55 protein-coding genes and 1 riboswitch (1 of these 56 cut by a window edge) are annotated in these 57,671 nt (G+C 34.8%); of the genes, 26 read left to right on the top strand and 29 right to left on the bottom strand.

Features of this window, described 5'->3' with window-relative positions:
• Nucleotides 1-194 precede the first annotated feature (194 nt).
• The gene (locus ACYH9I_RS04460) at nucleotides 195-2,120 is read left to right on the top strand and encodes an ABC transporter ATP-binding protein (protein ID WP_483559230.1); all 1,926 of its coding nucleotides are present in this window, start codon (nucleotides 195-197) and stop codon (nucleotides 2,118-2,120) included.
• 74 nt (nucleotides 2,121-2,194) lie between these two features.
• Here ACYH9I_RS04460 and ACYH9I_RS04455 read toward each other — a convergent pair whose 3' ends face one another.
• Both ACYH9I_RS04455 and tpx read right to left on the bottom strand, forming a co-directional pair.
• Nucleotides 2,195-3,376 (bottom strand): sugar transporter, encoded by a 1,182-nt coding sequence (locus ACYH9I_RS04455; RefSeq protein WP_160401913.1) that lies wholly within the window; start codon nucleotides 3,374-3,376, stop codon nucleotides 2,195-2,197.
• Between the two features lie 141 nt (nucleotides 3,377-3,517).
• Nucleotides 3,518-4,030 carry a thiol peroxidase gene (gene tpx / locus ACYH9I_RS04450; RefSeq protein ID WP_483559209.1) on the bottom strand — a complete coding sequence of 171 codons (513 nt, stop codon included), beginning with the start codon at nucleotides 4,028-4,030 and terminating at the stop codon, nucleotides 3,518-3,520.
• A gap of 285 nt (nucleotides 4,031-4,315) precedes the next feature.
• Here tpx and ACYH9I_RS04445 point away from each other — a divergent pair, with 285 nt between their 5' ends.
• The gene (locus tag ACYH9I_RS04445; RefSeq protein WP_483559207.1) at nucleotides 4,316-4,669 is read left to right on the top strand and encodes a DMT family protein; all 354 of its coding nucleotides are present in this window, start codon (nucleotides 4,316-4,318) and stop codon (nucleotides 4,667-4,669) included.
• A gap of 169 nt (nucleotides 4,670-4,838) precedes the next feature.
• On the opposite strand, the gene apbC is transcribed toward ACYH9I_RS04445, so the two are convergent.
• Nucleotides 4,839-5,912 (bottom strand): iron-sulfur cluster carrier protein ApbC, encoded by a 1,074-nt coding sequence (gene apbC / locus ACYH9I_RS04440; RefSeq protein WP_483559205.1) that lies wholly within the window; start codon nucleotides 5,910-5,912, stop codon nucleotides 4,839-4,841.
• A gap of 228 nt (nucleotides 5,913-6,140) precedes the next feature.
• Between apbC and metG the strand changes: the two genes are divergently transcribed.
• Both metG and ACYH9I_RS04430 read left to right on the top strand, forming a co-directional pair.
• Nucleotides 6,141-8,168 carry a methionine--tRNA ligase gene (gene metG, locus ACYH9I_RS04435; RefSeq protein WP_483559203.1) on the top strand — a complete coding sequence of 676 codons (2,028 nt, stop codon included), beginning with the start codon at nucleotides 6,141-6,143 and terminating at the stop codon, nucleotides 8,166-8,168.
• Between the two features lie 567 nt (nucleotides 8,169-8,735).
• Nucleotides 8,736-9,227: a hypothetical protein gene (locus ACYH9I_RS04430; protein ID WP_483559201.1), complete on the top strand. Its 492-nt coding sequence runs from the start codon at nucleotides 8,736-8,738 to the stop codon at nucleotides 9,225-9,227.
• 128 nt (nucleotides 9,228-9,355) lie between these two features.
• On the opposite strand, the gene ACYH9I_RS04425 is transcribed toward ACYH9I_RS04430, so the two are convergent.
• On the bottom strand, nucleotides 9,356-10,141 hold the full coding sequence (locus tag ACYH9I_RS04425; RefSeq protein ID WP_483559200.1) for an SDR family NAD(P)-dependent oxidoreductase: 786 nt from the start codon (nucleotides 10,139-10,141) through the stop codon (nucleotides 9,356-9,358).
• Nucleotides 10,142-10,263: 122 nt separating this feature from the next.
• Complete coding sequence (locus ACYH9I_RS04420) at nucleotides 10,264-10,935, bottom strand: NADPH-dependent F420 reductase (RefSeq protein ID WP_160401920.1); 672 nt, start codon at nucleotides 10,933-10,935, stop codon at nucleotides 10,264-10,266.
• 108 nt (nucleotides 10,936-11,043) lie between these two features.
• On the opposite strand from ACYH9I_RS04420, the gene ACYH9I_RS04415 reads away from it, so the two are divergent.
• Nucleotides 11,044-11,934 (top strand): LysR family transcriptional regulator, encoded by an 891-nt coding sequence (locus tag ACYH9I_RS04415; RefSeq protein WP_091347702.1) that lies wholly within the window; start codon nucleotides 11,044-11,046, stop codon nucleotides 11,932-11,934.
• Nucleotides 11,935-12,011: 77 nt separating this feature from the next.
• Here ACYH9I_RS04415 and tolC read toward each other — a convergent pair whose 3' ends face one another.
• Nucleotides 12,012-13,358, bottom strand: coding sequence for an outer membrane channel protein TolC (tolC, locus tag ACYH9I_RS04410; protein WP_483559199.1), 1,347 nt, complete (start codon nucleotides 13,356-13,358; stop codon nucleotides 12,012-12,014).
• 139 nt (nucleotides 13,359-13,497) lie between these two features.
• Between tolC and nudF the strand changes: the two genes are divergently transcribed.
• Entirely contained in the window at nucleotides 13,498-14,127 is a 630-nt protein-coding gene (nudF, locus tag ACYH9I_RS04405) for an ADP-ribose diphosphatase (protein ID WP_483559198.1), read from the top strand.
• Between the two features lie 169 nt (nucleotides 14,128-14,296).
• Entirely contained in the window at nucleotides 14,297-15,127 is an 831-nt protein-coding gene (gene cpdA, locus ACYH9I_RS04400) for a 3',5'-cyclic-AMP phosphodiesterase (RefSeq protein WP_483559196.1), read from the top strand.
• A 61-nt stretch (nucleotides 15,128-15,188) separates the two neighbouring features.
• Here the strand turns inward: cpdA and cls are convergent, their stop codons facing one another.
• The 5 genes from cls to fldA all read right to left on the bottom strand — a co-directional run bounded on the left by cls (nucleotide 15,189) and on the right by fldA (nucleotide 18,796).
• Nucleotides 15,189-16,652, bottom strand: coding sequence for a cardiolipin synthase (cls, locus tag ACYH9I_RS04395; protein WP_160401925.1), 1,464 nt, complete (start codon nucleotides 16,650-16,652; stop codon nucleotides 15,189-15,191).
• A gap of 6 nt (nucleotides 16,653-16,658) precedes the next feature.
• Nucleotides 16,659-17,114: an acyl-CoA thioester hydrolase YciA gene (gene yciA, locus ACYH9I_RS04390; protein WP_483559194.1), complete on the bottom strand. Its 456-nt coding sequence runs from the start codon at nucleotides 17,112-17,114 to the stop codon at nucleotides 16,659-16,661.
• Between the two features lie 17 nt (nucleotides 17,115-17,131).
• The gene (locus ACYH9I_RS04385) at nucleotides 17,132-17,677 is read right to left on the bottom strand and encodes an inner membrane-spanning protein YciB (protein WP_483559193.1); all 546 of its coding nucleotides are present in this window, start codon (nucleotides 17,675-17,677) and stop codon (nucleotides 17,132-17,134) included.
• 69 nt (nucleotides 17,678-17,746) lie between these two features.
• Complete coding sequence (fur, locus tag ACYH9I_RS04380; protein WP_160401928.1) at nucleotides 17,747-18,205, bottom strand: ferric iron uptake transcriptional regulator; 459 nt, start codon at nucleotides 18,203-18,205, stop codon at nucleotides 17,747-17,749.
• A gap of 78 nt (nucleotides 18,206-18,283) precedes the next feature.
• Entirely contained in the window at nucleotides 18,284-18,796 is a 513-nt protein-coding gene (gene fldA / locus ACYH9I_RS04375) for a flavodoxin FldA (RefSeq protein WP_091347682.1), read from the bottom strand.
• Between the two features lie 177 nt (nucleotides 18,797-18,973).
• Here fldA and sucC point away from each other — a divergent pair, with 177 nt between their 5' ends.
• The 11 genes from sucC (at nucleotide 18,974) to hslU (ending at nucleotide 28,888) form a co-directional block, all read left to right on the top strand.
• Nucleotides 18,974-20,143 carry an ADP-forming succinate--CoA ligase subunit beta gene (sucC, locus tag ACYH9I_RS04370; protein ID WP_160401929.1) on the top strand — a complete coding sequence of 390 codons (1,170 nt, stop codon included), beginning with the start codon at nucleotides 18,974-18,976 and terminating at the stop codon, nucleotides 20,141-20,143.
• Between the two features lie 27 nt (nucleotides 20,144-20,170).
• A complete protein-coding gene (gene sucD, locus ACYH9I_RS04365; protein ID WP_483559191.1) occupies nucleotides 20,171-21,043 on the top strand; it encodes a succinate--CoA ligase subunit alpha in 873 nt (290 codons plus the stop codon).
• Nucleotides 21,044-21,143: 100 nt separating this feature from the next.
• Entirely contained in the window at nucleotides 21,144-22,715 is a 1,572-nt protein-coding gene (locus ACYH9I_RS04360) for a cytochrome ubiquinol oxidase subunit I (protein WP_483559189.1), read from the top strand.
• A 19-nt stretch (nucleotides 22,716-22,734) separates the two neighbouring features.
• On the top strand, nucleotides 22,735-23,871 hold the full coding sequence (gene cydB, locus ACYH9I_RS04355) for a cytochrome d ubiquinol oxidase subunit II (RefSeq protein ID WP_483559188.1): 1,137 nt from the start codon (nucleotides 22,735-22,737) through the stop codon (nucleotides 23,869-23,871).
• A 9-nt stretch (nucleotides 23,872-23,880) separates the two neighbouring features.
• Complete coding sequence (locus ACYH9I_RS04350) at nucleotides 23,881-23,991, top strand: cytochrome bd oxidase small subunit, CydX/CbdX family (RefSeq protein ID WP_141683340.1); 111 nt, start codon at nucleotides 23,881-23,883, stop codon at nucleotides 23,989-23,991.
• A 175-nt stretch (nucleotides 23,992-24,166) separates the two neighbouring features.
• A complete protein-coding gene (gene ybgC, locus ACYH9I_RS04345; protein WP_091347670.1) occupies nucleotides 24,167-24,562 on the top strand; it encodes a tol-pal system-associated acyl-CoA thioesterase in 396 nt (131 codons plus the stop codon).
• Nucleotides 24,563-25,243, top strand: coding sequence for a protein TolQ (tolQ, locus tag ACYH9I_RS04340; RefSeq protein WP_160401933.1), 681 nt, complete (start codon nucleotides 24,563-24,565; stop codon nucleotides 25,241-25,243).
• A 2-nt stretch (nucleotides 25,244-25,245) separates the two neighbouring features.
• Nucleotides 25,246-25,671 (top strand): colicin uptake protein TolR, encoded by a 426-nt coding sequence (gene tolR / locus ACYH9I_RS04335; protein WP_160401934.1) that lies wholly within the window; start codon nucleotides 25,246-25,248, stop codon nucleotides 25,669-25,671.
• Between the two features lie 27 nt (nucleotides 25,672-25,698).
• Nucleotides 25,699-26,859 (top strand): cell envelope integrity protein TolA, encoded by a 1,161-nt coding sequence (gene tolA, locus ACYH9I_RS04330; RefSeq protein WP_483559186.1) that lies wholly within the window; start codon nucleotides 25,699-25,701, stop codon nucleotides 26,857-26,859.
• Between the two features lie 149 nt (nucleotides 26,860-27,008).
• Entirely contained in the window at nucleotides 27,009-27,536 is a 528-nt protein-coding gene (gene hslV, locus ACYH9I_RS04325; protein WP_025316169.1) for an ATP-dependent protease subunit HslV, read from the top strand.
• Between the two features lie 23 nt (nucleotides 27,537-27,559).
• Nucleotides 27,560-28,888 (top strand): HslU--HslV peptidase ATPase subunit, encoded by a 1,329-nt coding sequence (hslU, locus tag ACYH9I_RS04320; RefSeq protein ID WP_091347655.1) that lies wholly within the window; start codon nucleotides 27,560-27,562, stop codon nucleotides 28,886-28,888.
• A gap of 666 nt (nucleotides 28,889-29,554) precedes the next feature.
• Here hslU and asmA read toward each other — a convergent pair.
• The 3 genes from asmA to mltA form a co-directional block, all read right to left on the bottom strand.
• A complete protein-coding gene (gene asmA / locus ACYH9I_RS04315; protein ID WP_483559185.1) occupies nucleotides 29,555-31,438 on the bottom strand; it encodes an outer membrane assembly protein AsmA in 1,884 nt (627 codons plus the stop codon).
• Nucleotides 31,439-31,470: 32 nt separating this feature from the next.
• On the bottom strand, nucleotides 31,471-32,052 hold the full coding sequence (gene dcd / locus ACYH9I_RS04310) for a dCTP deaminase (protein ID WP_483559184.1): 582 nt from the start codon (nucleotides 32,050-32,052) through the stop codon (nucleotides 31,471-31,473).
• A 70-nt stretch (nucleotides 32,053-32,122) separates the two neighbouring features.
• Nucleotides 32,123-33,211 (bottom strand): murein transglycosylase A, encoded by a 1,089-nt coding sequence (gene mltA / locus ACYH9I_RS04305; protein ID WP_483559182.1) that lies wholly within the window; start codon nucleotides 33,209-33,211, stop codon nucleotides 32,123-32,125.
• A 179-nt stretch (nucleotides 33,212-33,390) separates the two neighbouring features.
• Here mltA and cycA point away from each other — a divergent pair, with 179 nt between their 5' ends.
• Nucleotides 33,391-34,773, top strand: a complete 1,383-nt coding sequence (cycA, locus tag ACYH9I_RS04300) for a D-serine/D-alanine/glycine transporter (RefSeq protein ID WP_483559228.1) — start codon at nucleotides 33,391-33,393, stop codon at nucleotides 34,771-34,773.
• 47 nt (nucleotides 34,774-34,820) lie between these two features.
• Here cycA and ACYH9I_RS04295 read toward each other — a convergent pair whose 3' ends face one another.
• Nucleotides 34,821-35,846: a TerC/Alx family metal homeostasis membrane protein gene (locus ACYH9I_RS04295; RefSeq protein WP_483559180.1), complete on the bottom strand. Its 1,026-nt coding sequence runs from the start codon at nucleotides 35,844-35,846 to the stop codon at nucleotides 34,821-34,823.
• 179 nt (nucleotides 35,847-36,025) lie between these two features.
• On the opposite strand from ACYH9I_RS04295, the gene dacB reads away from it, so the two are divergent.
• Nucleotides 36,026-37,462 (top strand): serine-type D-Ala-D-Ala carboxypeptidase, encoded by a 1,437-nt coding sequence (gene dacB / locus ACYH9I_RS04290; RefSeq protein WP_483559179.1) that lies wholly within the window; start codon nucleotides 36,026-36,028, stop codon nucleotides 37,460-37,462.
• 79 nt (nucleotides 37,463-37,541) lie between these two features.
• Here the strand turns inward: dacB and ACYH9I_RS04285 are convergent, their stop codons facing one another.
• Both ACYH9I_RS04285 and ACYH9I_RS04280 read right to left on the bottom strand, forming a co-directional pair.
• The gene (locus ACYH9I_RS04285; protein WP_483559178.1) at nucleotides 37,542-39,377 is read right to left on the bottom strand and encodes an ABC transporter ATP-binding protein; all 1,836 of its coding nucleotides are present in this window, start codon (nucleotides 39,375-39,377) and stop codon (nucleotides 37,542-37,544) included.
• A gap of 250 nt (nucleotides 39,378-39,627) precedes the next feature.
• The gene (locus tag ACYH9I_RS04280; protein WP_160401940.1) at nucleotides 39,628-40,317 is read right to left on the bottom strand and encodes a LexA family transcriptional regulator; all 690 of its coding nucleotides are present in this window, start codon (nucleotides 40,315-40,317) and stop codon (nucleotides 39,628-39,630) included.
• Nucleotides 40,318-40,896: 579 nt separating this feature from the next.
• On the opposite strand from ACYH9I_RS04280, the gene tatA reads away from it, so the two are divergent.
• Together tatA and ACYH9I_RS04270 are read left to right on the top strand one after the other, a co-directional pair.
• A complete protein-coding gene (gene tatA, locus ACYH9I_RS04275) occupies nucleotides 40,897-41,076 on the top strand; it encodes a Sec-independent protein translocase subunit TatA (RefSeq protein WP_483559226.1) in 180 nt (59 codons plus the stop codon).
• A gap of 14 nt (nucleotides 41,077-41,090) precedes the next feature.
• Nucleotides 41,091-42,275: an FAD-dependent monooxygenase gene (locus ACYH9I_RS04270; RefSeq protein WP_483559176.1), complete on the top strand. Its 1,185-nt coding sequence runs from the start codon at nucleotides 41,091-41,093 to the stop codon at nucleotides 42,273-42,275.
• Between the two features lie 43 nt (nucleotides 42,276-42,318).
• On the opposite strand, the gene ACYH9I_RS04265 is transcribed toward ACYH9I_RS04270, so the two are convergent.
• The 4 genes from ACYH9I_RS04265 to raiA form a co-directional block, all read right to left on the bottom strand.
• Nucleotides 42,319-43,500, bottom strand: a complete 1,182-nt coding sequence (locus ACYH9I_RS04265; RefSeq protein WP_483559175.1) for an MFS transporter — start codon at nucleotides 43,498-43,500, stop codon at nucleotides 42,319-42,321.
• Nucleotides 43,501-43,568: 68 nt separating this feature from the next.
• Nucleotides 43,569-44,612, bottom strand: a complete 1,044-nt coding sequence (gene mutY / locus ACYH9I_RS04260; protein ID WP_483559224.1) for an A/G-specific adenine glycosylase — start codon at nucleotides 44,610-44,612, stop codon at nucleotides 43,569-43,571.
• Between the two features lie 5 nt (nucleotides 44,613-44,617).
• Complete coding sequence (gene pheA, locus ACYH9I_RS04255; protein ID WP_483559222.1) at nucleotides 44,618-45,769, bottom strand: bifunctional chorismate mutase/prephenate dehydratase; 1,152 nt, start codon at nucleotides 45,767-45,769, stop codon at nucleotides 44,618-44,620.
• A 100-nt stretch (nucleotides 45,770-45,869) separates the two neighbouring features.
• Nucleotides 45,870-46,202, bottom strand: coding sequence for a ribosome-associated translation inhibitor RaiA (gene raiA / locus ACYH9I_RS04250; RefSeq protein WP_483559174.1), 333 nt, complete (start codon nucleotides 46,200-46,202; stop codon nucleotides 45,870-45,872).
• Between the two features lie 247 nt (nucleotides 46,203-46,449).
• Here raiA and trmJ point away from each other — a divergent pair, with 247 nt between their 5' ends.
• Nucleotides 46,450-47,211, top strand: coding sequence for a tRNA (cytosine(32)/uridine(32)-2'-O)-methyltransferase TrmJ (gene trmJ, locus ACYH9I_RS04245; RefSeq protein ID WP_483559173.1), 762 nt, complete (start codon nucleotides 46,450-46,452; stop codon nucleotides 47,209-47,211).
• A 99-nt stretch (nucleotides 47,212-47,310) separates the two neighbouring features.
• On the opposite strand, the gene cysS is transcribed toward trmJ, so the two are convergent.
• From cysS to mog, 5 genes are all read right to left on the bottom strand, one after another.
• Nucleotides 47,311-48,702 (bottom strand): cysteine--tRNA ligase, encoded by a 1,392-nt coding sequence (gene cysS, locus ACYH9I_RS04240; RefSeq protein ID WP_483559172.1) that lies wholly within the window; start codon nucleotides 48,700-48,702, stop codon nucleotides 47,311-47,313.
• Between the two features lie 172 nt (nucleotides 48,703-48,874).
• Complete coding sequence (locus ACYH9I_RS04235) at nucleotides 48,875-49,120, bottom strand: GlsB/YeaQ/YmgE family stress response membrane protein (RefSeq protein ID WP_483559170.1); 246 nt, start codon at nucleotides 49,118-49,120, stop codon at nucleotides 48,875-48,877.
• A gap of 327 nt (nucleotides 49,121-49,447) precedes the next feature.
• The gene (gene lysC, locus ACYH9I_RS04230; protein WP_483559169.1) at nucleotides 49,448-50,812 is read right to left on the bottom strand and encodes a lysine-sensitive aspartokinase 3; all 1,365 of its coding nucleotides are present in this window, start codon (nucleotides 50,810-50,812) and stop codon (nucleotides 49,448-49,450) included.
• 75 nt (nucleotides 50,813-50,887) lie between these two features.
• Nucleotides 50,888-51,061: riboswitch (Lysine riboswitch) on the bottom strand.
• Nucleotides 51,062-51,168: 107 nt separating this feature from the next.
• Complete coding sequence (gene argR, locus ACYH9I_RS04225) at nucleotides 51,169-51,627, bottom strand: transcriptional regulator ArgR (RefSeq protein ID WP_483559168.1); 459 nt, start codon at nucleotides 51,625-51,627, stop codon at nucleotides 51,169-51,171.
• Nucleotides 51,628-51,790: 163 nt separating this feature from the next.
• Nucleotides 51,791-52,369, bottom strand: coding sequence for a molybdopterin adenylyltransferase (gene mog / locus ACYH9I_RS04220; RefSeq protein WP_483559166.1), 579 nt, complete (start codon nucleotides 52,367-52,369; stop codon nucleotides 51,791-51,793).
• Nucleotides 52,370-52,591: 222 nt separating this feature from the next.
• Between mog and ACYH9I_RS04215 the strand changes: the two genes are divergently transcribed.
• Together ACYH9I_RS04215 and ACYH9I_RS04210 are read left to right on the top strand one after the other, a co-directional pair.
• Nucleotides 52,592-53,530: an ABC transporter ATP-binding protein gene (locus tag ACYH9I_RS04215; RefSeq protein WP_483559164.1), complete on the top strand. Its 939-nt coding sequence runs from the start codon at nucleotides 52,592-52,594 to the stop codon at nucleotides 53,528-53,530.
• Nucleotides 53,530-54,300 (top strand): ABC transporter permease, encoded by a 771-nt coding sequence (locus ACYH9I_RS04210; RefSeq protein ID WP_483559163.1) that lies wholly within the window; start codon nucleotides 53,530-53,532, stop codon nucleotides 54,298-54,300. Before ACYH9I_RS04215 ends, ACYH9I_RS04210 begins: the two co-directional genes overlap by 1 nt.
• A gap of 56 nt (nucleotides 54,301-54,356) precedes the next feature.
• On the opposite strand, the gene ACYH9I_RS04205 is transcribed toward ACYH9I_RS04210, so the two are convergent.
• The 3 genes from ACYH9I_RS04205 to accB form a co-directional block, all read right to left on the bottom strand.
• Complete coding sequence (locus ACYH9I_RS04205) at nucleotides 54,357-54,995, bottom strand: bifunctional 4-hydroxy-2-oxoglutarate aldolase/2-dehydro-3-deoxy-phosphogluconate aldolase (RefSeq protein ID WP_483559161.1); 639 nt, start codon at nucleotides 54,993-54,995, stop codon at nucleotides 54,357-54,359.
• Between the two features lie 68 nt (nucleotides 54,996-55,063).
• Complete coding sequence (gene accC / locus ACYH9I_RS04200) at nucleotides 55,064-56,410, bottom strand: acetyl-CoA carboxylase biotin carboxylase subunit (protein WP_483559159.1); 1,347 nt, start codon at nucleotides 56,408-56,410, stop codon at nucleotides 55,064-55,066.
• A 39-nt stretch (nucleotides 56,411-56,449) separates the two neighbouring features.
• Nucleotides 56,450-56,905, bottom strand: coding sequence for an acetyl-CoA carboxylase biotin carboxyl carrier protein (gene accB / locus ACYH9I_RS04195; RefSeq protein WP_160430128.1), 456 nt, complete (start codon nucleotides 56,903-56,905; stop codon nucleotides 56,450-56,452).
• Between the two features lie 371 nt (nucleotides 56,906-57,276).
• On the opposite strand from accB, the gene ACYH9I_RS04190 reads away from it, so the two are divergent.
• Nucleotides 57,277-57,671, top strand: the start of a protein-coding gene (locus tag ACYH9I_RS04190; protein ID WP_160400374.1) for a rod shape-determining protein. Its footprint extends 652 nt past the window's final position; only the first 395 of its 1,047 coding nucleotides appear in the window; the start codon lies at nucleotides 57,277-57,279; the stop codon falls past the right edge of the window.

Here is a 57,671-nt window from a genome sequence, read left to right as displayed (position 1 = left end):
TATCTCCACATCAAAATCTAAATAATATTTTGTACATTAATATAAACAGTATTTGTTTTTTTTGATAGAACAGAACAGTGATTTCTAATATTTGTGAGGCCTATTAACGTATCTTTGGTATTTGGTTTAGTTGCCTTGGGCAACTTTATGATAGAATAATGCCTTATTATTTAATATCAAAAAAAATCACTAATATGTCATTAATTAATCTTACCAATGCTTATCTTTCATTTAGCGATGCGCCATTGCTTGATCATATCGATATGTCTATTGAACCAAACGAGCGTGTTTGTCTTGTTGGACGTAATGGTGCTGGCAAATCAACGTTACTTAAAGTGTTAAATAAAGAAGTTCCATTAGATGAAGGGCAAATTATTTATGAAAATAATGTGATTGTTTCACGCCTGCAGCAAGATCCCCCGCGCGATGTGCAAGGCAATGTGTTTGACTTTGTGGCAGAAGGATTACACGAACAAGCACAGTTACTACGAGATTATTACGATTTAGCTCATCGTGTTGAACACGATCATTGCGAAAGTAACTTGGCTAAATTAGCGAAAATGCAAGAGCAGTTAGATCATCAAAATGGTTGGCAATTAGATAGTCGTATTCGTAATGTTATTTCGTCGTTATCACTTGATGGTGATGCCTTGTTATCTTCGCTATCTGGTGGCTGGCTTCGTAAAGCTGCATTAGCCAAAGCATTAGTTTGTCAACCGTCGGTTTTATTGCTTGATGAACCAACAAACCATTTAGATATTCAAACCATAAAATGGTTGGAAGAGTTTTTGAAAAGTTTTAATGGCAGTATTGTGTTTATTTCTCATGATCGTTCATTTATTCGTCAAATGGCAACGCGTATTATTGATTTAGATCGAGGTAAAATTGCCTCTTGGAGTGGTAATTACGATAACTATTTACTTGGTAAAGAAGAAGCCTTGCGCGTTGAAGAGTTGCAAAATGCGGAATTTGATAAAAAATTAGCTCAAGAAGAGGTTTGGATTCGCCAAGGTATTAAAGCTCGCCGTACACGTAATGAAGGGCGAGTACGTGCGTTGAAAGCAATGCGCCAAGAGTATAGCGAGCGTCGCCAAGTGATGGGCAGTGCCAAAATGCAAATTGAAGAGGCGCTACGTTCTGGAAAAATCGTTTTTGAGCTTGAAAATGTGACCTATCAGATTGAAGATAAATTGCTAGTTAATGATTTTACTGTGCAAGTATTACGTGGCGATAAGATCGCCCTGATTGGTCCTAATGGTATTGGTAAAACGACGTTGTTAAAACTAATGTTAGGTAATTTAGCGCCAACATCAGGTAGCGTACATTGTGGTACAAAGCTTGAAGTGGCTTATTTTGATCAATATCGATTAGAACTTGATCCTGAAAAAAACGTGATGGATAATTTAGCTGAAGGTAAACAAGAGGTGATGGTTAATGGACGATCACGTCATGTTCTTGGTTATCTGCAAGATTTTTTATTCCCGCCAAAACGCGCCCGAACACCTGTTCGTGCATTATCAGGTGGTGAGCGTAATCGTTTATTGCTGGCTAAACTATTTTTAAAACCTAGCAATTTATTAATACTTGATGAACCGACCAATGATCTTGATATTGAAACGTTGGAATTGTTAGAAGAGTTGGTTAATGATTATCAGGGAACAGTTTTGTTAGTTAGCCATGATCGGCAGTTTGTTGATAACGTCGTTACCCAATGTTGGTTTTTTGAAGAAAAAGGACATATTGGTGTTTATGCTGGTGGTTATGCCGATGCTTTGCAACAACAGCAACAAGCACAACCGGTTAAGGTAGCGGCAGTTAATGATGTTAAACAGCCTAAAAAGGCGTTAAGCACGACGAATAACAAAAACAATGATCAAGCCACTAAAAAGAAGGTTAAGCTGAGTTATAATGAGCAACGAGAATTAACACAATTACCAAGCAAAATAGAGCAGTTAGAATTAGCCATTGCTGATTTACAAGCACAGATTGGTCAAAGTGACTTTTTTAATCAACCCCACGAGGTTACGGGACCAATCTTACAATCTTTAACCGATAAAGAAGCTGAATTAGAATCTGCTTTTGAACGCTGGGAACAGTTAGAGTCTTTAAGTAAATCATAATGTAAGGGTGTTATTTTTCAGCATTATTTATTGGGGTATATAATAAATAATGCTGTTTCTGAGCGTTAAGATTTTTATAAAATGGTTTTATTATTCCACAACTTTCTAGAACAAAGGCAGAAAAATAATAAGGCAATGATGACAAAAATTGCACCAACAAAACCAATATCTTCCTTTGATAGTAAAATTAATACTTTACTGCCTATAAAAGCGCCCCCGCCGATTCCAATATTGTAAATTCCTGAATAGACCGATGTAGCAATATCGGTTGCATCGGGCGCTGCATCAATCACTTTGCTTTGCATGACCATGCCAATAATGGTAATCGAAAGCCCCCAAATCAAACATTGAATGATTGCGGTATAAAGCGTGAATGAACAGACATAAAGCGATAATAAACAAATGATCAATGACAACATAGGCATCACTAATATGGCGGTTGGATTTTTTTCGGCATATCTTGCAAAAATAATACTGCCAATCATGCCTGAAAAACCGACTACTAACAATAAAGCGACGATAACATTTTGATTAAATCCGCCAACATCTTTCATAAATGGCGTGATATAAGTATAAGCAGTAAAGTGGCCAGCAATAATAATGGCTATTAATAGATAAATGTTAAGCAGTATTGGCCGTTTTAATACCGTTGGAATATCTTTGATAGAGATAATATCCATGCTTGGTACAGTAGGTAATAAACGGAGCAGTAATATCATCACGCAAAAAGCGATACCAGCAATACATAAAAAAGTCACGCGCCAGCCAACGAGTTGCCCTATGATGGTACCAATTGGGATCCCTAGGATGGTTGCCATTGATACGCCAATAACAATAAAGCCCATTGCTTTAGCTTTTTTACCATTAGGGGCTAATCGAACTGCAAGCGGTGTTGTAATTGCCCAAAATACCGCATGTGCACAAGCAATGCCAATCCTTGCTGCCATCAGACTGTAAAAATTCCACGCAAATCCGGCTAAAATATGGCTACCAATAAATAGGCAAAATAGAAAAATTAGTAGTTTTCTTCGCTCCATTTTTGACGTTAATACTGTGAGTGGCAATGATAATAACGAAACAGACCATGCATAAATGGTGAGTAATAATCCAGCATGAGCAACATCCATTGAGAAGCTTTCAGCAATATTAGGTAATAGTCCAACAGGTACAAATTCCGTTGTATTAAAAATAAATGCCGCAAATGCAAGGCAAAGAATTGATGACCAAATACGAGATCGGTTAATACTATTATTCATGATTAAGATTATGGAGGAGGTATGTTTTTATTGGATTATAACTGAATAATTTTGTCTATTAAATAGCTGCTATAAATAAATCTTAAAGTAAATCATCGCCACCACTGTTGGTAGAGGATGGCGATGTATTATTGCTTTAATTTATGCTAATGCTTTAGCCGCCGCTAGGGCTTTGTCATAATCGGGCTCCGAAGATGTTTCTTTAACATATTCGACATAAGCAATTTTGTCATTTTTATCAATGACAAATACAGCGCGGGAAAGTAAGCGTAGCTCTTCAATAACAGTGCCATATTTTAAACCAAAATCCAGATCTTTATGGTCAGAAGTGACTTTGACAGCATCAATGCCTTCAGCTGCACAATAGCGATTTAATGCAAAAGGTAAATCAACACTAATTGAAAATATCACGGTATCTTTTAGTTTTGCTGCTTCTACATTGAAACGGTGAACTTGGGCACTACATACGGAAGTATCAATGGATGGTACCGAATTAATAATCCTGATTTTACCTTTAAAATCGGATAATTTAATGGGGTTCATTGCTAAATCTTGCACGATAAAATCGGGTGCTATGTCACCAACGTTGATTTTGGGACCTAACAAAGTAATAGGGGCTCCACGCATAGTAACTTCATTAACTCTTTTTTGCATAACTGTTTCCTTTGGGGATAATAATTGTGTTGTAATAAATTTCAGTGTTGATAGGATAACGACGTTCAATGCATTAAAGATTTTGCACCTATTGGCGTTGATTTAATATAGACCTAAACAGGCTACTGAGCAATAGCGCTATCATGTTTTTCGTGATGAATTAGCCAATTTCAACTATTGTTAATAATGTTGTTTTTTTAATGTAATTAAATTATTTGTATTTTGTATGTTTATTAGACAATGATATATAATGCCAGCACCTTTCTTTACTCTTATATCAACATTATGAATCAATTATTTATTACTGTCTGTTTACTGACTTTTAGTAATATTTTTATGACTTTTGCGTGGTATGGGCATTTGCGGTTTTTACATAACCAAGTTTGGCTAGTGGCGGTGTTTGCTAGCTGGGGGATTGCGTTATTTGAGTATTTATTGCAAGTACCTGCTAATCGCATTGGTTTTCAAGTTGCCAGCGCAGGCCAATTAAAGATTATTCAGGAAGTAATTAGTTTGTCTGTTTTTATCCCTTTTTCAATTTATATTTTAAAAGAGCCGTTTAAGACAGACTATATTTGGGCTGGTTTGTGTCTTTTAGGTGCGGTATTTTTTATGTTCCGCGATAAGATTTTTACTTAAATTCATGCTAAAACCGTGATAAATGTTGAGCATATTTGTCATGGTAATGCTCTAAATTAGCCTTTCAAATATTCCACATATTGCGGCCTGATTGTTGTGATGTTATGCCAAATTAATCATAAAATATCAATAACATTGGCTGTTGTTGACAGCCAAGCTTATTCTTTAGTTATAGCGCCTTAAATGAAATATCCGGTAAAATTGCTTCGCCTTGCCAATATAGCTCACTGGCAATGCGCTCAGCAATTTGGTAATAAAGTTGAGTAAATTCGCTATCAGGGTGGCTAATAACAGTAGGTTGCCCTGTATCGAGATCTTGGCGTAATATTTTATGAAGTGGTATTTGTCCGAGCAATTTTGTTTGATATTGCTCAGCTAAACGCTGTGCTCCACCTTCGCCAAAAATAGCTTCGTGATGACCACAATTTTCGCAAATGTGGTAACTCATGTTTTCAATAATGCCTAGTGTTGGGATGTTGACTTTATTAAACATGGTCATGCCTTTTTTGGCATCAATTAATGCGATGTCTTGCGGTGTACTGATAATGATTGCTGCCGTTACTGGAATACTTTGTGCTAGGGTTAATTGGATGTCCCCAGTTCCTGGAGGCATATCAATAACCAAATAATCAAGTTCAGGCCATAATGTATCTTGTAATATTTGTAGTAATGCCTTGCTTGCCATTGGTCCACGCCATACCATGGCGCTATCTGGATCAACTAAATAACCAATAGAGTTACTGGCTAATCCATGTGCCATAATTGGGGTCATGTGTTTATTGTCAGGTGTTAAGGGCTGCTGTTTTTCTGTGCTCAACATGGTTGGAATTGAAGGTCCATAAATATCCGCATCTAAAATGCCTACTTTGGCGCCTTGTTTTTGTAAGGCTAGTGCAAGATTAACAGCTGTTGATGATTTGCCCACGCCACCTTTGCCTGAACTTATGGCGATAATATTTTTGACATTGTTAATGGCATGTTGGTCATTAGCGCGTTTTAATGTGGCAATTTTATAGTCAATGTGCCAATTAACGTCATTAATGCCGTTAAGCTTTAGTAATTTTGGGGTGGCTATTTTTTTTAACTCGTCAAAAGCGTTTTGCCAAGCGAAGGGCATGGTTAAATTAATGGATAAATGTTGATTAATTATTTCGCATTTAGTGACTGTGTTAAGTTCAAGTAAATTTTTTTGTAAGGTTGAATGAGTAAAATTCTCAAGAATCTTTTTTACTTCAATGTTCATTGCTGTTATCTCTTTATGCATTGATATTTATACTTTGTTCATTTTTAATACTCCCTCTTAAAGAGGGTGGAAAAATTATAATAATTTACATTCTTTAAAAAGGATTATTTGCCATTTGCAAAGTGAATAGAGTATAGAAATTTTATCAAATTATGGCATAAATCTAGCGATAATCCCACGATTGATGTACTATTTCTGCCATTATGTAATAAAAGGTAATAAATCAACATGACAACTCAACGCAAAATATTGGTGACTTGCGCACTGCCTTATGCCAATGGTGCAATTCACTTAGGTCATATGCTTGAACATATTCAAGCTGATGTATGGGTGCGTTATCAACGTATGCGTGGTAATGAGATCTATTTTATTTGTGCCGATGATGCACATGGCACGCCAATTATGCTTAAAGCGCAACAACTTGGCATTACGCCTGAACAGATGATTAGTGAAGTGAAAACTGAGCATCAGCGTGATTTTGCTGGATTTAATATTAGTTATGATAATTACCATTCAACTCATAGCTCAGAAAACCATGAAATATCAGAGCAGATTTATAAGCGTTTAAAAGCCAATGGTTATATTAAAACCAAAGTCATTTCACAGCTATTTGATCCTGAAAAACAGATGTTTTTACCTGATCGCTTTGTAAAAGGCACTTGTCCACGATGTAAAGCACCAGATCAATATGGCGATAACTGTGAAGTGTGTAGTGCAACTTACAACCCGATTGATTTAATTAATCCGAAGTCTGTGGTTTCAGGGGCGACGCCAATTTTAAAAGAGTCAGAACATTTCTTTTTCGATCTGCCGGCTTTTTCAACTATGTTACAGGAGTGGATTCGCTCAGGGACACTGCAAGAGCAAGTCGCTAATAAAATGCAAGAGTGGTTTGAATCAGGCTTACAACCGTGGGATATTAGCCGTGATGCTCCTTATTTTGGTTTTGAAATCCCCGATGCACCAGGTAAATATTTTTATGTCTGGTTAGATGCACCAATTGGTTATATGGGCTCTTTTTTAAACTACTGCAATACACAAGATAAACCAATTTTTGATGAGTTTTGGAATAAAGATTCAAGCACTGAGCTTTATCACTTTATTGGTAAAGATATTGTTTACTTTCATAGTTTATTTTGGCCGGCAATGCTAGAGGGTAGCGAACATCGCAAACCATCGAATATTTTTGTGCATGGTTATGTAACTGTTGATGGCGCAAAAATGTCTAAGTCGCGAGGTACTTTTATTCAAGCAAGTACTTATCTAAAACACTTAGATCCTGATTGCTTACGCTATTATTATGCCGCTAAGCTGTCACCACATATTGATGATATTGATTTAAATTTAGAAGACTTTGTGCAACGTGTAAATAGCGATTTAGTTAACAAAGTTGTTAATATTGCTTCACGTTCGGCTGGGTTTATTTATAAACGCTTTGACGGCAAATTATCGGATAATGTAGCTGAACCAGCACTTTATGCGTATTTTGTTGAAAAGTCTCAAATCATTGCTGATTATTTTGAGCAACGTGAATCAGGTAAGGCGATTCGTGAAATTATGGCACTTGCTGACGAAGCTAACCGCTATATTGACGAAAAAGCGCCATGGGTGGTTGCTAAGCAAGAAGGGCAAGATCAAACATTGCAAGATATTTGCTCAATGGGTATTCACCTATTCCGTATTTTAATGACCTATTTAAAACCAATAGTGCCTTCATTAGCTGAGCGAACAGAAGCATTTTTAAATAGCAAATTAGAATGGAATACTATTGCTAATGCGTTAACTGGTCATAAGATTAATCAGTTTAAAGCCCTATTTAATCGTATTGATATGGATAAAATTACAGCCATGATTGAAGAAACAAAAGAGCAAGTTGCCCTAGCAACACCAGCTAAAACAAATGTTGCTGAACCTATTGCTGATACGATTAATTTTGACGATTTTGCCAAAGTTGATATGCGTGTTGCTTTAATTAAACATGCCTGTTTTGTTGAAGGATCCGATAAATTACTCCAGTTGACCCTTGATATTGGTGATGAAACCCGTAATGTATTTTCAGGCATCAAGCAGTTTTATCCTGATCCAGAAGTGCTAATTGGGCGTTTAACCATTATGATTGCCAACTTAGCGCCTCGTAAAATGCGTTTTGGTGTTTCAGAGGGTATGGTGCTTTGTGCCAGTGGTAAAGATGATGGTGACGGCGTGTACTTGTTATCGCCAGATAGTGGTGCTAAACCGGGAATGCGCATTTCGTAATTTTTATTCTTATCATGTAAAAAGTGCATCTTAACAAGTTAATGTGCTTGTTAAGATGTTTCAGGAAATTATGCATTTTATTATAAAATTTTCTGATTCGATGAATAATTGTAGCGTTAGTTTTTTTGGGACTGTTTTTTTATTATAAATGTTTAGCTAACCAACTATCGTGCAACTATTTTTGAGTTTGCCTTTCTACTCTAAAAAATCCCATTGCACTTTGATAGGGTGCAATGAGTGTCAAAAAATAGAAACCAGTATTTAAATCAAGACATTTTATGTTTATACCTGCTCAGGTTGAAGACGATACAACAACTATTTGTTATACTTTTCTTTTACGTTAAAACTAAGTTAAGTTCATTATTAAGCAATAATTTTTGATTTATCGGGTAATTAAATAAATCCCAGCTAACAAAACTGGAGGATTTGTGTTCTAGCCATTAATTAGCTTTATGATCTATTTTTAATATGGGTATTTTATTATTTTGCTTATCAATTGATGGCTTTATTAAGTTTATTATTGATAGGTTTTTATTAATATTTTAGTAAGCATTTTTTAGGATAAACATGATAAAACCGATATCTAATATTACATTAAAACCGCTACCTAAAGGTAAAAGAGGTAAAATTAGTTCGCTTGTTGAGGTTGATGGTGTTTGCTATGCTGAAAAACTAGAAGGCCGCTTTTTAGAAATGGCTTTTAGCTATGATGACTGTTATATTTTAATTTTTGTGACGCAAGATGGCGGTCCTTGGGAAGAGGCTTTATTCATCTATCTACTTGATTCAAAAAATCAAAATATCGTTGATAGTGCCAGAATTGGCGGTGGTGCATATGCTTGGCTTAGTGCTTGTGGTCTTTGTAATATTAAAATTTTATCTGACCATACGGTAAGTTTTGAATTTATGTCGTTTGAGGGTACTGATGGTTGGTTACTTAAACTGTTTAAAAATCCTATAAAAACCTTTCCGTTTACACTTAGAAACCTATTTCATATCTGGCGCCCAATTTCATTTAAACGCCATTTTTTGATCGAAGTAAATAAAACTTCACTTTAAATCAATATGCTATGATTCTCTTTTTATCCTGAAATTTGGCAATCAAAATAACGACTGCTAAAGTTTAATTTTGTTAAAAATCATATTTTGCTGTTTGATTTAACATTGCATGTAAATTAGTTATTGCATTATTTTTGATTTTCTGACGGATTTTCTGAATAAGGAAATATGCTGTCTTTTAGTGAAAAAGAGAAATCTTTTGTATTAATCTCACCAATAACTTTGTTGCTATCGTATAAAGCCAGTAAAAAATCGGCCATTTGCTTTGCTGTATGGTACTTGGTAAAACTTGCATCATAATTGTAGTTACTGACATTATTGGCTTTTTCACCAAATTCTGTTTTTGTTGCAGCCGGAGCTAACACCTTTGCGGTTAATTGGGCGTTAGCTTGCTTTAATTCCTGTGCTAGCCCTTCGGTAAAGGCATTGACATAGAATTTTGTTGCGCAATAGGTTACCGCATTAGGAACCAGCGTATATCCACCACGGGAGGATATGTTTATTAGTTGTGTCCCTGATTCATTTTGATATTTACGTACATACAGTGTTGAAAAAATTGTTAGGACTTCAATATTTAAATGAAGCATTGATTCAATTTTTTCTAAATCTTGATCGCTAACACTGCCGTAATGACCAAAACCGGCATTATTAATCCATGTTTCAATAAAATAGCTGTCTAAATCATTAAAAAGGGAATAAGCGTTGGTTGGTTGTGATAAATCACAAAGTTTTATAATTACTTCTAATGCTGGGGCAATTTTTGCAATTTCTTGTTGTAAAAGTGCCAAATTTTCTTGTCTTCTTGCAATAACAATAAGGTTTTTATTTCGTTTTGCAAAAGCAATAGCTGTTGCATAACCTATGCCTGAACTTGCGCCGGTTATGACGGTATATTTTTTATGTGTATTGGTCATTTTTATTTCCTCTAATATTTCAAATATCTGTATTTAATTAAAACCATTCAAACTATTAAATATATGATAAATATAACTTTATTCTACTGGAAGGTGGACTCATTTTGGTCTTTTATATTTTTTTATTGGTTATTTGTTTGCCATGAATTATGTGGTACTTCAACTTCTTTAGAGGCTTGAGCTAAAGCATCATTCAATCCTTGACGGCTTAAAGGTATGCAATATGCAGGCTTTGCACGTTCAAACCGCCAACTGTTTGATAAAGCGCCTACATCAACATAATCATAACCAATACTTTCTAGAAGAGTGAAAACAATTTGTTTGGCAGCTAAGTCATCTCCAGCTATAGGAATTGCTCTTCTATCTGATTTATCATTAGGCTTTGCATCTTTAATAACATCTTTTGCGAGAATTGCATTAAAAACTTTAACTACTCTAGATTTATCAAGATGTTTAGCGACTAACTCGCTGGTTGTTGTTTCATGATTATCTAATTGTCCTAAATGACCATCGCGGGCAGGATAATAGTTAGTGGCATCAAGTACTATTTTTCCGCTGAGTAGCTCTGCTGGTAATTGTGTATAATTGATAAAAGGAATAGCAACGAGAATTATATCACCAAATTTAATGGCTTCTTCTTGGCTCCCAATTTGGCAGTTTAAGCGTGTGGCTACGCTAAATAACGTCTTTTTATCTCTAGAATTACTTAACATAACTTGATAACCTGCGCGCATAAATAATGTTGTGTAGGCTTGACTTACAAATCCTGCTCCTATAATGCCGATTTTTTTCATATATTTACTCTGTTTTATTTGTTTAATTGATTTGAGTTATAATATTTATAAAATAAAAGATGGTAAATGGCTTTAAAATTGTTTTATTAACAACTGGAGATTGGTAATATGGATCTTTTTAGAAGTATGAAGGCTTTTGTATTGACTGTGAAGACAGGTTCATTTGCATCGGCATCTATCTCATTAAATACCTCTCCGCAAATGGTTGCGAAATATATTCTTTTTTTAGAAACTCAATTAGGGTTAAAGTTACTTAATCGAACAACACGTTCACAAAATCTTACCGAATTTGGTAAGCAGTATTATGAGCGCTGTGTGAGTATTTTAGGTGAAGTTGAAGCCACTTCTATGCTTGCGCAACAGTTTTTAGATAAACCTAGTGGTACGCTTAGAATTAGTGCACCATTTACTTTTGGTAATTTTACTTTAGTGCCATTAATTAGTAGTTTTATGAAGTGTTATCCCCAAATTAGTGTCGATATACAGTTAAGTGATCGTTATGTCGATTTAATTAAGGACGGTTTTGATATTGCTTTTCGGATTGGTGATTTGAGTGATTCAGGGCTTATTGCTCGTAAACTTAATCCTCATCAACTTATTTTTGCTGCCTCACCAGATTATTTAGCGCAATATGGTGTTCCATTAATACCTGATGATTTGAAAAAGCATCAATGCTTGATTTACCAATATGTGAATCAGAATAAAAAAGATCATGTTTGGCCGTTTATGATTAATGGTGAAATAGTTAATATTCCTATATCAGGGACATTTCAAAGTAATCAGACTTCAGCGTTAGTGATAGCTGCGATTGAAGGATTAGGTATCACAATGTTGCCAGAATCTATGTTACAAGAGCCAATTAAGCAGAAAAAATTATTTCCCATATTACAAAAATTTTTACCACCTGCCAAGCCGCTTAATATGCTTTATACTGCTGATCGTCAGCAACCACCAAAATTAAAAGCATTTATTGAATTTGTGTTGAATGCAATATCGTAATAAGTGTATTTTTTTATACATAATAAAAAAGGCGAGCAAATCGCCTTTTTTAACAGTTGTAATAAAAGAACCAATGGTTATTTTATCGTCACTAAAGTACTCACTTCTTTACCTAACATATTGTTTAGATAAACTAAATCGTTAGCAGTTAAGGTTCCTACTGCATATTTTAATTGGAGTAAGCTAGTTAGATAATTATATTTTGCATCTGATAAATTTCGTTTAGAACTGTAAAGCTGAGTTGTTGCATTTAATACGTCAACGATTGTTCTTGTTCCAACTTGATAACCAGAATTAGTTGCTTCTAATGAGCTTTGTGCTGAAACAACTGCTTGTTGATAAGCTTTGATTGCGCTAATCGATGATGAAATATTGTTGTAGGATGAACGTACTTGGTTAATCACGCCACGATTAGTACTTTCTAGTTTTTCACTGAAACTTACGTAATTTTGTTGTGCTTGTTCAACTTTCGATACCGTTGCACCACCAGAAAAGATTGGTAGGTTTACACTGACACCAACATAGTTATTTCCTGAATACGATTTACCACTATGAGCACCAGCCGCTACGTTATTACCATATCTATCAGTTTTATTTAAATTAGTTGATGCATCTAAACTGGCCGTAGGTAAATGACCTGCTTGTGAGAGTTTGATCTGTTCACGTGCAATGTCTTGGTTCAATTTCATTGTTAATAAATTCAGATTAGATGATTCAGATTGTCTTAATAATGTGCTTATTTGTTCTGGCGATTCTGTTTTAAAGGTGTTGGTGTTAACGCTTGCTAAATTAGAATAAAAACGACCGCTTACTTGACGTAAATCCTCGATCGCATTGTTTAGTTCATTTAATGCGTTAACTTGTTGTGCAACAGTTAGGTCATAGTTAGCTTGGGCATTTTGTACATCAGTAATGGCGACTAAACCGACTTGGTGTTGTTGACGAGTCTGTTCTAACTGACGACCAATAGCATTTTTCTGTGCATCAATAAAACTTAATGCATCTAGCGCTTTTAGCACATTAAAATAAGCGACAGAAGTATTTAAGATTAATGTTTGACCTTGGTATTGATAAGCAATATCGGCAATACTTGCTTGTTTTTTAGTAATATCTAAGGCCTTCCAATTTGAAAAATTAAAAATGCTTTGCGATACGGCTACTTGATATAAGTTTCCGCTTTTAGATTTTACTCCACTTGTATCACGTCGACCATGAGTTACACCATAAGAAGCACTTAAACCAACCTGCGGTAGCAAACTTGCTCGAGAACCAGAAATTGCCGCGTATGCTTTATTTTTTTCAGCTAATGAACTGCGTAGATCTGGATTGGTTTCTTTTGCTTGTTCATAGACTTGAATCAAATTTTCAGCAAATACAGATTGACTTAATGCTAAGCCAATTAAAAAGGTTAAAGTTTTTTTCATTAATCTTCTCTTTAAAAATCATTAAAATATAGTAGTATTTTTAATGGCGTAATTTTAACAGATTATTAGTATATAGTAAGCATAGTTTGTATGCCATTCGCACTTTTTATTCAAATTAAGTTTAACATCGAGATCTTATATGAAAATAAAACATAATCCGGTACATTTTGACAAAAATGATGTGTTTAATCTAACTAAACGAATTTTGTATAAAGGTTTTTTTTCTTTATTTGAATATCGTTTTCAATATCGTAAATTTGATGGTTCAATGAGCGAGGTTGTTAGTCGTGAAATTTTGGAACGAGGACATGCAGTAGTGCTTTTAGCATATGATACAAAACGTGATGAAGTTGTGCTAATTGAACAAATACGGATTGCTGCTATTGAAACCCAAGAAAGTCCGTGGATGTTAGAACTTATTGCAGGCATGATGGATCATGAAAATGAATCATTTGAAGAAGTGGCAAAACGTGAGGCAATAGAAGAGGCTGGAGTTGTTATTGGTCGATGTAAACCTATCATCAGTTATTTAGCATCACCTGGTGGTTTAACTGAACAATTGCATATTTTGGTGGGAGAAGTCGATTCATCAACCGCCAAAGGTATTCATGGGCTTGCTGAAGAAAACGAAGATATTAAAGTTCATGTTGTCAGTCGTAATCAAGCTTATCAATGGGTCAAAGATGGAGTAATTAACAATGCTGCATCAATTATTGCACTGCAATGGTTAGAACTTAATCATCAGTTATTAAAGAAAGAGTGGGAATAACCTTTTTAGTATTCATATTTAATTATTTCTTTCATAAAAGTGTGATCTATTTTACACTTTTGTATAACGCTAAGATTTACAATAAAAATTGTATTTCCTGTTACAATGTCTATTTTATTGCTGACATTATTAACCATGATTATAGATTGATAAATAATTGGGGTGAATTTTGAGGTCATTGTTAAAACTTCCAATTCGTAATAAAAATTACGGTAAAATATTACATATAACTGATACTCATCTTTTTTCTGAGGACGATGGTTCATTGCTTGGTGTGAATTCTAATGCAAGTTTCCGATCTGTTATAAATGAAATTGGAAGTAGTAATAAGACGTTTGATTTGATTGTGGCAACGGGTGACTTTGTGCAAGATGGTTCTAAAAAAGCTTATGCTCGTTTTGCTGAGCAAATCAACAAGTTTAATACGCCTTGTGTGTGGTTGGCTGGCAACCATGATAATTATGAGAGTATGCAAGATGTGTTTGCAGATTATCAACTGGCCGATAATAAAATAGTGCAGTTAGGAGATAACTTGCTGATTGTTTTATTAAATAGCCAAGTTATTGGTCAAGCATATGGTTTTTTACCTAAATCTGAACTTGAATTTTTACATAATGCTTTAACCGAGCATTCTGATCGAAATGCATTAGTTTTTTTACACCACCATCCAATTAATTCTGGATGTCATTGGTTAGATCACCATATTTTAAAAAATAGTGATCAATTAGAGCAAATTATTCAAAAACATTCTAATGTAAAAGGGATAGGTTGGGGACACATTCATCAAAAACAAGATTATGTTTGGCATCATTGTCATGCGTTTTCAACCCCTTCAACATGTTTTCAATTTAAGCCTGAATGTTATGATTTTCAAGTATCAACTGAAGATGCGCCTGGTTGGCGAGAAATTACGCTTAATACTGATGGTTCTATCGAGAGCGAGGTTTATCGTTTAGCTGATAATCAGTTTTTACCCGATGTTTCTCAAAATGGTTATTAGCAAGCCGTAATATATTTGTTTGTAATCATAGTTAGCGTGAACTTAAAACTTGTTACAATAATTATAGTAAAGGTGCAAAAAAGTAAAACAGCCGTTCAACTATGCGTTGCCATATTGGACGTTGATTCCATTCTTCAGTTTTTATGCTATCTGAATTAGATAAATATTTTTGTAAGAGCACTGACAGCGATTTAGCAAATTCTACGTCATCAATCACAGTTGTAATTTCAAAATTAAGCCATAAGCTGCGCATATCCAAATTAACAGTACCAACAAGACTTAACTGGTTATCTATTAGGACGCTTTTGGTGTGTAATAAGTTATCATTGAATTGATAAAGTTTTACGCCACCGTTTAATAATTCGGAAAAAAATGCTCGACTTGCCCATTTTACCATTAGTGAGTCATTATTTTTGGGAACGATAATGATGACTTCTACCCCCCTTTGAGCTGCGGTGCAGACAGCATGTAGAATATCATCACTTGGTACTAAATAAGGTGTCGTAAAAATAATTTGTTCTTGTGCTGAATAAATTGCCGTTAATAACACTTGGTGGATCATGTTTTCCATATAACCTGGTCCGGATGCTATTAGTTGCATTATGTGTTTTTTATCTTCTGGCGGTTCGGCAAAATCAGTAATTTTTGGTAGTGCTAAATGTTTGCCTGTTTCTAGTTCCCAATCACTAGCATATATAGCGCTCATAAGCGTTGTTACCGGTCCATTCATTCTGACCATGATATCAACCCATTCACCGACATGTTTATTTTGTTTGAAAAAACGAGGATCAACAATATTCATGCTGCCTGTATAAGAGATGTAGTTGTCGATAATGGCAACTTTTCGGTGTTGTCGTAAGTCCAATCGCCTAAACATGAATCGAAGTAAGTTTACTTGTAACGCTTCGACAATAATTATACCAGCATCACGCATTCTTTTACTGGCATTCGTTTTAATAAAATGTCGGCTACCGGCAGAGTCAACCATTAATCGACAAGTTACTCCTCGCTGTGTTGCTTGAATGAGTGCTTGCTCGACTTCGTCAGCCCGACCACCTTCATTCCAGATATAAAATACCATTTCAATATTAGACGTCGCTTTATTGATATCGTCAATTAAGCGGTCAAAAATTTCGTTAGTTTCGCTTAGTAGTTCAATGTGATTGCCGTTAATTCCATCAAGGCCTGTTTGGTGTTTGCAAAGTTGAAAAATCGGCTTGCTAACTAGGCTAACGTTATTGGTGAAAATATCAGGAAATTCACTTAGACGGTTAATAAATTTTGAAATAGTCGGGCGCATTTTTTGTGCCCGTTTAACTCGTTGTTGACCTAAGTGCGCTTCGCCCAAGGCAAAATAAAGGAATACTCCGACAAGTGGTAAGATATAAATGACTAACATCCATGCAATAACATAAGTGGTTGGTCTTCGTTTGAAAACAATTCGTAATGTTGTTGCAACAATGATCAACCAATAAGTAAGAAAGATCAAAGTGCTGATTAATGCATGAAATGAGGTAAATTGCATACTTAATTAACTATTAGTTAGGTTTAATTTAGTTATTGGGTCTTGAGTGTAATCATAATTCTGAAATGCTTCAGGTAATGGTTTGGGGTTATTGTGTTTATCAACTGAAACATAAGTGAATACGGCATCTGTAATACAAAAGCGCTGTGTCGTATCAGATGTATCAATGACTTTTTTAATCCACACTTCAATGCCAATAGTGATAGATGTTTTCCCTGTTTTGATGCAATGTGCATAGCAACAAACAACATCCCCGACCATTGCTGGTTTGTAGAATGTAATGCTGCTAGCATTTACTGTTACAACTCGATTTCTCGCGATCTCTTTTGATAAAATACCGCCTGCAAGATCCATTTGAGACATGATCCACCCACCAAAAATATGTCCGTGAGGATTGGTATCAGCCGGCATTGCAAGCGTTCTAAGTACTAATTGACCTTTGGGGGTTGTATCTTGTGTCATGCTAAAATACTCCTTTGTTATAACTTATTATCTATATCTTTATTCATGTTTTTATAGATATAGATACCCGATATCAACGATAATAGTAACGATGCACCAGGTAAAATAAATACTTTAAATTTCCAAAAGAAATCATCAGTCGTGTAGTAGGTTGCACCTAAACTAATGGCGCCACACAATATAAAAAAGAAGATCCATAATAAATTTAGTTTATTCCAAATAGAAATATCGAGCTGTATTTCTTTGCCTAGCATTTTTTGAAGTAGATTTTTTTTAAAAATAAATTGGCTAACTAATAAGGCTGTGGCAAATAAAAAATTAATAATAGTGACTTTCCATTTGATTATATTCGGGTCACGCAAATAAAGTGTAAATCCACTAAAAATCATCACCATTAGATAAGAAATCAACTCTACTTTATCTACTTTTCTATATAGAACAAGAATGAGAAGAAAGCATACTGTTGCGGCGATCATTAGTGCTTGAACGCCAACAAAGACATCATACATGGTTAGAAAAACAAAAAAGAATACAAGTGGAATAAAGTTTAAAAGTTGTTTCATTAAATTATTAACCTAGCAAAAAGATGAGTGGATATATTTTAAATAAGTAAAAAGCCTATTGGAATAGGCTTATTTTTTGTGATGAAGCTCAGGATGTTTTTTACAATTACCTGATTGGCAATGTCCATAAAGATATAAACTATGAAAAGTTAATGTCATGCCATATTGTTCAGCAATTTCTTTTTGTCTGGCGTTAATGATATCATCACGAAACTCGAATACTTCACCACAATCTAAGCAAATTAGGTGATTGTGGTGTTGCTGAGTTGCTAGTTCAAAAACAGCTTTCCCACCTTCAAAGTTGTGGCGAGTAACAATTCCTGCATCGTCAAATTGATTCAAAACACGATAAACGGTTGCAAGTCCGATTTCTTCTCCCATATCCAGTAGTTTTTTATAAAGGTCTTCTACTGTGATATGTTGGCATGAAGGATCTCGTAATAATTCTAAAATTTTCAATCGTGGTAACGTAACCTTTAAACCAGCGCTTTTTAGCGCCGCATTATTATCATTATCATGATTTGTCATATTACTTCCCATTAAGTTATTAATATTTATCCATTATAGGAACTATATATGGTAAATAAAAGAAATCGTTTTAATAGATTAAATTTTCATTTCAGTTTTGACTTGATTGACCCAATTATTAATACGTTCTTCAGTTAATTCAGGTTGACGATCTTCATCAATTGCTAAACCAATGAAATGTGTGTCATCGACTAAACTTTTTGACGCTTCAAAGCTATAACCTTCGGTTGACCAGTGTCCAACAATTTTTGCACCTTTAGGCTCGATAATATCGCGAAGTGTTCCCATGGCATCACAAAAATATTCGGCATAGTCTTCTTGATCACCACAACCAAAAATAGCCACAGTTTTACCGTTAAAATCAATTTTTTCTAAATTAGGAAAAAAGTCATCCCAGTCTGCTTGTGATTCGCCGTAGTACCAAGTTGGAATGCCAAAAAATAGATAATTGTATTGTTCGATGTTTTCTTTAGTGGCTTTTGCAATGTCAAAAAGCTCGGCGTTGTCACTACCTAAAATGAGTTGGATTTGCTTAGCTACATTTTCTGTGTTGCCAGTGTCACTACCAAAAAAAATACCAACTTGTTTCATATTTGTACCTTTATTATTTTCGATATTAAAATATTCTAGAAGTATATCATTGTCACTTACTATCAGCAATCATCCTAACTAACCCCAAACATAAGTTATTATTTGCTATACAATTTATTTATCTTGCATTAGAATTATCACCTGTTTTTATATTAATTTAGGCTGTGGAATTTCTTTATGAACTTGCATGAATATCAATCTAAATATCTTTTTAAACAATATAATTTGCCTGTACCTGAGGGGTATGTTTGTAATTCAATTAATGAAGTACAAGATACGTTATCTGAATTATCTTCACAGGCAGATTCAGGCCTTTGGGTTGCTAAATGTCAGGTTCATGCAGGAGGACGAGGTAAAGCCGGCGGCGTTATTTGCACGCAAAGCTATAATGAAATAAAGCAATTTGCAGAAAAATGGTTGGGGCAGTATCTTGTTACTTATCAAACAACTGATAAAGGTCAGTTAGTTAATAAAATTCTAATTGAAAAAGCGTCTAATATTCATAAGGAACTTTATTTAGGGGCGGTGGTTGATCGTAGTTCTAAACGTGTTGTGATCATGGCTTCAACTGAAGGCGGCGTTGATATAGAAAGTGTTGCCGAAAAATCACCACACTTAATCCACAAAACTTCACTCGATCCTTTAACAGGACCTTGTTCTTTCCAAGGTCGTGAGCTTGCATTTAAGTTAGGATTAACAGGCAAATTAGTGAATCAGTTTACAAAGCTATTTGTTAATTTTGCAAAACTATTTTTAGAAAACGATGTTTCATTAGCCGAGGTTAATCCATTAGTTATTACCGATTTAGATGAACTCATTTGTTTAGATGCAAAAGTTGTTTTAGATGATAATGCGCTATTTAGGCACCCAAACTTAACCATTTTAAGAGATACAACTCAAGAAGATGAACGTGAATCAATAGCTGCAAAACAAGGTATTAGCTATGTATCATTGGATGGCAATATTGGCTGTATGGTTAATGGTGCAGGTCTTGCAATGGCAACTATGGACATTATTAAATTACATGGAGGTGAACCTGCAAACTTTTTGGATGTAGGTGGTGGCACGACGAAAGAGCGCGTTGCTGAAGCATTTAAGTTGATATTATCTGACACAAATGTGAAAGCAATTTTGGTTAATATTTTTGGTGGTATTGTTCGTTGTGATTTAATTGCTGATGGAGTTATTAGTGCAATTAAAGAAATAGGTCTTAATGTTCCTGTTGTTGTTCGTCTTGAAGGTAATAATGCTAAGCTTGCGCAAGAAATTTTGGCTAAAAGCAAATTAAATATTATTACTGCAGAAAGTTTAATCGATGCGGCTCAAAAAATTGTTGCTGTTGTCTAATGAAGAGGCGTGTGGAGAAGGGTTATTATGTCAATTTTAATCAATAAAGAAACCAAAGTCATTTGCCAAGGATTTACGGGGGGGCAAGGTACTTTACACTCACAACAGGCGCTAGCTTATGGTACTAAATTAGTTGGCGGTGTGACACCTGGTAAAGGGGGAACAGTCCATTTAGGTTTACCTGTTTTTAATACTGTTAAAGAAGCGGTTGAAGCAACCGGTGCAACTGCAAGTGTTATTTATGTACCAGCAGCATTTGGTAAAGATTCTATTTTGGAAGCGATTGATGCAGGTATTAAATTAATTGTCTGTATTACTGAGGGTATTCCAACTTTAGATATGTTAGTTGTTAAAGAAAAATTAAGGCTAAATGATGTCGTAATGATTGGACCTAACTGTCCGGGTATTATTGTCCCAGATGAATGTAAAATAGGTATTATGCCGGGTCATATTCATCGAGCAGGAAAGGTGGGAATCGTTTCTCGATCTGGAACACTAACTTATGAAGCAGTTAAACAAACAACGGATATTGGCTTAGGACAATCAGTATGTGTTGGCATCGGCGGTGATCCTATTCCTGGTAGCGATTTTATCTCTATTTTAGCCTTACTTGAGCAAGATCCTAAAACTGAAGTTATTGTGATGATTGGTGAGATTGGTGGTAGCGCTGAAGAAGAAGCTGCTGAATATATTAAAAAACACGTAACTAAACCTGTGATTGCATATATTGCTGGTGTTTCTGCACCATCAGGAAAACGTATGGGGCATGCAGGTGCGATTATTTCAGGTAATAAAGGTACAGCAGTAGAAAAATCAAAATCATTGCAATCTGCGGGCATTACGGTTGTAAAAAGTCTTACGGATATTGGAGATGCTGTAAAAAAACAAATTAAGATATAGTTTTTTTGATATATATCAATTTTATTCTGTCATTATCGGTGTATAATAGCCGTCAATAACATAAAAATTTGTGAGTATTTAAGGATTAGAGGGAGCGCTTATGTTAGATATAGTAGAACTTTCACGCCTCCAGTTTGCACTTACTGCAATGTATCATTTTATTTTTGTTCCATTAACGTTGGGTTTAGCGTTTATGCTAGCAATTATGGAAACGGTGTACGTTGTTAGTGGTAAGCAAGTCTGGAAAGATATGACAAAGTTTTGGGGCAAACTGTTTGGTATTAACTTTGCAGTAGGTGTCGCAACTGGCTTAACCATGGAATTTCAATTCGGTACTAACTGGTCTTATTATTCACATTATGTGGGTGATATTTTTGGTGCGCCGTTAGCCATTGAAGGTTTAATGGCATTCTTCTTAGAATCAACTATGGTAGGTTTATTCTTTTTTGGTTGGGATAGATTAAGCCGTGGTAAGCATTTAATGGTGACTTGGTGTGTTGCATTTGGTTCTAACCTTTCGGCACTTTGGATCTTAGTTGCTAATGGTTGGATGCAATTCCCAGTGGGATCTGAATTTAACCCAGTTAATTCACGTATGGAAATGGCGAGCTTTTTTGAGCTGATTACTAATACTGTTGCTCAATATAAATTTGTTCATACCGTTGCTGCAGGTTATTTAACAGGTGCTATTTTTATTTTAAGTATTAGTTCTTACTATTTGTTGAAGAAGCGTGATGTTGCCTTTGCTAAACGCTCTTTTGCTGTGGCCGCGACATTTGGGTTTATTATGTCGATTGCTGTTGCTCTAATGGGGGATGAAGCTGGGCATGAAATGACAACTGTCCAACCAGCCAAACTTGCTGCCATTGAAGCTGAATGGGAAACTCAACCGGCACCAGCATCATTCAATGTCATTGCTTTTCCATCACAAAAAAATAAAGAAAATTTATTTGCAATAGAAATTCCTTATGCAATGGGCATAATGACCACTCGTTCATTGGACACGCAAGTAACTGGATTAAGAGATATATTAGCGAATAATGAAACGAGAATTCGTAAAGGTATTTTGGCTTATACAAATTTAGAAAAAATTCAAAAAGGTAATCAAGATCCTGATGTCCTTAAAGCATTTGAGGATAATAAATCTGATTTAGGTTATGGTTATCTGGTTAAACGTTTTACCGATCGTGATAATTTAACGATTCCTCAAGCGACAGAAGAGCATATTAAAGCTGCTACTGAAGACTCAATTCCTACAGTATGGCCACTATTTTGGGCTTTCAGAGTGATGGTAGGTCTTGGTGTGTTAATGATTTTGGGCACTGGCTTTGCTTTATGGACTACTTATAAAAATAAAATTGGTGAGAAACGTTGGTTACATCGTTTGTTAGTTTTGTTTTTACCATTCCCTTGGCTTGCATGTGAATCTGGTTGGTTTGTTGCCGAGTATGGGCGTCAACCTTGGGCAATTCAGGATATTTTACCGACAGGAGTAGCAAATTCATCATTAACTGCAGGTGAAGTGCTATTCACTATGGTACTTATTTGTGGCCTTTATACATTGTTCTTAGTTGCTGAATTATTCTTAATGTTTAAGTTTGCTCGTTTAGGACCTAGTTCTTTAGGTACGGGCAACTATCATTATGAAAAAACACAACCGGTAACAGAATAGGGCATAGGGAGTATACACAATGATTGATTATGAAATTGTACGCGTCATCTGGTGGGTACTAATTAGTGTTGTTTTAATCGGTTTCGTTGTCACCGATGGTTTTGATATGGGCGTGGGTATTTTATTACCTTTTATCGGTAAAACAGATACAGAACGTCGAATTATGATTAATGCAATTGCTCCCCATTGGGATGGAAACCAAGTTTGGTTGATCACTGCTGGTGCAGGAGTCTTTGCTGCGTGGCCTATGGCATATGCTGCGTCATTTTCAGGCTTTTATATTGCTATGATTTTAGTGCTTTGTGCACTGTTTTTTAGACCAATTGGTTTTGATTATCGTAGTAAATTAGAAAATTCAAAATGGCGTAATTTATGGGATGCTGGCATTTTTGCTGGTAGCTTTGTGCCTGCATTGGTTTTTGGGGTCGCTTTTGGTAACTTATTAGAAGGTGTTCCTTTTAGATTTGATAACTCTTATCGTGTGTTTTATGATGGTAACTTCTTTGGTTTGCTTAATCCATTTGCACTGTTGACTGGTGTTGTTAGCTTAATGTTATTTGTAGCTCATGGTGGAGCATGGTTACAGCTGAAAACATCAGGTGAACTTTATTTAAGAGCTAGAAAGGCTACACAAATTGCTAGTTTAGTCATGTTAATTGCATTTGTGCTAGCTGGTGTTTGGGTGACATTTGGTATTCATGGCTATGAAGTAACTAGCGTGATTGATTATAATGCTTCATCTCATCCACTAAGCAAGACCGTATCTATAAATACGTCATGGTTAACTAACTATATGAATTGTCCTATTTTATGGATAGTACCTGCTTTAGGTGTTTTGTTGCCGCTATTGACTATTCTTTTTTCTAGTTTAAATAAAAATGCATTAGTGTTTGTTTCATCAGTATTAACAATTGCATGTGTTTTATTTACCTACGGTATTGCAACTTTCCCATTCATTATGCCTTCAAGCATTATGCCAAATGCAAGTTTGACAATATGGGATGCATCATCAAGTCAATTAACACTTAATATTATGTTTGTTGTTGTTCTTATCTTTTTGCCTATAGTTCTTTTGTATACTATTTGGTCATATATCAAAATGTTTGGGCGATTGGATAAAAATCATATCGAAAATAATAAACACTCACTTTATTAAGGAAAAGTTATGTATTACGTTTTATGGTTTATAGGACTTATGGCTGCATGTATGTTATCCGCTGTAGTTGGCTTATGGATTGAACGCGATAGTAGCGAAAAAGAATCTAATAACAAATAATACTAATTAAAAAATAATAAAAAGGTGGCAAATCGTCACCTTTTTAATTGTTAAATAGAGTTGTAAAGAATAAAATGTAAATGATAATTTTTTTCATTTGTGTTTTTTATATCATAGTGCAGTGAATTTTATATTCAGATATAATAGCACTAAATTTAATTAGTATAATTCGGGTATGAGACAATTCAATTGGAATGCAAGAGTTTATTATGAAGATACGGATGCTGGTGGTGTTGTTTACCATGCTAGGTATCTTGCTTTTTATGAACGAGCAAGGACAGAAATTTTAAGGCAGCTTGGTATTAGCCAACAAACATTATTACAAGAAGGTATTGCTTTTGTTGTAAAAAAGATGGATATTAGCTACCAATTTCCAGCCCGTTTAGATGATATGCTAACTATCAGTTCTGAGGTTGAACAAGTTCGTAAAGCGTCTATTATTTTTAAGCAAACTATTTTTAATCAAAATAAACAAATTATTAGTACAGCAAGTGTTCTTATCGCTTGTGTTGATATTATTAAAATGAAGCCATGTGGGCTTCCCAAGTTATTAGTTTTGGAGTTTATATAAGTGGAAAATCTGAATATTATTGCTCTGTTTTTGCAGGCAGGCTTGTTAGTACAAGGCGTTATGTTATTGCTACTTGCTTTTTCCGTTATGTCGTGGGCTATTATATTTCAACGAACTATGATTTTAGGTAAAGCTAAAAAACAGATTGAGCAATTTGATAATAGTTTTTGGGCTGCCGATGATTTAAATGTTTTGTTTGATAAAGCAAAATTTCATAAAGAAGAAATTAGCGGTACAGAGCATATTTTCTATTCAGGTTTTAAAGAGTTTTCACGGCTATATCAAATTAACCCAAATATGGCTGAATCGGCTTTAGATGGTGCATCGCGCTCTATGCGCTTAGCAATGAATCGTGAGCTAGATATTCTAGAATTACATATTCCTTTTTTAGGGACGGTGGGTTCTATAAGTCCATATATCGGTTTGTTCGGTACTGTTTGGGGAATTATGCATGCATTTATTTCGTTAGGTGCTGTTAAACAAGCAACGTTACAAATGGTCGCACCAGGGATTGCTGAGGCGTTAATTGCAACTGCAATTGGTTTATTTGCTGCTATTCCTGCGGTACTTGCATATAATCGCTTGTCATTGGGGGTAAGCCGAATTGAACAAAGTTACCTTAACTTTATTGATGAATTTTCTGCAATTCTACAACGTCAAGCTGTTGCTGTTAGGAAGTAATTATGAGCAGAAACAGGCGTTCACGTTATTCAACTAAATCTGAAATCAATATAGTCCCTCTACTGGATGTACTATTAGTATTAGTGCTTATTTTTATGGCAACAGCGCCAATTATTAGCCAAAGTGTTGAAGTTGACCTGCCAGAGGCGTCGGAATCAAAAACGGTTTCGTCTTCAGAAAATAAACCAATTATTATTGAAGTATCTGGTGTGGGAATATATGCACTGATTATTGATCAGGATCGTCAATCTAACTTACCACAAGAGCAGATTGTCGCAGAAGTGAAGCAACAAATGTCACTTAATGACAAAGCTGTTTTTTTAGTCGGTGGGGCTAAAAATGTGCCCTATGAAGAAATTATAAAAGCCTTGAATTTACTACAATCTGCGGGCGTTAAGTCTGTAGGATTAATGACTCAACCAATTTAAATAAAATAATATAGCAAGATGTCAGCAATGTCTTATAAGCCAAATTCAAAATTAAGTATAGCAATTATAATATCCATTATATTACATGTGATTTTAATCATCATTTTGGGGTATCGGGCTCTGCATGATAATGATGCTAACTATGGTAGTGTTAATGGGAATTCTATAGACGCTATTATGGTTGATCCTTCCGTGATGACCGAACAGTACCAAAGACAACTAAAAACGCAAGTTAGTCAAAAACAAGCTGAACAACAAAGACAGCAACAAATAGATAATCAGGCTCGTGAGTTACAAGAGCAACAGCTAGCTCAGCAACAGAGGCTTAAAGAGTTAGAAAGAGAGCGCCTAAGAGTAGAAGAACTACAAAAGAAAGAAGCAGAAGCCGCGGAGGCTGCAAGGGTTGCGAGACAAAAAGAAGAAGCTGATCGCAAAGCGAAAGAGCAGTTAGAAGAACAGCAAAGGCAAGCGGAAAAACAGCGTTTAGAGCAACAGCAAGCTGAGTTAGCAAAACAAAAAGCAGAGCAAGAAGCTAAATTAAAAGCAGAACGAGAATTATTAGAAAGACAGCGCGAAGAAAATCAGCGAAAACAAGAAGAATTAGCGAAACAAAAAGCCGAACATGAAGCTAAAGCAAAAGCTGAACAAGAACTTCTTGAAAAACAACGAGCTGAAAATGAACGTAAACAAGCAGAACTAGCTAAGCAAAAAGAAGAACAAGCAAAAAAGCAAGCAGCTGAAAAAGCCGCTGCAGAAAAGGCTGCGGCGGATAAAGCTGCTGCTGAAAAAGCTGCAGCCGAAAAAGCAAAAAAAGCAGCACAAGCAAAAAAAGATAAAGAACTTGATAATTTGCTAGGTGGGCTAACATCGGGCTCACCCAGTCCATCAGGTGGTGCAGCTAGCCGCAAAGGTGTTTCAAATGGAGAACTCGATAAATATAAATCTTTAGTTCAAAATGCTATCAGCAATAAATTTATTAATCCTAATAAATTATATAGTGGTCGAAATTGTATATTAGAAATTCAAATAGCGCCGGATGGCTTATTGCTGAGCGTTAGTGCAAAAGGTGGTGATGACGCACTATGTCGAGAGGCGCTTGCAGCGACTAAGCAAGCAGTAATTCCAAAGCCTGCAAGTGCGTTTTATAATCAAGTAAAGACGATGACAATTGACTTTCAACCGAAATGATTTTTATACGTAAATACGATGTTTTCTAAAAAATTTTTATAATAAATTACCTATATCTGTAAATGTAAATGTTGAAATCACATTAATCATCCCAATATATCCTCTATTCATTCCGAATCAAGTTATTTAAGTAAAAGAAGGAGCAGAACATGACAACAATTGTCAGTGTCCGTCGTGAGGGGCAAGTCGTTATCGGTGGTGATGGCCAAGTCACGTTAGGCGAACGTATTATTATGAAAGGTAATGCTCGTAAAGTTCGTCGTTTATATAATAACAAAGTGATTGCAGGTTTTGCTGGTGGTACTGCTGATGCTTTTACTCTATTTGAGCTATTTGAGCGAAAATTAGAAATGCACCAAGGACATTTAACCAAAGCTGCTGTTGAACTAGCTAAAGATTGGCGAACTGATAGAATGCTGCGTAAACTAGAAGCGTTACTTGCTGTTGCTGACGAAAGTGCGTCACTGATTATTACAGGGACTGGCGATGTTATTCAACCAGAAGATGATTTAATTGCTATTGGTTCTGGTGGTCCTTATGCGCAAGCAGCGGCTCGGGCTTTATTAGATAATACCTCACTTTCTGCACATGATATTGTGCAAAAATCATTATCGATTGCTGGTGATATTTGTGTTTATACTAATAACTTCCAAACAATTGAAGAACTTAATTATTAATCTGATTTAAGAGAAATTTAACTATGTCTGAAATGACTCCTCGTGAGATTGTAAGCGAATTAAACCAACACATCATAGGACAAGATAAAGCCAAACGTTCTGTGGCTATAGCATTGCGTAATCGCTGGCGTCGGATGCAGCTAGATGAAACATTGCGTCATGAAGTTACTCCTAAAAATATACTTATGATTGGTCCAACTGGGGTGGGTAAAACTGAAATTGCAAGACGATTAGCAAAATTGGCACGAGCACCATTTATTAAAGTAGAAGCGACTAAATTTACTGAAGTTGGTTATGTGGGAAAAGAAGTAGATTCAATTATTCGTGACTTAACCGACTCAGCGGTAAAAATGATTCGCCAGGAAGCAATGGAACGAAATCGTAATCGAGCGGAAGAACTTGCTGAAGATCGTATTTTAGATGTGCTTGTGCCGCCAGCTAAAGATGGTTGGGGACAAGTTGAAGATAATCATAATTCAACAGCAAGACAAGCTTTTCGTAAAAAATTACGTGAAGGTTCACTTGACGATAAAGAGATAGAAATTGAGTTAGCTGGTGTGAATATCGGTGTTGAAATTATGGCTCCTCCAGGTATGGAAGAGATGACAAACCAGTTACAATCAATGTTTCAAAATTTAGGTGGACAAAAAACTAAACCACGTAAAATGAAGATTAAAGATGCGTTTAAACAGCTTATCGAAGAAGAGGCTGCTAAATTGGTTAATCCTGATGAACTTAAGCATGAAGCGATTGAAGCGGTTGAGCAAAACGGAATTGTTTTTATTGATGAGATAGATAAAGTTTGTAAACGAGGTAACTCTTCAGGGCCAGATGTTTCACGTGAGGGTGTGCAACGAGATCTTTTACCATTGGTTGAAGGTTGTACTGTATCGACTAAACACGGGGCTGTTAAAACAGATCACATCTTGTTTATTGCATCAGGTGCTTTTCAAACTGCCAATCCATCTGATTTAATACCTGAATTGCAAGGTAGATTGCCAATTAGAGTGGAATTACAGGCACTGACTAGCGAAGATTTTGAACGTATTTTAACTGAACCGAACGCTTCACTTACTGTGCAGTATAAAGCGCTAATGGCAACGGAAGGCGTTAATATCGATTTTACTCCTGATGGTATTCGTAAAATTGCAGAATCAGCATGGCAAGTGAATGAACAAAATGAAAATATTGGTGCTCGTAGATTGCATACTGTATTAGAGCGTTTGATGGAAGAAGTTTCATTTGAGGCTAGTGAACTTGATGGACAAACTGTCACAATTGATGCTAAATATGTTGGCGATCATTTAGATAAACTTGTTGCAGATGAAGATTTAAGTAAGTTTATTTTATAAATAGCTTAGATATTAGGTATATAAAGGTGAGTTTTTCTCATCTTAAATTGCTATAAACCCCGAGATAATTCGGGGTTTATTTTTTTATTTTAATTTTACAATTTTGGGGCAAGATAACCTAAAAAAACTATAAAAATAGCTTTATTGTTTTTTTATATTTTGAATAGGGTTACTACAAGTCAACTAACGAAAATCCAATACTATCGATATCTACTTAGTTATTAGCAAATGACAAACGGGAACTATCTAGTATCAAACCCATATAAGGATGTAAGATGAGCAGATCACAAGGATATGTGTGTATCTGTATTGTGCTTATTCAATGTTGCATAATAAATAATTTTTTCATAAATAAAAAATTAAATAAAATCAATACCTTTTCTGACTGATTTTTGTTGGAAATAAAACCGTTTTTTATCAGGTATAGGTAATTATTGAGTTTGATTCAGCTGGGATTAGAGCTTTTGAGCTTGTTTGCTAGATTTTATGTTAAAAAAACTTATTAAGGTTATAAAAACAGAGTTACTAGTTCACAAATAAATTTAAAATTAATGGCTTTGTAATTTTACGGACAAAATGCTTTTGATTGTTTTTTTGTTTAATAGTTGAATCAAAAACTCGCTAAAAGCGAGTTTTTGATTAGTAAGCAATTTGAATTTTTTATTATTACTTTTTGAGCAATCCATCTAATATATCAATGGCTTTGGATTTAGATTTTGAGTGATCTTTAGCATCACGGTTTTCTAATTTATCACGAAGTTTGTCTAACCGCTCTTGTAATTTATCACTTAGCATATCGGTGATTAATTTACCCATATCTATTTGGTAACGAAGATTAGCAAATTGTCCATAAATACGTAATGGTATTGTCAATTTTTGCAGTTTTCCAATGGTTTCACTTTTTCCGTTCCAGCCGCCAAACATTTTTAAACTCAAATTAATATCTAAATCTCGCTTTAATATCCCAACTCTTCCTGAACCATCAATGATATCAAGTGTCTCAGAATTCGCACTTAATGTAGAAAATTCCAAATTGCCTTGTTTCAAGTAGGTATTGGTCGAAATTTTATGAAATTGGGTATATTTTTCTTGATTTTCAGGTGTTATGACATCTTTCGAATATTGTGCCGCTGCATTTTGGATAATACTTTGAATATTAAGATTTTTGAGTTTTGCATTGGTTACAACAATATCTAGATTACCTTGTAAGTTGGCTAACAGTTTGGAACTCGATAAACTGTTACTTTCTAAATCTCCAGTAGCGTTAAATAAACCATCTAGATCGTTTTCGGTATCTATCTGACTGAAAAATGTATTTAAATTAATATTTGCTATTTTAGTATTAAGTTTGATTAGCGTATTTTTTTGTTTGCCATTTGCCACACCAGTTGCATCTATATGGCCTTTAGCAAAATCTAAACTAATATTTTTAAATATTGCAATACCGTCATTATTAACTATATTAACTTCAATATTATTTAATGTGATTTTATTAGCATTGAGCTGTTTGATATTCAATTTAGCTTTAGCATTAAAAGTATTTAGAAAGCTTAATTCATTATCGCTCTTTGTGACATTTGATACTACGGGTGAAGTTTGTTGGATAGTTGTCTTTTCTTTCGATTTTTCATCTATTTCTAAAAATGAAGTAAGGTCGATTTTTTCTGAATTTAACTGTAAATCTATATCCGGTTTATTTGCTAAATCGGCGTTGATAGTACCGGTAAAATGATTCTCATTAACTGAAAAAGATAAATTTTGACTGTTTAATAACATTGGGGTTTGTTGGTAGTTAAATACACCATTAATACTACCTTTTAGCTCTTTTGCTGAATTAGTAACGCCCTTATAGGTAAAATCTAACTTTTTTAAATCGACTGTAGTTTGTTCTGGAAATTGATTTAAATCAACAGAAGCGTTAGCTACATAATATATATCTTGTTGATTTTTATCTATGTTTCCTTTTAAGTTGATAGAGACATTTTTATCTTTATTTTGTTCTATCACTAAATTAATATTTCTAAAGTTAATAAGATCATCACTATGTTGCAATACCACAGTGCTATCAGCAATTTCAAACTTATTTAGGTTAAATTCCCAATTAGATGAACTTTTTTGAGCCTTTAAATCAGTAGGCTTATCATCATTGATAGTATTCGAGGAAATTTTAACTTTATTCTTTGCAATATTTCCTTTACTTTCATCGGTAATGTTGATGATCGCTGATTTTATAAATACATTTTTAACTGATAATTTTTTTGAAAAAAGAGGCAGTAATTCAACATCCAGTCTCATGTTATCTGCAGTTAAAATGGGTTTTTCAGAGCCATTATCGGATAGTTTTACTGAGTCGGTTAAAATACTCACTTGTGGCCATATGTGCCAGCGCAAATTACCTTCAATAGATAATTCATAGCCTGTTTTATTTTTTACTGTATTGGAAATAAACCCACGAAAATTGTTAGGATCGACAAAAACAATAAGAGAAACAATACTAATTGTGATAACTAAAATTAAGATAAGTAAAGTAACCAATATTTTTTTGATCATATTAATATTCCTTTTTTAAGGTTATAAACCGTTTAGTCTTTATCAATACGACTGGCGACAGCTCCATGTTGGTCTTTATATTTAGCATCTTGTCTTCGGTTATATGGCCTTTCAGCAGGTCCTGTTAGTGTTTCAAAACTGAGCGCGCCGATGGTCATTCCTGGTCTAAGTGCTAATGGAATTTTTCCTGAATTGTAAAATTCTAATACAATTTGTCCTTGCCAACCGGGATCGATTCGATGGGCTGTAACGTGAACCATAAGTCCTAGTCTTGCAAGCGATGAACGCCCATCTAACCACCCAACCAAATCATCAGGAATAGTGACTGATTCTAATGTTACCGCTAATGCTAATTCACCCGGATGTAAGTAAAAGGCATCACCTTCCGGTAATATCATTTCTTCACTCATCACACGTTCTAGTACTGCCGATACTTCTTCTTTAGGTCCGCTTAAATCTATATAAGGTGTAGTATGTTCTCGAAACGTTCGAAATTGGTTACCTAATCTAACATCAACGGTTGCACCATTAATACAGCTCGCTGCCGGTTGTGGCGTTATTTTTAATTTACCATTTTGTAAATACGCTTCAATATCTCGGTCGCATAATCTCATGGGTGATCCTTAATTCAACTCGTATTGCGTTATTCTAACAGGTTCTTCTAATGGCGTCGATGTTAGTCGTTTAAGGCTTAATCACCCATGCACGGCCATAGTGGTTATAATAACCAGCTAATTTACCTGCTTTATCTCCAATACCGAGATAAAGGTCAAAATGATGCCCTTTAATTGCACCACCTACATCAAGTGCAACCATTAAACGAGTCTCTCTTCTACCGCGATATTGTCCATCATTATCAAGTAGAGGAACATCAACTAATACCACCGAACCAATTGGTATTAGTGATTTATCAGAGGCGACAGATGCATTAGCAACTAAAGGTACTGCAGCAGCGCCTTTTACTTCAGCATTATGTTGTGGTTTAAAAAAAACAAATGAGCGGTTTTGAATTAATAATTCTTTCAGTTTTTTTTCACTTTTATTTTTGGCCCAATCTTTGATAGCTTGTATCGACATTTTTTCTTTTTCGATTTCACCTTGTTCTACTAGTAATCTTCCAATGCTTGAATAACCATGGCCATTTTTGCCACCATAGCAGAAGAAGACTAAAGGAGAACCATCTTCGAAATCAATATAAGCACTGCCTTGTACTTCCATGATGAAGTTATCCATCAAAGAGTTACTATAAGCGATTTCAAGCCCTTTCCCTGACAATGCTCCATTATAAATTTGTTCACGGCTTGGTAATCTTCCTTTTGTTGTTTTAGGCGGCATTTTATAAATGGGGTATTTGAATTCTGCAGTTGGTGTATGTCTTGCTTTAATCACGGGAGTGTAATAACCTGTTAAATGCACGTTACCATAGCCATCTTGCCCAGCCATTTCATAGCTATTTAATCCGACTTTTTTAAATTCACTGGTGCCTAATGAACGGTTAATCCAAGCGTCGATAGCTTTATATATATGTTCATTTTTTTGATATAAAGATGGTGATATTTCTTTAATTTTTGAAACTTGGATAATATAGTCAGAAATGTTAATAGGCGAGGGCAGTTGTGGATGGCTGATGTTGAGAGGTAATGGTAATTTTCCATCTCTATATTGTTGTCCTTCATTTTTGTTGCTTTGACAACCGCTTAATAGCGATAACATAATAAAAAAGCATAAAGCATAAAAGCGATAGTAATGGCTGTTTTCTTTCATCTTAGTCATTAATTATAATCAGTTATAAAACATATAATGCTATGCTACAAGATTCTATTATAAGAAACTACAGTTAATTATTAAGAATCTATAAAAAGTTTTCATAACGATTCAGCTTGCGCTTTTATTTTATAGACTTTATAGTCCTATATTCTTAGAAAATCGAGAAATTGTGAAAACAAAAGGAAATAATAGCGATGAGCATTACATCCTCAAAGCATGATCTAAAGCGAAACCTTTCTAACCGTCATATTCAATTAATTGCAATTAGTGGTGCAATTGGTACTGGCTTATTTATGGGCTCGGGAAAGACAATTAGTCTTGCTGGACCTTCTATTATTTTTGTGTATATGATTATTGGTTTTATTCTTTTTTTTGTTATGCGTGCGATGGGTGAAATCCTTCTTTCTAATTTGAAATACAAGTCTTTTAGTGATTTTTCCAACGACCTTCTAGGTCCTTGGGCCGGATTTTTTACTGGTTGGACTTATTGGTTTTGCTGGGTGGTTACAGGAATTGCAGATGTTATTGCAATTGCTGGATATGCGCAACATTGGTTTCCTGAACTACAATCTTGGATACCAATGTTATTGACGGTTATCTTGCTATTAACTTTAAATCTATTAACTGTAAAAATGTTTGGTGAGACAGAGTTTTGGTTTTCAATGATTAAGATTGTTGCAATTTTAGCACTGATTGGTATTGGACTAATTCTTATTATAACTGCTTTCCATTCCGAACAAACAGATACCACAGCTACATTTTCGAATCTATGGGAGTACGGCGGCTTTTTTCCTCATGGTACTATGGGCTTTTTTGCTGGATTTCAAATTGCTATTTTTGCTTTCGTGGGAATTGAATTAGTTGGTACAACGGCTGCAGAAACAGTCGATCCGAGCAAAAATTTACCTCGTGCTATTAACTCTGTGCCAGCACGTATTATCTTTTTCTATGTTTTTGCTTTAATCATTATTATGAGTGTCACACCTTGGACGTTAATTTCTCCAAATAAAAGCCCATTTGTTGAATTATTTACTTTAATTGGTTTACCTGCAGCTGCAAGTATTATTAATTTCGTAGTACTTACATCAGCTGCATCTTCCGCTAATAGCGGTATTTACTCAACAAGCCGAATGCTATTTGGACTTGCTAAAAAACAAGATGCGCCAGAGCCTTTTGGCAAATTATCAAGTCGTTCAGTACCGGCTAATGGTTTAGTGTTTTCGTGTGCTTGTTTATTTGGTGGTGTAGTTTTGATTTACTTAGTGCCTAATGTCATGGAAGCCTTTACCATAGTAACTACAATTTCAGCTATTTTATTTATGTTTATTTGGTCGATGATTCTTATTTCTTATATTGCTTATCGTCGTAAAAAAGTAAACTTGCATGAACAATCTCAATTTAAAATGCCCGGTGGTATTTTGATGTGTGTTGTCTGTTTAGCTTTTTTTGCTTTCATGATTGTGTTACTTACTTTCGAGGCAGATACCCGCCAAGCATTAGTGGCAACACCTATTTGGTTTGTTATTTTATGTGTGAGCTATTTTATTCGCTCTTTAAAACGCCAATAAATATAAACCCAAAATGGCAGGTAATCCTGCCAATATCGTTATTGCAATTATTGAGATTTATTCTTTTCTGGCCATATAATACTTGCAATAATCCCCAAAGCTAGTATGCCTAAAACGATATAAAGACTTGTGGTTGGAGCTATATCAATACCATACCCCCATAGGTGGTTGCTTGCATTTAAAACCAATTTTCCGGCAATAAAAAAGAGTAAACAGATAACTGCTTTACCAAGATGAGCTAAATACTGTTTCATGGCTTGTAAAATAAAGTACATCGTTCTAAGTCCTAAAATAGCAAAGATCATAGCACTATAGACGATTAATGGTTCTTGGCTGACAGCGATTACTGCAGGAACTGAATCAAAAGCAAACATAATGTCACTTAGTTCGATTACAATAATACATAGAAACAGCGGTGTAGCATAAAAAGTACTTTTAGGTATTGTATCCACTAAATTTTTGTTTTCAGGTTTTGCAAGCTCTGTATCAAGTTGTTTCTGAGACAATAAAAAGTGATGGCCGACAATTTTGGGATAAGATGGACAAATACGTTTGGCTATGCGAAAAGCAAAGTGATTTGAATAATCTTTGATATCTTGGTCATTGTCTTGATTTTTTAACATCATGATTCCTGTGCAAGCAACTAAGATCGAAAATACAAATTCCATCCAAGGCCCCAAATATAGCAAACCTGTACCAATTACCACAAATAAGGCACGAAATATAATAGCGCCAATAACTCCCCAATAAAGTAGGCGATGTCGATAATTATTTGGTACTGCAAACCACGAAAAAATAGCCATAATCACAAACAAATTATCAACCGATAATGCTTTTTCAAGGACATAACCTGTAATAAATAAACTGGCTATAGCACTGCCATGATGAAGGTACAAATATAGTGCAAACACCAATGCAACGATTATCCAAAATAGTGACCAAACAATGGCATTGCTTAAACTAATTGGTTTATCGTTGTGGTGAGCATATAAATCAATAATAATTGCGGCCAAGGCTAGTCCAATAAATACCAATATAGTTTCTATTGGAAAGCCTAATGAATCTTGAATCATAATTATATTACCTAATATTAGCTATATGGAGTGAATTTTGCGTTTTGGTTATATTGAATTATTCAATAGATCGTAATTATAAAAGTGGTTGAGTATATATTGCTAGCTAAATCAAAAAAAGTTATATTTGCAACTTACATTTAACTGTTTTAAGTTAATACAATTTTGAGCTAAAATTCATGACAAAATTTAAAGTAATTATTTTATTTCTTCTTCCTTTTTTTACTGGATTATTGCATGCACTTTCGGTAGAGCCTTATATATCTTCTTTGCCTAAAGGAAGTGATTTATCTATTTTGGTCCAGTCTGTAGAAAGTAAACCTAAGACTTTAGCAAAATATAAAAGTGATCAGTTTAAACAGCCTGCAAGTACTCAAAAGGTTATAACTGCTTTAGCCGCAGAGCTTGAATTAGGACGTGATTTCCGATTTATAACTCGTATGCAAACCAATGGTTCAATAAGTAATAAACAGTTAAGTGGTGATCTTATTATTCAATTAAGTGGAGATCCAACATTTACCCGAGAAAAATTAAAAAATATGATTGTTGAACTGCGTAAAAAAGGTATTGAAAAAATTGCAGGAAATGTGATTTTAGATACTTCAATATTTACCAGTCATGATAAAGCTGAGGGATGGGCGTGGAATAATTTAACAGCTTGTTACAGTGCTCCGCCATCGGCAGCGATTATTGATGATAATTGTTTCTATGCAACAGTGATGCCAGGTAAAGTAGGGGGGCAAGCCACAATATCTACGTCGTCTAACATTCCTGTCTTGGTGACGGGAAATGTGAAAACCATAGCTAAAAATAGTAAAGATCTCAATGATAAGTATTGTGAATTAGATGTTACCTATTCAGATAAAAACCGTTACCATCTATCGGGATGCATTGCTGCAAGCTCGGATAAAACAGCGTTAAAGTTTGCGGTAATTAATGGGGTGGAGTATTTTTCTACTATTTTAAAAAATGAGCTCAAACAGCAAAAAATAACGTATACAGGTTCACTTTTAGAACGTAATCAAAGGACTAATGTTCAGTTGACTTTGTTAGCATCTAGCCAATCAGAACCGCTTTCTGAGCTATTAACGGTGATGCTTAAAAAATCAAATAATTTATATGCAGATGCAATTTTTAGAACGTTAGGTGCTCATTATTATAATGTTCAAGGTACATGGCGTAATGGTGGCGATGCTGTTAAGCAAATTTTACGCAAAAAAGCAGGGATAAATTTAGAGAACTTAGTTATTGTTGATGGTTCTGGATTATCTCGATTGAACTTAGTAAGTGCTGACAAGTTAATGGAAATTTTACAATATATTTCAGCTAATAATGCGCAATTAAGAATTATTGAAATGCTACCAATTGCAGGCGTTGATGGTACTTTGCTAAATCGTAAGAGCTTTAATCAAGCACCTTTTAAAGAAACAATACTGGCCAAAACAGGTTATATTCAAGGTTGCTATAATTTGGCTGGATTTATCCAAAAATCCGATGGCAAGTATGTGGCTTTCGTGCAGTTATTATCAGGTTATCACGCTGATAATCAAAGCGAACCCCAAAATAGTGCCATTATGCGTTTTGAATCGGAATTTTATAAAAACTTTATTCAATAATAATTTCCTAAGAAGGACACATAAGTTTTATCTAAAATAAATATGTGTCCTAAAAATTATTTAACGGTAAAGCATAAAATTAAATATTAGCCGCTAAGAATCCGCCGCTTTGATGTTTCCAAAGCTGTGCATATAATCCATTTTTCATGAGTAATTCTTGGTGTGTTCCTTGTTCGATGATTTTTCCCTGATCTAGTACGACTAATCTATCCATTGCTGCAATGGTTGATAGCCGATGAGCAATGGCAATAACGGTTTTACCCTCCATTAAAGTGTATAAACTTTCTTGGATTGCTTGTTCAATTTCAGAATCCAGCGCACTTGTTGCTTCATCTAATAATAAAATAGGAGCATTTTTTAGGATAACGCGAGCAATTGCAATACGTTGTCTTTGGCCGCCAGATAATTTTATGCCTCGCTCACCAACAAATGCGTCATATCCAGTTCTACCCCTTGCATCAATGAGGGTTTGAATAAAATTGTCTGCATGTGCTTTTTGGGCTGCTTCAATCATTTGTTTTTCAGTAGCGTGATTGTTACCATAAAGCAAGTTTTCTCGAACTGTTCGATGCAATAATGAAGTATCTTGTGTCACCATACCAATTTGAGCTCGTAGGCTTTCTTGGCTAACAGCCGTAATATCTTGACCATCAATGACAATCTTGCCACTTTGTAAATCGTAAAAGCGAAGTAATAAATTGATAAGTGTTGATTTACCTGCCCCAGAACGACCAACTAATCCGATTTTTTCACCAGACTTAATTGTTAAATCAAAATTTTCAATGACTGAATGACGTTGCTTTTCGTCATACGCAAAATAAATGTGTTTAAATTCGATTTTTCCTTGAGTAACAGTGAGTGATGTTGCATTGGGTTGATCAACAACTGTTTTAGTTGCTGAAAAAGTATTAATACCATCTTTAACAACCCCAATATTTTCAAATAGGGCGGCCATTTCCCACATAATCCAGTGTGAAAAACCATTTAAACGAAGTGCAACAGCTGTTGTTGTTGCAATTGCACCAACACCAATGAATTGATTTATCCATAACCACAATGCAACGCCTGTTGTGCTTAACACTAATAAAATAGACAATAAATGATTAACAATTTCAAAACTACTGACTAGACGCATTTGTTTGTTAACAGTAACTAAAAAATCATCCATTGATTCTTGCGCATATTTTGCTTCATTGCCTGCATGAGAAAATAGTTTTACTGTCATAATGTTGGTATAGGCATCGGTCACTCTTCCTGTCATCGTAGAACGAGCATTAGCCTGCATACTAGCCACTTTACTTAATCGGGGAATAAAATAATACATGGCAATTCCATAAATCAGACACCAACACATAAATGGCATTAATAACCAAATATCTAATTGGCCGATGATTGTTGCCATAGTAATAAACGAGATTATGACATAGATGAAAATATCCGCCACTAAGAAACACGTATCGCGAACCGCTAGTGCTGTTTGCATGACTTTTGCTGATATTCTTCCAGCAAATTCATCTTGAAAAAAGCGCATACTTTGGTTAAGTACTAACCTATGTAGATTCCAGCGCATTCGCATCGGAAAATTTCCTGCTAGGCACTGATGTTTAATAATAGTTTGTAATCCAATAATAATTGTACTGGATAGGATAATTAAGGTTAATAGTATTAATGTTGTTTTTTCTTGTTGCCAAAATTTGCTAGGTTCAACAATCGAAAGCCAATCAATAACTTTACCGAGGGCTGAGTATAAAAAGGCTTCAAAAGCTCCACCTAACGCGCTAAAAATAATTAATAGTAGTAAAAATAAACGAGTTCCTTTAGTTGATTGCCATATGAAACTAAAAAAATTTTTAGCCATAGGACGAGGTTCATCTGTCGGATAAGATGACACTAATTTTTCAAAAAATCGATACATGTTAGGCCTAGTTAATAATAAGATTATTTATTGATAATATTATAAATAATATAGAAAAAATGGGGTAATGCAAATAACTACAAATTATTTTTGCACTAATATGCTACATGAAATTTAAAAAACATGAGTTAACTATTTAACTGTTATTATTTAAGTTATAAGCATCATAGAAATTAGGAGGGAATAAAATGTTTAATATTCCCTCGTTTTTGATTATATCTTGAGAGTTAATATATAGCGATTAAAGACATTAATAAATATCTTTAATGATAAGTACAACACGACCAACAATATGATATTTATGAAAGTCTGCTTTTGGTACTTCAATTGTAGGGTGTTGGCTATTGTTACAAATTAACAGCCACCCATCGAGAGTTAAACGTACCTTTCTTAAGAAAGTAATATCTTCATATTCAATTAAATAGATTGCTCCATCAACGATGTCACTCACTTCAGTGTTAAGGATTAGACCGTTATTATTTTTTATTTCTGGTGACATTAAATCACCTTTGGCCCAATATATAATTAATTTTTTAGCATCTAAACCACGGTGTTTAACCCAACCTTCAATAATAGGATAATTCATTACCGGAGGGGTTTCTCTAACAAAACGTTCTTTTTGTGCTTCTTCTTTTGTTGGTAGCTGTTTTTTATAAACAGGAATACGATAAATATTTTCATTGTAAACATCTTCATCATTTTTGGAGTCTACAAATTCTAGTCTATGTCCCGTAGCAAGCCAATTAAAAGAAACATTACATTTTTCAGCAATGACTTCTAAGCGTGTCAGTGATGGGTATGTTTTCCCCGATAAATAATCTCGGATTACCGTTTCTGACATATCACATTTTTTAGCGAAAGCAGAAACAGATAAACCTTGCATTGAGCTATGTAATCTATCTTTGAAAGTTTTAACATTATTATTTTTAATTGTATTCATCTTTGACTCATTATTTCTTGCATAAGTTGATTGATTATAGTGTATTTTAAAATAATTTTGTATAAATCCATAATATAGGAAATTAATGGAATTCTTTTTATTTTTATATTAATTTGTTTTCTTATTGCATATTTTTGTTTATGGAAAATGGTTTAAAAAAACACAAATTAATTTTTTTCTGTTTTTAATTTGTGTTTTTTCTGTAAAAATTGTTTATTTTAATGTTTATATTTGTTTTTTCAATCTAATTTTGATATTGATCAAGTGTCACCTTTCTATTTATTTGTTTGTTTTATTTTGATTTGTTGTTTTATTGTTATGTTATGGATAAGTAAATTAAAAAAATAAAAACGTTGACTAGTGCGAAAAAAAACGGATAATAAGAAGGGTAAGGATTTTTCATTGTTTTCTTTCCTTATATTCCTTATATTTCATGTTGGCCTGTATAGTTTTATACAGGTCTTTTTTTGTTCTTGAACTATTCATGAAATCCCATCATAAAAAGAGTATAATAATATTCTATAAAATCTGTTTTAGAGCCTATCCTAAATAGAGACTTGTATTTATTGAGAGGAGTTGATTATGTCTTTTAGTATTCCACATCTTTTAGTGTTTCTTGCTGTAGTTGTTTTATTATTTGGTACCAAAAAATTACGTAATTTAGGTTCGGATCTGGGTTCAGCATTAAAAGGCTTTAAAAAAGCGATGAATGATGACGAAGTCGAATCAAAAAATGATGATAAGTTAGATAATAAATAATTGTACTTATAGGTATGAATATTCATTTTGATGTAGCAATTGTTGGTGGTGGATTAGTTGGGTTAGCAACTGCATGCGCACTTAGTCAATATGCTCTAAATATTGCAATTATAGATACTAAAATTCATCAGCATGAATCCTTGCCACATGAAGAAGTTTGTATTAGAGCTTCAGCTATTAATGGTGCAAGTCAACGGTATTTTTCACAAATCGGTATATGGGATGATTTATGCGCAAGTCAACGTGTACAAGAATTTACCGAAATAGGTGTATGGGAAAAATATGGTCAAGCTCATTTGTCTGCTCATGCCAAAGATTATGACTATCCTAATCTTGGATATATAATCGAAAATAATGTGATTTCTCATTATCTTTACCAATATGCTTTAAATTGCTCCAATATTAATATTTTTGGTTGTGAAGCCATTGATTGTACATTTAATGATGATTTTGCCTTTTTGACGCTTGCTGATAAAACTGTTTTACAATCTAAATTAATGATAGGTGCTGATGGTGCTCACTCTTGGGTGCGTAGATGCGAAAATATTTCTGTTTTTGAGCGCGATTATATTCATCATGCTCTTATTACAACTGTTGAAACTGAGTATCCACATCAATCTTGTGCTAGACAAATGTTTTATCCAAATGGGATTATCGCTTTTCTTCCTCTTTGGGATGAATATAAAAGTTGCTTAGTTTGGTCGACTAAACCTGATAATGCAGCAATGTTGTCCTCGCTTTGTGAATCTGAATTTTCAAATGAATTATTAGCGTTAACGGGTGATAAGGTAGGCAAATGCAAATTAATTAACCCGCGCATGGTATTTCCATTAAAAGCGCGTTTTGCAAAACAATTTGTTAAACACCGCCTAGTACTTATTGGTGATGCTGCGCACACGATTCATCCTTTAGCTGGACAAGGTGTAAATTTAGGTTTTCAAGACTCAGCTTTATTAGTTTCGGCCATTAAAAAATCACTTGATACACAAAAAGATATTGGACTTGTAAATAATTTGAAGTCATTTGAGTTTAACCGTCGTAAAGATACGTTAGTTATGTTAACAGCCATGCGAACTATTCAAGATATGTTTAATGGTGATAATGTGCTGAAAAAGACATTAAGAACCATTGGTATGAATGCTATTAATCATAGCTCATTATTAAAAAAACAATTGATCAAATATGCTATGCATATTTGATCTAGGTTGACATTTTATTACTGTGATTTTTGTCAAAAAGTTTCTAATAGGAATGCGTTTTAGTATAAAAAAGCCAGCAAATGATACCTAATATTGCCAAAGACGTGCTTGCAATGATTATCGCTATCCATCCGTAATGACTAAATAAATAGGTCGAACCCACAGATCCTAGCATTCCGCCAATAAAATAACATACCATATAACCTGTATTCATTCGGCTGCGTGCTTCGGGCCTAATTTGATAAATGGCATTCATACTTGAGACGTGGGTAACTTGTACGGCAAAATCTAATAAAATCACGCCAATAATTAAGGCATAAATTGAATATTGGGCTAACGAGAGTGGCAACCAAGATAACAGTAATAAGCATAACCCAATAGTGGTTGCAATAAAACCTTTGCCTTTGTCTGACAATTTTCCTACTATTGGTGATCCCATTGCCCCAGCCGCACCAGCAAGTCCAAATAAGCCAATAATAAAATCAGAATAGTGGTATGGTGCATTAGTTAACAAAAAGGCAAGCGGTGTCCATAATAGTGAAAATAGTGCAAATGATATAATGGCTAATAGTGAACGAATTCTAAGTATTGGTTCTTGTTTATATAATAAAGCAATCGACCATAACAGCTTAAAATAATTAATGTTAATATCACTACGGTAACTAGGTAGAGAAATCCAGAGTAATAGCGTCACAATGGTCATCATACCTGTTGCAATCCAATACACGTCATGCCAATCAGCAATTGTTGAAATGATACCAGCAAAGGTTCTACCTAATAAAATACCTAGTAGCATACCGCTCATTAACATGCCCACAATTTTACCACGATGCTCTGGTTTTGATAGCGTAGCGGCAAAAGGAATTAAAACTTGAGCTACCGTTGAAAATAGCCCTGTCATAGCTGTGCCTATGATAAGCATCCATATATTTTGAGATAAAGCGCTTACCATAAGTCCACAAGTGGATAATATCATTAAAATAATAATCAGCCTTTTACGCTCCAATTTATCGCCAAGTGGTGCGATAAAAAGTAAGCCAACAGCATAACTAAATTGCGCAGCCATAATGATTGATCCTGCATTTTCTACTTTTATATGCAGATCATGTGTAATCGAATGTAATAGCGGCTGCGCATAATAATTGCTGGCAATAGTAATACCAATAGCAAATGCCATTAAAAAGACTAAGTAGCTAGATAAACTTTGATGTGGTTTGCTTTGCATAATAGAATATCATTAAAAATAATCGGTAATTATATACGAAAAATAACCTAGATACTGATAAAGAGGCGTTAATAAGTTGTTTGTTTTAATAAGTTATAAATAGGAGCTGCTAGTCCTATTTTGGCATTGTCAGATTTGAGGTTATACCAATAGCCACAAGATTCATCCCAACATTTTTTATATTTAGTGATAACACAATGGATAGGAATAATATCTAAGTGAAAATGGCTAAATGTGTGGCGAAAGGCAATGAGTTGCTTTGGCTTGGTTGTTTCAATTCCGTATTTTTTTAACCAGTCAGTTAACGCTTGTTTACTTGAAAACTGAGGTAAACAATATAGCCCTCCCCAAATGCCAGACGCTGGTCTTTTTTCGAGCCAAATAGCTTTATGATATTCAAGCATTAAAAAATAGGCTATTTTTTCAGGAATAGTATTTTTAGGTTTTTTTGTTGGGTATTTTTGCCAACTTTCAGTTTTATAGGCAAGGCAATGATTATGTAAAGGACATAAAGTGCATTTAGGTTTAGAGCGAGTACAAACTGTTGCTCCAATATCCATCATGGCTTGATTAAATTTTGCAACATCATTTTTTGGTGTAACTCGCTCACTCAATTGCCAGAGCCTATTTTCAACAGTTTTAATACCAGGCCAGCCTTCAACTGCAAAATATCGGGTTAAAACACGTTTTACATTGCCATCTAAAATGGGATAATGCTGATTTTGTGAAAGTGATAAAATTGCCCCAGCAGTTGAACGCCCTACGCCGGGTAGAGCAATGACATCGTCAAATTGTGTTGGGAATTCACTATTAAACTTTTCAGCAATCATTTGGGCTGCTTTATGTAAGTTACGTGCCCTTGCATAATAGCCAAGACCTGTCCAAAGGTGCAATACATCATCTATTGAAGCTTTTGCTAGGTCAGTTACCTTGGGAAATTGTTCAATAAAACGGTTAAAGTAAGGGATAACAGTTGCAACTTGAGTTTGTTGCAACATGACTTCTGATAACCAAACATGATAAGGGCTTTTTTCGATTTGCCAAGGTAGCGATTTTCTACCGTACTGTTCATACCAGTTAAGTACCGCTTGTGAAAAATGTTGCATTGTCATAGTCATTACATTACCGCAACAATTGAATCACTTGGATAGCATCCGAGCACCTTAGTATATAGCGTCATTGATGCTAGTTCTTTGAGTGCTGTTTGCATTTCATAAGAATGGATGTTGCCTTGCAAATCAATATAAAACATTTCTTCCCATGGTGTACCATGAATTGGACGCGACTCAAGTTTAGTCATGACGATATTATGATTACGTAATACTAATAGGGCATCAACTAAAGCACCTGCTTGTTGACCAGTCTTCATTAAAATTGTGGTTTTAGCTGGAATTTGATCCGAAACCTCAATCGGCTGGCGTGCCAACACAATAAAACGCGTAATATTGTCTTTTTGATTAGCAAAATTATGTTCAAGGACTTGCAGTCCATATAATTCACCGCCATCTTTATTACCCATTGCTGCAACATTAGGTTGATTCAATTTAACAACAGTTTCCATTGCTGATGAAGTACTGTCGCAATATACAATCTTCCAATGAGGGTAGTTTTCTAGGAAGTTACTGCATTGCTGGAATGGTTGTGGATGACTATAAATAGTATTAATTTGCTCAAGTTGTGAATTTGGTATAGCGAGAACGCAATGATCGATAGGTAAAGAAAGCTCACCAATAATGTGCAAATTGGTTTTTTGCAATAAATCATAAACCTCATTAATCGAGCCTGAGCTAGAATTTTCTATTGGTAAAATGCCATAATCTACCGCACCATTTTCGACTTGCTCAAAAATATTTTTAAAGGTTGAACAGCCTAATTCAATCATTTCATCTAAGTGAGTGCTAGCATAGCGGCGAGCAGCTGAATGCGAATAAGATCCTTTGGGACCTAAAAAGGCAACTTTGGCAGTGGCACTAGTACCGTGATTAAGCTTTTCTTGTAATATTTTTTGTTGTAATAGTACAGAATCTTCGATAATTAATTGATATAAGCGTTTTATGAACACATCATCAAGATGATAATTTTTCCCCTGATTGATTAAGGACTTTATAAGTAAACGCTCACGCTCAATATCACGTACAGGAATGTCTGCTTCAATTTTAGTATGAATTACTTGCGTCGAGAGTCTGCGACGTTCAGCAATAAGTTCTAACAACGTTTTATCTAGTTTATTAATCTTATCTCGTAAAGGTAATAAAGGGTTTGCAGTCATTTTCATTAGATATTTAAAAAAAGATAGTTTGTATTATAACAAGCAAAAAAATAAAGGCACCATTAAAGTGCCTTTTTATTAAATTGAGAAAATAAATTAATTAAATTTCCTCTTCTAATACTGCATCTTTTATGCTGCTAGCTGCACGGCGAGCTTCCCCTTTATGTTGCAGCTTATTAAGTTGTTTTTCAAGTTTATCAATAAGATCATTAATTGCAGCATACATGTCAATATGTTTGGCAGATGCAACTAATGGTGTTCCTTTGGTAGCTATTGTTGCATCAACAATAAATCCATCTGGTTCTTTGGATAAAATAAAATGAGGATTGATTAGATGTGCTCTCCATTTATCTAACTTCGAAAACTTATCTTCTAGATAGCTACGAATGGCAGGGGTAATATCCATTTGTTTACTGGTAATACTTAACGCCATAGTTGACCTCCGTTTTTTTCTCAATAAATCTAACCTTTTTAAAGATTGCTATCATTACATTGGCAAATTATTTTAGATTCGTCAATAAGATATTCGTTATTAATTACATTTTTGTGAATTTAATTTAAAAATAGATTCTATTAATTAGTTATTGCATAACAGTGGGACTGAAACTGATTTTACTATAATTTTAATATATACTGTATCAATAAGTATTTAGTGTATTGTACGTTATAAGATTTTTTTAATGAATGAGGATAATGTGAGTTATTTAGATAATATAAAGATTGTTTTGGTCGAAACATCTCATACAGGTAATATGGGCTCTGCTGCAAGAGCAATGAAAACCATGGGATTAACGAATCTTTGTTTAGTTAATCCAGTCATCAAGCCTGATTCTCAATCAATTTCGCTAGCGGCAGGTGCGAGTGATATTATTAAAAATGCGCAAATTTTTTCGTCACTTGAACAAGCGATTGCCGACTGTACTCTAGTGATTGGCACTAGCGCCCGCTCTCGTAGTTTGCAATGGCCACATTTAACCCCAAAGACATGTGGTGATAAGATTATTCAAGAAGCAACTAATGCCAGCGCTAAGGTTGCTTTGGTCTTTGGTCGCGAGCGAGTCGGTTTAACCAATGAAGAATTGCAAAAGTGCCATTATCATGTTGGCATTCCTGCTAATCCTGATTATAGTTCTTTAAACCTTGCCATGTCGGTGCAAGTTTTGTGTTATGAAATTCGTATGTCAATGTTAAATCTTGAAAATAACATATCAGAGCAAAAAAATGCGAATCTGTCCGAAACTGAATTTCCTATTGATGCCGATATAGAGCGTTTTTACCAGCATTTAGAACAAACTTTATTACACACAGGCTTTATTAATGTCAACCATCCGGGGCAAATTATGGGACGTTTGCGAAGATTGTTTACGCGCGCACGCATTGAACAACAGGAACTGAATATTTTGCGTGGTATTTTAACTTCGATTGATAAAACGTTACGATGATCACAAATAGAAACACCCGCAGAATTGTGGGTGTTATTTTTAATTGACACTTTTAGTGCGTTATTTTATTTATTCATCAAAATTTTGATTTTGAGAATATCAACTTTTTTTGCGCCATGTTGTTCCATTCGCGCCATCTTCAAGCACAATATTCATTGCATTTAATTTGTCGCGAGCTTCGTCGGCTTGTGCCCAATTTTTACTTACTCTGGCTTCATTGCGTTGTTTTATTAATGCCTCAACTAATGCAACATCAACATCATCTTGCTGATCACCTTGTAAAAATTTAATGGGATCTTGCTCTAATAATCCAAGTACAGCGGATAAATAACGTAATTCAGCAGCTAATTCATTAGCAAGTGACATATTATTATCAGCTTTGGCTTTATTAATTTCACGAGCTAAATCAAAAAGAGTTGAATAAGCTTCTGGCGTATTAAAGTCATCATCCATTGCATCACAAAATTGGCGATAATAATTGCTGTCAGGCGTCATGTGTGGATGAGTTGGATCGGTGCCTCGTAGGGCTGTATAGAGTCTCTCTAGTGCTATTCTCGCTTGCTTTAAATTTTCTTCGCTATAATTGAGTTGGCTACGATAATGGCCTGATAGTAAAAAATAACGCACTGTTTCGGCATCATAATGTTTTAGTACATCGCGAATTGTGAAAAAATTATTGAGTGATTTTGACATTTTTTCTTGGTCTATCATAACCATGCCTGAATGCATCCAATAATTGACATATTGACCATTATGCGCACAGGTTGATTGGGCAATTTCATTTTCATGATGTGGAAACATTAAATCAGAACCGCCACCATGAATATCGAAATGATTACCTAACTGATAACTATTCATCGCCGAACATTCAATGTGCCAACCTGGGCGACCTTTACCCCATGGCGAATCCCAACTTGGTTCATTCGGTTTTGACATTTTCCATAACACAAAATCCATTGGATTACGTTTAACATCAACCACATCAACACGAGCGCCAGCTTGTAGCTGTTCTAAATTTTGTCGCGATAAAATACCATAATTCGGATCATTGTCTACTGAAAACATTACATCGCCATTATCGGCAATATAAGCGTGATTTTTGGTAATTAATTTTTCAACTAATTGGATGATTTGCTGCATGTGATGAGTAGCACGTGGTTCTATATCAGGGCGTTTTATATTCAGTGCATCAAAATCTGCATACATTTCTTGTAGCATTCGATCGGTAAGTTGATCGCAACTCTCGCCGTTTTCGAGTGCACGTTTGATGATTTTGTCATCAACATCAGTAATATTACGCACATAAGTTAAATCATAACCTAAAAAACGTAAATAACGTGCAATAACATCGAATGCAACAAAAGTACGCCCATGACCAATATGGCAAAGATCGTAAATTGTCACACCACAAACATATAGTCCAACTTTATTCGGGATAATAGACTGAAAGATTTCCTTTTCTCGGGTTAATGTATTGAATATTTTTAACATTATAATCTACAAGTTGAAATTGATTGGTTTAAGTAAATAATATAACAAAATTCTGGATATGACGAAATTACTTATTACGAACTTTGAACTAAAAAGGATGATATATCTAATTGCATAAAACTTAAGCGTTATTTAAATTGGCGGGAAAACCGCCAATTTAATAGGAAATAAATTATTTTTTTATGTGGCGAAAAATATAAATGAGTATAATCGAACCAAGTACTGATATTAACAAACTAGGGAAGTTAAATCCTGTAACACTACCCCAACCAAAGAAAGTACTAATATAGCCTCCCACTAAAGCACCTGCAATGCCTAATAAAATTGTTTTAATTACACCTACACTTCCTAATGGCATAAAAAACTTGGCAATCCAGCCGGCAATTAATCCTAGAATTATCCAACTTATAATACCCATGGTAATTTCCTCTTGTTATTGAAATTAATTTTAGTTTACTCAAATTAATTAAAAAATCTAACAGAAGTTGATGTTCAATTTAATAGTTTTAATCGATTAATTAAGAGTAATAAATCATATTCAAAATATAGTAATAACTAATTATAATAAAGAAGTAAGATGGTTTAATCTAAATGTTAATGTTATGAATACAAAGTTAAAAAATTATTGATTCATTAATAATATTTTATAATCATTTTTAATGAAAGTTAATTTATTTTAAAGTGACTGTCTAAATATTAAAATTTGTTTTGATTGAAGAAGGGAGCGCTAATCTCCCTTTTAATATTATGATTCAAAAATTGTTTTATGCAGAATTTTAATAATTGATTCTGCGTCATTGCTTTTTGCTAATAGGCAAAGATTGTGAGTACTTGCCCCATAACAGCAAAGTCTAATAATAAAGTCATTTAATACACCAAACACTTCTTTTGTTATACCTTGTGTTGAAGTTAGGTTATTTCCAATAATAGCAATTAGAGCTAAATCTTCTTCAACTGTGACATGACACACTGTTGACAGCTCATCAAATAATGCTTTCGTTAATAAACTGTTACCATTGGTGTTAGTGCCTGTTGTATCGATAGTTAATGCAATACTAACTTCTGATGTTGTGACTAAATCAACTGAAATATTATGTTTGGCTAATATCGTAAACACATTAGCTAGAAAACCTTGAGCATGTAGCATATTTAAACTAGTAAGTGTTAACAATGTTTGTTTACGACGTAGTGCTAACGCTCTAAATACTGGTAATTTAGATGTAATGCTATTAGTGTTGTAAACAATAGTTCCTCCTTCTTGAGGTGCTTTACTTGAACCAACAAAAACAGGGATATTGCTACGTACTGCTGGTACTAGTGTTGCAGGGTGTAGTACCTTTGCGCCAAACGTTGCCATTTCAGTTGCTTCAGCAAAAGATATTTCATCAATGCGTTTAGCTGCTGGCGTAATGCGAGGATCGTTAGTATAAATTCCTGCAACATCAGTCCAAATGTCAATTTGAGTTGCATTTAATGCTTCACCTAATAACGCTGCGGTATAATCGCTGCCCCCACGGCCTAAAGTGGTGGTTTTGCCTGAACTTTCACTACCGATAAATCCTTGTGTTACAACGATGCTATGACTGTTTAGTGATTTTAAATGCGCACAGCAAAGCTGTTTAATATCTTCAATTTTAGGTGTGGCTTTACCAAATTTATCATCGGTGCGCATAACTTTACGGACGTCAAACCATATGGCATTTTTTTGTTTTTCTTTCAATATTTCGACAAACAGTTTTGAAGACATAATTTCACCGTGGCTAACTAGCTCATCAGTTAATGCTGGTGATGTAGCTAAACTTGCGGCTTCAGACAAAGACGCTATATTAGCAATGATTTTGTCAATTTCAGTTCGTAGTTCAGGATTTTCAGGTAATTGTTCTAAGATGTTGTATTGGATCGATTGAATTTTTGCAATATGTTGAGATCGAACATCGGCATCACGTCCTTCTGCTAATGCGACTAACAAATTTGTTACGCCAGCAGATGCCGATAGTACCACAACTTTTACGTTAGGATTAGTTATTACAATATTGGCACTATTTACCATTGAAGGGTAATCAGCAACGCTAGTACCACCAAATTTAGCAATTACAAATGATGTTTCCATGGATTCCTCATATTAAAAATTTTTATTTTTAACAGAGTTAGAGCGGGTGTGTCCTATTTACAATTAAAAAAGTACAAACCCTGAAGTGCTCCACCTGTTAAGGTGACAACCCAAGGGATTCAGCCCTTGCAGTCGATTTGATAGCTTCTGGATAGGCAATCAAACCTCGGCATTACATCCCCTCAATCATTTATTAATGATTCCAGTACCTAAAATGATTTACCTGAGTAATGCGCCTCTTCGTTTTGCAACTTCTGTAACGAAGTCAGCGTTATATAAGATTAACTATTTTATTAATTGTGTCAACAGGTTAAATGTTAAAAATTATTAGGTGTAATATGGGGAAATTGCAACCACTATAATTCTCGTTCAAACAATTCGATAATGGTTTGATACAATTTTTTTACTGTACACTCTTTAGTTGGTGTACTAAAAATTGTATCATCACCTGCAATTGAACCTAAAATACCTTCAGATTTACCAATTGAGTCGAGTAACCGAGCAATGAGTTGGGCTGCACCAGGGCTGGTGTGTATCACCACCATTGAACTATTAAAATCGATATCAATCACTAAGTTTTTTAATGGGCTACTTGTAGTTGGTACGCTGATTTCAGCAGGTAAGCAATAGACCATTTCGGATTTTGCATTTCGAGTTCTTACTGCGCCAAATTTGGTTAGCATACGTGAAACTTTTGATTGATTGATATTATCAAAACCTTGTTCTTGTAGCGCTTGTACGATTTCTACTTGCGAACTAAACTTCTCTTGAAGAAGCATCTCTTTAAAAGTTTTAGTGAGATTAGCTTGTCTCATAATGTTCCTTGGCTTTTATTTTGTTACTGTCTTTTTCTAATACATGAAGTTATAACACTTATAATAAAATTTTCTTGCTATTTAAACAAAAATAACTCCAGTCATTTTAAAAGTATTAGCAGTAATTACTGTATAAATAATTATGCATTAAATTTGCATAAAATTAAAGTTTTGATTTAATTGCATCTTTAGGGCGAAAAGATTTAACTATTTGATCATGAGTTTCAATGTAAGGGCCTTCTAATAGTTGTATACAATAGGGAATGCTGGCAAAGATACCATTAACAATTACATTTCCTTGATTGTCTTTAAGTCCTTCAAGTGTTTCTTTGATTGATTTTGGTCTGCCAGGTAGGTTTATGATTAAACACTTTTTACGAATAACACCAACTTGTCTTGATAAAATTGCAGTTGGTACAAAATGTAAGCTGATTTGACGCATTTGCTCTCCATATCCTGGCATCACCCGATCAGAGATGGCAAGTGTCGCATCAGGTGTTACGTCTCTAATTGCAGGACCAGTACCTCCGGTGGTTAAAATTAAATGGCAATGTAGATTATCCACAAGCTCACATAATGTTCGTTCAATGACAGCTTGCTCATCAGGAATAATACGATTTTCGGTTGTAAAAGGCGTTTTCAATGCGGTTTGTAACCATGAAACTAATGATGGAATGCCTTCATCTTGGTAAACGCCACTTGAAGCTCTATCTGATACTGAAACTAACCCAATTTTAAACATGCTACTTATTCCTTCAACGATAAAGGCACACAGCTTGAAACTTAAAACTACACTGTTTGTGCTCAATCAATAATAATATGCGTTATGATCTTGCAATTATAATTTATTCTCATTGATATAAATAAAATTAAAAAGACCCTTACATTGATTGATTATATTGTCAATTGATTTAACATGATATCATATTATTTAAATAGCAATTGATTCACTTAGGATACATTCATGTCATCAATTCCTGCACTTGAGCTAATATCGCTCAAAAAAATCTATAAAAATGGTATAGAAGCATTAAAAGGTATCGATTTAACTGTACAGGCCGGCGATTTTTATGCCTTGCTGGGGCCAAATGGTGCTGGAAAGTCAACAACTATAGGTATTATTAGCTCATTAGTCACCAAAACATCCGGACAAGTTAAGATTTTCGGTTATGATTTAGATAAAGATGTTGTCAATGCTAAAAGACAATTAGGGCTTGTGCCACAAGAATTTAATTTTAATCAATTTGAAGAAGTGCTACAAATAGTTACTAATCAAGGTGGCTATTATGGATTGCCTCGAAAGCTTGCATTAGAGCGTGCTGAAAAGTATTTGCGAATTTTAGATTTATGGGACAAACGCCACAGTCGAGCTAGCATGTTATCTGGTGGCATGAAAAGGCGATTAATGATAGCCAGAGCGCTTGTGCATGAGCCTAAATTATTAATTCTTGATGAACCAACCGCAGGTGTTGATATTGAATTACGCCGTTCTATGTGGGATTTTTTACGTGAAATCAATCGGCAGGGTATCACAATTATTTTAACCACCCATTATTTAGAAGAAGCCGAAATGCTATGTCGAAATATCGGTATTATTCAGAGAGGTCAATTGATTGCGAATTCTTCAATGCGTGCTCTATTGGCTAAAAGCCAATCTGAAACCATTGTTATTGATTATGTCCCTACATCTGAGCCAATTAAATTACGAGGCTACAATTATTCTGATGTTGAAGCCGGAATGTTAGAAGTCAAAGTAGATAAGCAACATGGGTTAAACCAATTATTTGAACAACTAAATCAACAAAGTATTAAAGTGATCAGCGTACGAAATAAAGCAAATCGGTTAGAAGAGTTATTTGTTGATCTATTGCACAATGATACTAAACAAAAAGGTGATATTTGATGAATAATTTATATTGGATTGCCTTAAAAAGTATTTGGCGTAAAGAAGTGACACGATTTTTAAGAATTTGGGTTCAAACGCTAATTCCACCAGTAATTACAATGTCTCTTTATTTTATCATCTTTGGTAATTTAATTGGCTCTCGTGTTGGTGAAATGGGGGGATTTAGCTATATGGCATTTATTGTGCCGGGATTAATTATGATGTCCGTTATTACCAATTCTTATACCAATGTTTGTTCATCCTTTTTTAGCGCTAAATTTCAACATAACATTGAAGAATTATTGGTAGCGCCTGTACCCACGCATATTCTTATTTTGGGATATGTTGGTGGTGGCGTGATGCGCGGTATTTTAACTGGTATTTTAGTGACGATCGTATCACTATTTTTTGTTCGTTATGAAGTGCATTCTTGGTTATTTGTTGTTTGTACATTACTATTGACCTCAATTCTGTTTTCATTAGCTGGTTTATTAAATGCGGTATTTGCCAAGACATTTGATGATATAAGCATTATTCCAACATTTGTATTAACACCATTAACTTATCTTGGAGGTGTTTTCTATTCCATTACTATGCTACCAGACTTTTGGCAGTGGATTTCAAAAATTAATCCAATCGTTTATATGATTAACGGTTTTCGTTATGGATTTTTGGGCGTGACAGACGTGCCGTTATGGATCACGTTTTCAATGCTGATTTTGTTTGTTACCGTACTGTATGTAATTGCATGGCGACTTATTGAAAGTGGGCGAGGGTTAAGAAGTTAAGAAGTATTGACAACGAGTGGTTAACCGCCGATATTATATCGGCGGAATAATAGCAGTTATTGTGCACCAGCAACAGCTTGTTTTGTCATTTCCGTAATTTTAGCAAAATCTCCTTTTGCAATTGCATCGGTTGGAATAAACCAAGTGCCACCGACGCAAAGTACATTATCAAGCGCAAGGTAATCGCGATAGTTTTTCGGGTTTACTCCCCCCGTAGGACAGAACTTCATATATCCACAAGGGCCAGCAAAAGCTTTTAATGCTGCAACGCCACCATTGATTTCAGCTGGGAAGAATTTTAGTGCCGTTAGACCATATTCTTGTGCTGTTAATAGTTCAGAAATAGTTGCAATACCAGGAATAACAGGGATAGGACCTTCAACCGCAGCTTTTAAAATAGCGTCAGTAATACCAGGAGTGATGACAAATTCAACGCCAGCTTCGGTGACTTGTTTTAGTTGTTCAACAGTTGTCACTGTTCCTGCACCAACCACAGCTTCAGGAACTTCTTTGATGATTTTCTTTATTGCGTCAATTGCACAAGCTGTTCGTAACGTCACCTCTAGTACTTTTACTCCACCAGCAATGAGCGCTTTGGCTAGCGGTACAGCATCTTCAATACGTTCAATCACAATAACCGGAACAACAGGTCCCATGGTTAAAATTTCTTCAGCACTTTTTTTCCAATTTTTCATTTATATCTACCCATACCTTATTGATACTTAAATATAGCAATAATCCCTAATAGATAGGGATTATTTTGTTACTCATAAATGCCTAATTTCTTTTCTAAGTAATGAATGTTGGTACCACCTTTTTGGAAGCCTTCATCATTCATGATTTCAATATGAAGATCAATATTGGTTTTGATTCCATCAATCACTAGCTCTGCTAAGGCATTTTTCATCCGCGCAATGGCAACTTCGCGTGTTTCACCATAAGCGATTAATTTACCAATCATTGAGTCATAGTAAGGTGGGACAGTATAACCAGCATAAATATGTGATTCCCAACGAATACCAAAGCCACCTGGTGCATGAAAACGGGTAATTTTTCCTGGTGATGGCATAAAGGTTTTAGGATCTTCAGCATTAATTCGGCATTCAATCGCGTGGCCTTTTATTTCAATATCACTTTGTTTAATTGACAGTGGTTTGCCTGCGGCGATCAAAATTTGTTCTCTTATTAAATCAACGCCAGTTACCATTTCGGTAACTGGATGCTCTACTTGAATACGGGTATTCATTTCAATGAAATAAAACTCGCCATTTTCAAATAAGAATTCGAATGTACCTGCACCACGATAGCCGATCTCAATACATGCATTAACGCAACGCTCGCCAATGAATTTACGCATTTTAGGTGTGATGCCAAGTGCTGGTGCTTCTTCTACCACTTTTTGATGACGTCTTTGCATTGAGCAATCTCGTTCACCTAAATAAACAGCATGACCTTGACCATCAGAAAGTACTTGAATTTCGATATGACGTGGGTTCTCAAGGAATTTTTCCATGTAAACCATATCATTATTGAAAGCTGTTTTGGCTTCCAATTTGGTCATTTTGATGGATTGTTCAAGATCCTTTTCTTCCCGAACAATACGCATACCGCGACCACCGCCGCCACCAGAAGCTTTAATAATCACAGGATAGCCAATTTGTTTAGCGATTTGTTTATTGGCTTCAATATCACTACCTAGTGGTCCATCTGAACCCGGCACACAAGGCACACCGGCTTTTTTCATGGCATGAATCGCCGATACTTTATCGCCCATTAAACGGATGGTGTCGGGTTTTGGACCAACAAAAATAAAGCCTGAACGCTCAACTTGCTCAGCAAAGTCCGCATTTTCAGATAAGAATCCATATCCTGGATGAATAGCAGCAGCACCGGTTACTTCAGCAGCTGAAATTAGTGCTGGCACATTAAGGTAACTTTTTACGGAAGCTGCTGAGCCAATACAGACGGTTTCATCTGCTAGTAATACATGTTTTAAATCTTTATCTGCCGTAGAATGAACTGCAACAGTTTTAATTCCAAGTTCTTTACATGCTCGTAATATACGTAGAGCTATTTCTCCACGATTCGCAATAAGAATTTTATCAAGCATATTCAATCTCTTAATCGTATAGTCATTAATAAATTCAGATTATTCAATAATGAATAGTGGCTGATCAAATTCAACTGGTTGACCATTTTCAACCAAGATTGCTTTTATTGTACCAGCCTTTTCTGACTCGATTTGGTTCATCATTTTCATCGCTTCAACAATGCAAAGTACATCGCCAACATTTACTGTTTGACCAACTTCAACAAAAGCTTTTGATTCTGGACTTGGTGTACGATAAAAAGTTCCAACCATTGGGGATTTGATTGTTGTTCCATCAGTTACAACAGTCTCTGTTACGACTTCAGTTTGAGCTGTTGGGGCTACAACGACAGGAGCAGGTTGAGGAATTTGAATATTTTGTACTGGCGCCGAATAGTTTGTAGTAGGAGCAGAACGACTAATTCGAACTGATTCCTCACCTTCAGAAATTTCAAGTTCAGAAATACCTGACTCTTCAACTAATTCAATTAATTTTTTAATTTTGCGTATATCCATGAATTACACCGTGTTTATTTGATATAAGTAACAATGATTTTAATGTATCCTTATTATCAGCTAAAAGTGTTATTTTCGCCAAAATAAGGTTGTAACTCAACATTAACGCGGAAGAATACACTGTAAAATTGAATTTGTCATTATATATCTCCTTTACAAACACTTGTTATACTATTTTCTAGGTATTATTTTATAATTGCGATACAATAACAGAAGTGATTTATTATTGGGTTTGGCTATGGTTTAAAAAGGTTAAATAATATCTTATTTAGCTTGGATAAAGTTGAAAATATATATTTTTTGATTCCATGGTTTATTTTTAAATACTAAAATATACTTAAACAAGATTTATTCTAGGAAGAGTTTTTATTATGTTCAAAAAAGTTCGCGGCTTGTTTTCAAATGATTTATCGATCGATTTAGGTACAGCAAACACACTTATTTATGTAAAAGGACAAGGTATTGTATTAAACGAACCTTCAGTTGTAGCGATCCGCCAAGATCATCGCACAGGCACACCTAAAAGTGTTGCTGCTGTTGGGCATGCTGCGAAACAGATGTTAGGGCGGACGCCTGGTAATATTGCTGCTATTAGACCAATGAAAGATGGCGTTATTGCCGACTTTTCTGTTACTGAAAAAATGCTACAGTATTTTATTCGCCAAGTTCATAGCCATAGTTTTTTAAGGCCAAGCCCCCGTGTACTTGTTTGTGTTCCTGTCGGGGCTACACAAGTTGAGCGTCGTGCTATTCGCGAGTCAGCATT

Source organism: Gilliamella sp. X-23, assembly GCF_057063545.1.
The sequence above is the reverse complement of the archived record's forward strand: the minus strand, read 5'-3'. Positions and strand labels throughout refer to the sequence as shown.

Coding starts and splice junctions, on each gene's coding strand:
- ACYH9I_RS04460 (WP_483559230.1), top strand. CDS start 195: ATGTCATTAATTAATCTTACCAATGCTTATCTTTCATTTAGCGATGCG.
- ACYH9I_RS04455 (WP_160401913.1), bottom strand. CDS start 3,376: ATGAATAATAGTATTAACCGATCTCGTATTTGGTCATCAATTCTTTGC.
- tpx (WP_483559209.1), bottom strand. CDS start 4,030: ATGCAAAAAAGAGTTAATGAAGTTACTATGCGTGGAGCCCCTATTACT.
- ACYH9I_RS04445 (WP_483559207.1), top strand. CDS start 4,316: ATGAATCAATTATTTATTACTGTCTGTTTACTGACTTTTAGTAATATT.
- apbC (WP_483559205.1), bottom strand. CDS start 5,912: ATGAACATTGAAGTAAAAAAGATTCTTGAGAATTTTACTCATTCAACC.
- metG (WP_483559203.1), top strand. CDS start 6,141: ATGACAACTCAACGCAAAATATTGGTGACTTGCGCACTGCCTTATGCC.
- ACYH9I_RS04430 (WP_483559201.1), top strand. CDS start 8,736: ATGATAAAACCGATATCTAATATTACATTAAAACCGCTACCTAAAGGT.
- ACYH9I_RS04425 (WP_483559200.1), bottom strand. CDS start 10,141: ATGACCAATACACATAAAAAATATACCGTCATAACCGGCGCAAGTTCA.
- ACYH9I_RS04420 (WP_160401920.1), bottom strand. CDS start 10,935: ATGAAAAAAATCGGCATTATAGGAGCAGGATTTGTAAGTCAAGCCTAC.
- ACYH9I_RS04415 (WP_091347702.1), top strand. CDS start 11,044: ATGGATCTTTTTAGAAGTATGAAGGCTTTTGTATTGACTGTGAAGACA.
- tolC (WP_483559199.1), bottom strand. CDS start 13,358: ATGAAAAAAACTTTAACCTTTTTAATTGGCTTAGCATTAAGTCAATCT.
- nudF (WP_483559198.1), top strand. CDS start 13,498: ATGAAAATAAAACATAATCCGGTACATTTTGACAAAAATGATGTGTTT.
- cls (WP_160401925.1), bottom strand. CDS start 16,652: ATGCAATTTACCTCATTTCATGCATTAATCAGCACTTTGATCTTTCTT.
- yciA (WP_483559194.1), bottom strand. CDS start 17,114: ATGACACAAGATACAACCCCCAAAGGTCAATTAGTACTTAGAACGCTT.
- ACYH9I_RS04385 (WP_483559193.1), bottom strand. CDS start 17,677: ATGAAACAACTTTTAAACTTTATTCCACTTGTATTCTTTTTTGTTTTT.
- fur (WP_160401928.1), bottom strand. CDS start 18,205: ATGACAAATCATGATAATGATAATAATGCGGCGCTAAAAAGCGCTGGT.
- fldA (WP_091347682.1), bottom strand. CDS start 18,796: ATGAAACAAGTTGGTATTTTTTTTGGTAGTGACACTGGCAACACAGAA.
- sucC (WP_160401929.1), top strand. CDS start 18,974: ATGAACTTGCATGAATATCAATCTAAATATCTTTTTAAACAATATAAT.
- sucD (WP_483559191.1), top strand. CDS start 20,171: ATGTCAATTTTAATCAATAAAGAAACCAAAGTCATTTGCCAAGGATTT.
- ACYH9I_RS04360 (WP_483559189.1), top strand. CDS start 21,144: ATGTTAGATATAGTAGAACTTTCACGCCTCCAGTTTGCACTTACTGCA.
- cydB (WP_483559188.1), top strand. CDS start 22,735: ATGATTGATTATGAAATTGTACGCGTCATCTGGTGGGTACTAATTAGT.
- ACYH9I_RS04350 (WP_141683340.1), top strand. CDS start 23,881: ATGTATTACGTTTTATGGTTTATAGGACTTATGGCTGCATGTATGTTA.
- ybgC (WP_091347670.1), top strand. CDS start 24,167: ATGAGACAATTCAATTGGAATGCAAGAGTTTATTATGAAGATACGGAT.
- tolR (WP_160401934.1), top strand. CDS start 25,246: ATGAGCAGAAACAGGCGTTCACGTTATTCAACTAAATCTGAAATCAAT.
- tolA (WP_483559186.1), top strand. CDS start 25,699: ATGTCTTATAAGCCAAATTCAAAATTAAGTATAGCAATTATAATATCC.
- hslV (WP_025316169.1), top strand. CDS start 27,009: ATGACAACAATTGTCAGTGTCCGTCGTGAGGGGCAAGTCGTTATCGGT.
- hslU (WP_091347655.1), top strand. CDS start 27,560: ATGTCTGAAATGACTCCTCGTGAGATTGTAAGCGAATTAAACCAACAC.
- asmA (WP_483559185.1), bottom strand. CDS start 31,438: ATGATCAAAAAAATATTGGTTACTTTACTTATCTTAATTTTAGTTATC.
- dcd (WP_483559184.1), bottom strand. CDS start 32,052: ATGAGATTATGCGACCGAGATATTGAAGCGTATTTACAAAATGGTAAA.
- mltA (WP_483559182.1), bottom strand. CDS start 33,211: ATGACTAAGATGAAAGAAAACAGCCATTACTATCGCTTTTATGCTTTA.
- ACYH9I_RS04295 (WP_483559180.1), bottom strand. CDS start 35,846: ATGATTCAAGATTCATTAGGCTTTCCAATAGAAACTATATTGGTATTT.
- dacB (WP_483559179.1), top strand. CDS start 36,026: ATGACAAAATTTAAAGTAATTATTTTATTTCTTCTTCCTTTTTTTACT.
- ACYH9I_RS04285 (WP_483559178.1), bottom strand. CDS start 39,377: ATGTATCGATTTTTTGAAAAATTAGTGTCATCTTATCCGACAGATGAA.
- ACYH9I_RS04280 (WP_160401940.1), bottom strand. CDS start 40,317: ATGAATACAATTAAAAATAATAATGTTAAAACTTTCAAAGATAGATTA.
- ACYH9I_RS04270 (WP_483559176.1), top strand. CDS start 41,091: ATGAATATTCATTTTGATGTAGCAATTGTTGGTGGTGGATTAGTTGGG.
- ACYH9I_RS04265 (WP_483559175.1), bottom strand. CDS start 43,500: ATGCAAAGCAAACCACATCAAAGTTTATCTAGCTACTTAGTCTTTTTA.
- mutY (WP_483559224.1), bottom strand. CDS start 44,612: ATGACAATGCAACATTTTTCACAAGCGGTACTTAACTGGTATGAACAG.
- pheA (WP_483559222.1), bottom strand. CDS start 45,769: ATGACTGCAAACCCTTTATTACCTTTACGAGATAAGATTAATAAACTA.
- raiA (WP_483559174.1), bottom strand. CDS start 46,202: ATGGCGTTAAGTATTACCAGTAAACAAATGGATATTACCCCTGCCATT.
- trmJ (WP_483559173.1), top strand. CDS start 46,450: ATGAATGAGGATAATGTGAGTTATTTAGATAATATAAAGATTGTTTTG.
- cysS (WP_483559172.1), bottom strand. CDS start 48,702: ATGTTAAAAATATTCAATACATTAACCCGAGAAAAGGAAATCTTTCAG.
- ACYH9I_RS04235 (WP_483559170.1), bottom strand. CDS start 49,120: ATGGGTATTATAAGTTGGATAATTCTAGGATTAATTGCCGGCTGGATT.
- lysC (WP_483559169.1), bottom strand. CDS start 50,812: ATGGAAACATCATTTGTAATTGCTAAATTTGGTGGTACTAGCGTTGCT.
- argR (WP_483559168.1), bottom strand. CDS start 51,627: ATGAGACAAGCTAATCTCACTAAAACTTTTAAAGAGATGCTTCTTCAA.
- mog (WP_483559166.1), bottom strand. CDS start 52,369: ATGTTTAAAATTGGGTTAGTTTCAGTATCAGATAGAGCTTCAAGTGGC.
- ACYH9I_RS04215 (WP_483559164.1), top strand. CDS start 52,592: ATGTCATCAATTCCTGCACTTGAGCTAATATCGCTCAAAAAAATCTAT.
- ACYH9I_RS04210 (WP_483559163.1), top strand. CDS start 53,530: ATGAATAATTTATATTGGATTGCCTTAAAAAGTATTTGGCGTAAAGAA.
- ACYH9I_RS04205 (WP_483559161.1), bottom strand. CDS start 54,995: ATGAAAAATTGGAAAAAAAGTGCTGAAGAAATTTTAACCATGGGACCT.
- accC (WP_483559159.1), bottom strand. CDS start 56,410: ATGCTTGATAAAATTCTTATTGCGAATCGTGGAGAAATAGCTCTACGT.
- accB (WP_160430128.1), bottom strand. CDS start 56,905: ATGGATATACGCAAAATTAAAAAATTAATTGAATTAGTTGAAGAGTCA.